53 protein-coding genes and 1 pseudogene (1 of these 54 running past the window's edge) are annotated in these 57,671 nt (G+C 33.7%); 40 read left to right on the top strand and 14 right to left on the bottom strand.

Going from position 1 to position 57,671, the window contains the following annotated elements; all coding sequences use genetic code 11:
- The 9 genes from ureA to HX049_RS12760 all read left to right on the top strand — a co-directional run.
- Positions 1 to 212, top strand: partial view of an urease subunit gamma gene (gene ureA / locus HX049_RS12800; RefSeq protein WP_006258220.1) — the 3' portion only. The gene continues 91 nt to the left of window position 1, outside the view; only the last 212 of its 303 coding nucleotides appear in the window; its start codon lies beyond the left edge, outside the window; its stop codon occupies positions 210 to 212.
- 16 nt (positions 213 to 228) lie between these two features.
- Positions 229 to 603, top strand: coding sequence for an urease subunit beta (gene ureB, locus HX049_RS12795; RefSeq protein ID WP_006258219.1), 375 nt, complete (start codon positions 229 to 231; stop codon positions 601 to 603).
- Positions 600 to 2,321: an urease subunit alpha gene (ureC, locus tag HX049_RS12790; protein WP_286416300.1), complete on the top strand. Its 1,722-nt coding sequence runs from the start codon at positions 600 to 602 to the stop codon at positions 2,319 to 2,321. The genes ureB and ureC overlap by 4 nt, the downstream gene beginning before the upstream one ends.
- An 88-nt stretch (positions 2,322 to 2,409) precedes the next feature.
- Positions 2,410 to 2,907, top strand: coding sequence for an urease accessory protein UreE (locus HX049_RS12785; protein WP_286416299.1), 498 nt, complete (start codon positions 2,410 to 2,412; stop codon positions 2,905 to 2,907).
- Between the two features lie 3 nt (positions 2,908 to 2,910).
- Entirely contained in the window at positions 2,911 to 3,603 is a 693-nt protein-coding gene (locus HX049_RS12780; RefSeq protein WP_286416297.1) for an urease accessory protein UreF, read from the top strand.
- A gap of 12 nt (positions 3,604 to 3,615) precedes the next feature.
- Entirely contained in the window at positions 3,616 to 4,254 is a 639-nt protein-coding gene (gene ureG, locus HX049_RS12775) for an urease accessory protein UreG (protein ID WP_025125064.1), read from the top strand.
- 1 nt (position 4,255) lies between these two features.
- Positions 4,256 to 5,044, top strand: coding sequence for an urease accessory protein UreD (locus HX049_RS12770; RefSeq protein WP_286416294.1), 789 nt, complete (start codon positions 4,256 to 4,258; stop codon positions 5,042 to 5,044).
- Positions 5,045 to 5,085: 41 nt separating this feature from the next.
- Positions 5,086 to 5,997, top strand: a complete 912-nt coding sequence (locus tag HX049_RS12765) for an urea transporter (protein ID WP_286416292.1) — start codon at positions 5,086 to 5,088, stop codon at positions 5,995 to 5,997.
- An 80-nt stretch (positions 5,998 to 6,077) separates the two neighbouring features.
- Positions 6,078 to 6,965 (top strand): helix-turn-helix domain-containing protein, encoded by an 888-nt coding sequence (locus HX049_RS12760; protein WP_286416290.1) that lies wholly within the window; start codon positions 6,078 to 6,080, stop codon positions 6,963 to 6,965.
- A gap of 76 nt (positions 6,966 to 7,041) precedes the next feature.
- On the opposite strand, the gene HX049_RS12755 is transcribed toward HX049_RS12760, so the two are convergent.
- Positions 7,042 to 7,671, bottom strand: coding sequence for a TetR/AcrR family transcriptional regulator (locus tag HX049_RS12755; RefSeq protein ID WP_286416289.1), 630 nt, complete (start codon positions 7,669 to 7,671; stop codon positions 7,042 to 7,044).
- A 1,120-nt stretch (positions 7,672 to 8,791) separates the two neighbouring features.
- Here HX049_RS12755 and HX049_RS12750 point away from each other — a divergent pair.
- The 8 genes from HX049_RS12750 (at position 8,792) to HX049_RS12715 (ending at position 16,646) form a co-directional block, all read left to right on the top strand.
- The gene (locus HX049_RS12750) at positions 8,792 to 10,072 is read left to right on the top strand and encodes a gliding motility-associated C-terminal domain-containing protein (protein ID WP_286416287.1); all 1,281 of its coding nucleotides are present in this window, start codon (positions 8,792 to 8,794) and stop codon (positions 10,070 to 10,072) included.
- Between the two features lie 188 nt (positions 10,073 to 10,260).
- A complete protein-coding gene (locus tag HX049_RS12745; protein ID WP_286416285.1) occupies positions 10,261 to 11,028 on the top strand; it encodes a sulfite exporter TauE/SafE family protein in 768 nt (255 codons plus the stop codon).
- A 6-nt stretch (positions 11,029 to 11,034) separates the two neighbouring features.
- Complete coding sequence (locus tag HX049_RS12740) at positions 11,035 to 12,174, top strand: hypothetical protein (RefSeq protein ID WP_286416283.1); 1,140 nt, start codon at positions 11,035 to 11,037, stop codon at positions 12,172 to 12,174.
- An 11-nt stretch (positions 12,175 to 12,185) separates the two neighbouring features.
- Entirely contained in the window at positions 12,186 to 12,875 is a 690-nt protein-coding gene (locus tag HX049_RS12735; RefSeq protein WP_286416282.1) for an SMI1/KNR4 family protein, read from the top strand.
- A 113-nt stretch (positions 12,876 to 12,988) separates the two neighbouring features.
- A complete protein-coding gene (locus tag HX049_RS12730; protein WP_286416280.1) occupies positions 12,989 to 13,585 on the top strand; it encodes a GrpB family protein in 597 nt (198 codons plus the stop codon).
- Between the two features lie 459 nt (positions 13,586 to 14,044).
- On the top strand, positions 14,045 to 14,761 hold the full coding sequence (locus tag HX049_RS12725; protein ID WP_286416278.1) for a hypothetical protein: 717 nt from the start codon (positions 14,045 to 14,047) through the stop codon (positions 14,759 to 14,761).
- A gap of 4 nt (positions 14,762 to 14,765) precedes the next feature.
- A complete protein-coding gene (locus HX049_RS12720) occupies positions 14,766 to 15,479 on the top strand; it encodes a DUF1963 domain-containing protein (RefSeq protein ID WP_286416277.1) in 714 nt (237 codons plus the stop codon).
- A gap of 138 nt (positions 15,480 to 15,617) precedes the next feature.
- A complete protein-coding gene (locus HX049_RS12715; RefSeq protein ID WP_286416276.1) occupies positions 15,618 to 16,646 on the top strand; it encodes an NAD(P)-dependent alcohol dehydrogenase in 1,029 nt (342 codons plus the stop codon).
- 50 nt (positions 16,647 to 16,696) lie between these two features.
- Here HX049_RS12715 and HX049_RS12710 read toward each other — a convergent pair whose 3' ends face one another.
- Complete coding sequence (locus HX049_RS12710) at positions 16,697 to 17,311, bottom strand: DUF3267 domain-containing protein (RefSeq protein ID WP_286416273.1); 615 nt, start codon at positions 17,309 to 17,311, stop codon at positions 16,697 to 16,699.
- Between the two features lie 147 nt (positions 17,312 to 17,458).
- Here HX049_RS12710 and HX049_RS12705 point away from each other — a divergent pair, with 147 nt between their 5' ends.
- Positions 17,459 to 17,752 carry a thioredoxin family protein gene (locus HX049_RS12705; RefSeq protein WP_286416271.1) on the top strand — a complete coding sequence of 98 codons (294 nt, stop codon included), beginning with the start codon at positions 17,459 to 17,461 and terminating at the stop codon, positions 17,750 to 17,752.
- A 173-nt stretch (positions 17,753 to 17,925) separates the two neighbouring features.
- Here HX049_RS12705 and HX049_RS12700 read toward each other — a convergent pair whose 3' ends face one another.
- The 4 genes from HX049_RS12700 to HX049_RS12685 form a co-directional block, all read right to left on the bottom strand.
- Entirely contained in the window at positions 17,926 to 18,765 is an 840-nt protein-coding gene (locus HX049_RS12700) for a hypothetical protein (RefSeq protein WP_286416269.1), read from the bottom strand.
- Between the two features lie 6 nt (positions 18,766 to 18,771).
- Entirely contained in the window at positions 18,772 to 19,374 is a 603-nt protein-coding gene (locus HX049_RS12695; RefSeq protein ID WP_286416268.1) for a hypothetical protein, read from the bottom strand.
- Between the two features lie 205 nt (positions 19,375 to 19,579).
- Positions 19,580 to 20,185, bottom strand: coding sequence for a hypothetical protein (locus tag HX049_RS12690; protein WP_286416266.1), 606 nt, complete (start codon positions 20,183 to 20,185; stop codon positions 19,580 to 19,582).
- 50 nt (positions 20,186 to 20,235) lie between these two features.
- The gene (locus tag HX049_RS12685; protein ID WP_286416265.1) at positions 20,236 to 20,862 is read right to left on the bottom strand and encodes a hypothetical protein; all 627 of its coding nucleotides are present in this window, start codon (positions 20,860 to 20,862) and stop codon (positions 20,236 to 20,238) included.
- A gap of 249 nt (positions 20,863 to 21,111) precedes the next feature.
- On the opposite strand from HX049_RS12685, the gene HX049_RS12680 reads away from it, so the two are divergent.
- Positions 21,112 to 21,675, top strand: a complete 564-nt coding sequence (locus HX049_RS12680) for a YqiA/YcfP family alpha/beta fold hydrolase (protein ID WP_286416264.1) — start codon at positions 21,112 to 21,114, stop codon at positions 21,673 to 21,675.
- A 474-nt stretch (positions 21,676 to 22,149) separates the two neighbouring features.
- Here the strand turns inward: HX049_RS12680 and HX049_RS12675 are convergent, their stop codons facing one another.
- From HX049_RS12675 to HX049_RS12655, 5 genes are all read right to left on the bottom strand, one after another.
- Complete coding sequence (locus HX049_RS12675; RefSeq protein ID WP_286416262.1) at positions 22,150 to 23,265, bottom strand: metallophosphoesterase; 1,116 nt, start codon at positions 23,263 to 23,265, stop codon at positions 22,150 to 22,152.
- A gap of 1 nt (position 23,266) precedes the next feature.
- Positions 23,267 to 24,952 (bottom strand): RagB/SusD family nutrient uptake outer membrane protein, encoded by a 1,686-nt coding sequence (locus HX049_RS12670; RefSeq protein ID WP_286416260.1) that lies wholly within the window; start codon positions 24,950 to 24,952, stop codon positions 23,267 to 23,269.
- 11 nt (positions 24,953 to 24,963) lie between these two features.
- Entirely contained in the window at positions 24,964 to 28,275 is a 3,312-nt protein-coding gene (locus HX049_RS12665) for a SusC/RagA family TonB-linked outer membrane protein (RefSeq protein WP_286416259.1), read from the bottom strand.
- Between the two features lie 34 nt (positions 28,276 to 28,309).
- Positions 28,310 to 29,200, bottom strand: a complete 891-nt coding sequence (locus HX049_RS12660) for a FecR family protein (protein WP_286416257.1) — start codon at positions 29,198 to 29,200, stop codon at positions 28,310 to 28,312.
- 89 nt (positions 29,201 to 29,289) lie between these two features.
- The gene (locus HX049_RS12655) at positions 29,290 to 29,835 is read right to left on the bottom strand and encodes an RNA polymerase sigma factor (protein WP_286416254.1); all 546 of its coding nucleotides are present in this window, start codon (positions 29,833 to 29,835) and stop codon (positions 29,290 to 29,292) included.
- 375 nt (positions 29,836 to 30,210) lie between these two features.
- On the opposite strand from HX049_RS12655, the pseudogene HX049_RS18505 reads away from it, so the two are divergent.
- The 12 genes and pseudogenes from HX049_RS18505 to HX049_RS12600 form a co-directional block, all read left to right on the top strand.
- Positions 30,211 to 30,351: pseudogene (locus HX049_RS18505) on the top strand (IS5/IS1182 family transposase); the annotation flags it as partial.
- A gap of 240 nt (positions 30,352 to 30,591) precedes the next feature.
- Complete coding sequence (locus HX049_RS12650) at positions 30,592 to 31,131, top strand: RNA polymerase sigma-70 factor (RefSeq protein ID WP_286416252.1); 540 nt, start codon at positions 30,592 to 30,594, stop codon at positions 31,129 to 31,131.
- A gap of 95 nt (positions 31,132 to 31,226) precedes the next feature.
- Positions 31,227 to 32,156: a FecR family protein gene (locus HX049_RS12645; protein WP_286416250.1), complete on the top strand. Its 930-nt coding sequence runs from the start codon at positions 31,227 to 31,229 to the stop codon at positions 32,154 to 32,156.
- Positions 32,157 to 32,308: 152 nt separating this feature from the next.
- The gene (locus HX049_RS12640; RefSeq protein ID WP_286416248.1) at positions 32,309 to 35,794 is read left to right on the top strand and encodes a TonB-dependent receptor; all 3,486 of its coding nucleotides are present in this window, start codon (positions 32,309 to 32,311) and stop codon (positions 35,792 to 35,794) included.
- Between the two features lie 12 nt (positions 35,795 to 35,806).
- Positions 35,807 to 37,543: a RagB/SusD family nutrient uptake outer membrane protein gene (locus HX049_RS12635; protein ID WP_286416246.1), complete on the top strand. Its 1,737-nt coding sequence runs from the start codon at positions 35,807 to 35,809 to the stop codon at positions 37,541 to 37,543.
- A 16-nt stretch (positions 37,544 to 37,559) separates the two neighbouring features.
- Entirely contained in the window at positions 37,560 to 39,545 is a 1,986-nt protein-coding gene (locus tag HX049_RS12630; RefSeq protein ID WP_286416244.1) for an endonuclease/exonuclease/phosphatase family protein, read from the top strand.
- A gap of 1 nt (position 39,546) precedes the next feature.
- The gene (locus tag HX049_RS12625) at positions 39,547 to 40,899 is read left to right on the top strand and encodes an alkaline phosphatase family protein (protein ID WP_286416243.1); all 1,353 of its coding nucleotides are present in this window, start codon (positions 39,547 to 39,549) and stop codon (positions 40,897 to 40,899) included.
- Between the two features lie 258 nt (positions 40,900 to 41,157).
- Positions 41,158 to 42,735, top strand: coding sequence for a calcineurin-like phosphoesterase family protein (locus HX049_RS12620; protein WP_286416242.1), 1,578 nt, complete (start codon positions 41,158 to 41,160; stop codon positions 42,733 to 42,735).
- A gap of 274 nt (positions 42,736 to 43,009) precedes the next feature.
- A complete protein-coding gene (locus HX049_RS12615) occupies positions 43,010 to 43,846 on the top strand; it encodes a helix-turn-helix domain-containing protein (RefSeq protein ID WP_286416240.1) in 837 nt (278 codons plus the stop codon).
- Between the two features lie 65 nt (positions 43,847 to 43,911).
- Entirely contained in the window at positions 43,912 to 44,514 is a 603-nt protein-coding gene (gene rclC, locus HX049_RS12610) for a reactive chlorine resistance membrane protein RclC (RefSeq protein WP_286416239.1), read from the top strand.
- Positions 44,515 to 44,838: 324 nt separating this feature from the next.
- Complete coding sequence (locus HX049_RS12605; protein WP_041895433.1) at positions 44,839 to 45,813, top strand: 3-oxoacyl-ACP synthase III family protein; 975 nt, start codon at positions 44,839 to 44,841, stop codon at positions 45,811 to 45,813.
- Positions 45,814 to 45,932: 119 nt separating this feature from the next.
- A complete protein-coding gene (locus HX049_RS12600) occupies positions 45,933 to 46,640 on the top strand; it encodes a prolyl oligopeptidase family serine peptidase (protein WP_286416234.1) in 708 nt (235 codons plus the stop codon).
- A 122-nt stretch (positions 46,641 to 46,762) separates the two neighbouring features.
- Here the strand turns inward: HX049_RS12600 and HX049_RS12595 are convergent, their stop codons facing one another.
- Entirely contained in the window at positions 46,763 to 46,831 is a 69-nt protein-coding gene (locus HX049_RS12595) for a hypothetical protein (RefSeq protein WP_375294369.1), read from the bottom strand.
- 12 nt (positions 46,832 to 46,843) lie between these two features.
- The gene (locus HX049_RS12590; protein WP_286416232.1) at positions 46,844 to 47,083 is read right to left on the bottom strand and encodes a death-on-curing protein; all 240 of its coding nucleotides are present in this window, start codon (positions 47,081 to 47,083) and stop codon (positions 46,844 to 46,846) included.
- Between the two features lie 279 nt (positions 47,084 to 47,362).
- On the opposite strand from HX049_RS12590, the gene HX049_RS12585 reads away from it, so the two are divergent.
- Positions 47,363 to 48,313: an RNase H family protein gene (locus HX049_RS12585; protein WP_286416231.1), complete on the top strand. Its 951-nt coding sequence runs from the start codon at positions 47,363 to 47,365 to the stop codon at positions 48,311 to 48,313.
- A gap of 634 nt (positions 48,314 to 48,947) precedes the next feature.
- Positions 48,948 to 49,091, top strand: coding sequence for a hypothetical protein (locus tag HX049_RS12580; RefSeq protein WP_286416230.1), 144 nt, complete (start codon positions 48,948 to 48,950; stop codon positions 49,089 to 49,091).
- Positions 49,092 to 49,140: 49 nt separating this feature from the next.
- Here HX049_RS12580 and HX049_RS12575 read toward each other — a convergent pair whose 3' ends face one another.
- Complete coding sequence (locus HX049_RS12575) at positions 49,141 to 50,598, bottom strand: hypothetical protein (RefSeq protein WP_286416229.1); 1,458 nt, start codon at positions 50,596 to 50,598, stop codon at positions 49,141 to 49,143.
- 223 nt (positions 50,599 to 50,821) lie between these two features.
- On the opposite strand from HX049_RS12575, the gene HX049_RS12570 reads away from it, so the two are divergent.
- From HX049_RS12570 to HX049_RS12540, 7 genes are all read left to right on the top strand, one after another.
- Positions 50,822 to 51,394 (top strand): Crp/Fnr family transcriptional regulator, encoded by a 573-nt coding sequence (locus HX049_RS12570; protein WP_071307551.1) that lies wholly within the window; start codon positions 50,822 to 50,824, stop codon positions 51,392 to 51,394.
- 69 nt (positions 51,395 to 51,463) lie between these two features.
- A complete protein-coding gene (locus HX049_RS12565) occupies positions 51,464 to 52,441 on the top strand; it encodes a quinone oxidoreductase family protein (protein WP_286416228.1) in 978 nt (325 codons plus the stop codon).
- 152 nt (positions 52,442 to 52,593) lie between these two features.
- Positions 52,594 to 52,968, top strand: a complete 375-nt coding sequence (rhuM, locus tag HX049_RS12560) for a RhuM family protein (RefSeq protein ID WP_286416226.1) — start codon at positions 52,594 to 52,596, stop codon at positions 52,966 to 52,968.
- Between the two features lie 89 nt (positions 52,969 to 53,057).
- Positions 53,058 to 53,753, top strand: coding sequence for an HAD family hydrolase (locus HX049_RS12555; protein WP_039329956.1), 696 nt, complete (start codon positions 53,058 to 53,060; stop codon positions 53,751 to 53,753).
- Between the two features lie 96 nt (positions 53,754 to 53,849).
- Positions 53,850 to 54,206, top strand: coding sequence for a four helix bundle protein (locus HX049_RS12550; RefSeq protein ID WP_286416224.1), 357 nt, complete (start codon positions 53,850 to 53,852; stop codon positions 54,204 to 54,206).
- A 161-nt stretch (positions 54,207 to 54,367) separates the two neighbouring features.
- A complete protein-coding gene (locus HX049_RS12545) occupies positions 54,368 to 55,081 on the top strand; it encodes a hypothetical protein (RefSeq protein WP_286416221.1) in 714 nt (237 codons plus the stop codon).
- Between the two features lie 236 nt (positions 55,082 to 55,317).
- The gene (locus HX049_RS12540; protein ID WP_286416220.1) at positions 55,318 to 57,255 is read left to right on the top strand and encodes a DUF262 domain-containing protein; all 1,938 of its coding nucleotides are present in this window, start codon (positions 55,318 to 55,320) and stop codon (positions 57,253 to 57,255) included.
- The last annotated feature ends 416 nt before the right edge of the window (positions 57,256 to 57,671 follow it).

Raw genomic sequence — 57,671 nt, 5'->3', positions numbered from 1 at the left:
ATTATCCAGAATCTATAGCCTATATCAGTAGTGAGCTTCTAGAAGCGGCACGAGATGGAAAAACAGTAGCAGAGTTAATGCAGTATGGAGCTACACTATTAACACGTGAAGATGTAATGGACGGAATTGCCGAGATGATTCACGATGTACAAATAGAGGCTACTTTTCCTGATGGAACAAAGCTAGTAACGGTACATAACCCTATTCGATAATTTAATACCAAAACAAATGGTTCCAGGAGAATATTTTATTAAAGAGGAAGATATCATCTGTAATGAAGGTAGAGAGATTACTACCATTACAGTGGTTAACAAAGGAGATAGACCTATCCAGGTAGGGTCTCACTATCATTTTTTTGAAGTTAATAAAATGATGGAGTTTGACCGTGCTGCGGCATTTGGTAAACGATTAAATATTATTGCTAGTACAGCTGTTCGTTTTGAACCAGGAGAAGAAAAAGAGGTAGACTTAGTACCTTATGCTGGTGAACGTAAGATATATGGACATAACGATTTAGCCAATGGAGAGACTATCTCTGAAGAAGCTAAAGCTATAGCGATGAAAAAAGTAGAGAAACAGTACTTTAAAAACAAATCATTATGAGTTTAAAAGTTGGTAGAGCAAACTACAGTGCAATCTTTGGTCCTACAGTAGGAGATAGAGTGCGTCTAGGAGATACAGAGATTATCATTGAGGTAGAGAAAGACTTTGCAAGTTATGGGGATGAGAGTAAGTTCGGTGGAGGAAAAACTGTACGTGATGGAATGATGCAATCTTCTAATCATCTTAGTCATGAAGGGGTGTTAGATATGGTAATTACAGGAGCTATTATCATTGATCACTGGGGTATCGTAAAAGGAGATATCGGTATTAAAGATGGTAAGATAGTAGGAGTAGGTAGAGCGGGTAACCCAGATACGATGGATGATGTGAGTCCTAATATGATTATCGGGGCTTCTACAGAAGTACATGGAGCAGCAGGGCATATCGTTACAGCAGGAGGGATAGATACTCATATTCACTATATCAGCCCTACACAGATAGAGACAGCCCTATACAGTGGAGTGACTACAATGATAGGAGGAGGTACAGGACCAGCAGATGGAACAAATGCAACAACTGTGACTCCTGGTAAATGGAGTATTAGACGTATGATGCAAGCTGTGGATCACTTACCTATGAACTTTGGTTTCTTCGGAAAGGGAAATGTAGGTACAGAACAGCCTATTATCGAACAGATTGAAGCAGGAGCTTTAGGAGTAAAGATACACGAGGATTGGGGAGCTACTCCAGCTACTATAGATAGAGCGTTATCTGTAGCAGATAAGTATGATGTGCAGGTAGCAATACACACAGATACGTTAAATGAAGGAGGATTCTTAGAAGACACAATGCAAGCGATTAATGGACGTGTAATCCATACATTCCACACAGAAGGAGCCGGAGGAGGACATGCACCTGATATTATAAAATCTGCAATGTACCCTAATGTATTACCTGCATCAACTAACCCGACAAGACCATTTACTAAAAATACAATCGATGAGCACTTAGATATGCTAATGGTATGTCACCACTTGAGTAAAGATATTCCGGAAGATGTAGCTTTTGCGGATTCGCGTATTCGCCCTGAGACTATTGCGGCTGAAGATATCCTGCAAGACCAAGGAGTATTTAGTATCATGAGTTCTGATTCTCAAGCAATGGGACGTGTAGGTGAGGTAATTACTAGAACATGGCAGACAGCTGATAAGATGAAGAAACAAATCGGTAGTCTAGCAGAGGATGAGGGAACAGGGAATGATAACTTCCGTGCAAAAAGATATGTAGCGAAGTATACAATCAACCCTGCTATTGCTCATGGGGTATCTAATTATATCGGGTCAATAGAACCAGGTAAGATAGCTGATTTAGTAATATGGAAACCAGCATTATTTGGGGCAAAACCAGAGATGATCTTAAAAGGAGGAATGATAGCGGCTTCTAAGATGGGAGATGCAAATGCGTCTATCCCTACACCACAACCTATTATCTTAAGAACGATGTATGGAGGATTAGGAAAAGCAGTAACTAATACTTGTTTTAATTTCGTCTCTAAGGTATCTCTAGAAAAAGGTATTCAAGAAGAATACGGGGTAGCTAGAACATTGCTTCCAGTGACTAACTGTCGTAATATCTCTAAAGCAGATATGATTCACAATCATGCTACACCAGAGATTGTTGTGAATCCAGAGAACTATGAGGTAAGTATAGATGGTAAGAAAATCACTTGCAAGCCAATAGATGAGGTAGCATTAGGACAGAGATATTTCTTGTTTTAAACTATAGAAACAACAAACAAATAAACCAACAACAAGAGAATACAAGGGCTTTTTAGCCCTGTATTCTCATTTTTAAGTAAACGTAAGAATGCTAGTAACTCAAGCGATAAGAAATTGTAAGTCAGAAGAGATAGAAAAGCATATCGATTATTTACACATCGAATGGTATCAAGTAGACAAGCGTATTCAGCGTCTAGTGACAGCTGATGGGGTATCTATTGCTATTCGTTTTTTAGGTAAAGGGCAGAGTTTAAAAGATGGAGATATCCTATATGAAGACCAGCAAAAAGTAATCATGATATCTATTTTGCCTTGTAAGGCTATTTGCTTTACAGCATCTGATATGATTACATTAGGTTTAGTGGCTTATGAAATAGGAAATAAACATATCCCACTCTTTGCTGAAGATAATAGTTTATACATGCCTTATGAGCGTTCTATGCAAGAGTGGTTTGATAAAAATGGATATACAACAGAAATTGTAGAAAAGAAATTGCGTTGTCCACTAAATGCAAATGTTGATTTTGAGCAACATAAGAAGTTTACGTTTACACTGCCTAAAGGTAGTTTATCATTAAAATTATAGAGTATGCAAGAGTCATTTTTAGGAAGGTTATTGCATTTAGCAGATCCAGCATTACCCATAGGGGGATATACGCATTCTAATGGGTTAGAAACCTATGTACAAAACGGGATGGTGTGTGATAAGATATCAGCAGATCAGTATATAAGACATAGTCTATGGTATAATATTAAGTACAATGATGCAGCACTAATGAAGCTGGCCTATGATGCTACTGTGTTAGGAGATATCAAAGAACTAATTGCATTGGATCAAGAGTGTAATGCGCTAAAAGGGCCAATGGAAATAAGACAAGGGAGTCAGAAGTTGGGATTGCGTCTATATAAGATATTTAGTAGATATAGTGGAGAACATGCTGTAGTACAACAATGGGAACAGTTGATTAAGGCAAAAGAGACTTATAATCACTATTGTATTGTCTATGGAGTCTTTGCAGCAGTAATGCAAATCCCTTTAGTAGAAGCTATGCATGCATATTACTACAATGCAGCTATAGGGATGGTTACCAATGCAGTAAAGCTAGTACCACTAGGACAACTAGATGGACAAGATATCCTGTATTACTTACACGATGATTTATTGAAACTAAGTGAAGAGTCATTGGTAATGGATAGAAACCTTATTGGTCTGTGTAATATTGGTTTTGACATCAGATCTATGCAACATGAACGCCTTTATTCAAGACTTTATTTATCATAAGCAAATAACAATATGGAAAATAGAAAATATATTAAAATAGGAGTGGGAGGACCTGTAGGATCAGGTAAAACAGCTCTATTAGAACGCTTGAGTCGTCGATTATTAAATGAATATGATTTAGCAGTGATTACAAATGACATTTATACTCGTGTAGATGCAGAGTTTATGGCTAAGAATAGTCTATTGCCAAAAGATAGAATCATCGGTGTAGAGACAGGAGGATGTCCTCATACTGCTATACGCGAAGATGCGAGTATGAATTTAGAAGCTGTAGATGAGTTAGCTAATCGTTTTCCTGATTTAGAGTTGATTTTTATCGAGAGTGGAGGAGATAACCTATCATCTACCTTTAGCCCTGACTTGGCAGATATTACCATTTTCGTATTAGATGTAGCAGAAGGGGAGAAAATGCCAAGTAAAGGAGGGCCAGCCATAACACGTTCTGACCTGTTGTTAATCAATAAGAAAGACTTAGCCCCTTATGTAGGTGCAGATCTAAATGTGATGGAGACAGATGCAAGACGAGTGAGAAAAGGAGCTCCATTTTTATTCTCTAATTTAAAAACAGGAGATGGACTAGAAGAAATAGTCGGTTGGATTAAAAAATATGCCTTGTTAGAGGATATTGAAGAACCAAATTTATTGAGATAATATGATTTCATCATTAGATATAAAAGTTGAGCAACGTGAGGGAGTTTCTTATTTAAAGGACGCTTACGTTACTCAACCTTTTCGAATTGTACCAGTTGGGCAATATAAGAGAGATAAGGCAGCTTATCTGATGATTATGAGTTCTTCTCCAGGACTGTTAGATAACGATGATCATCGCATCTCTATTCACCTTGCTAAGTACACTAAACTACAATTACAGACACAAGCGTATCAACGTCTTTTTCACATGAAGAATAAGTCGATGCAAACCACTGTAATAGATATGAAAAAGGGAAGCGCTTTTGCCTATGTCCCTCATCCGGTAGTACCTCAGAGTTCGTCTACTTTTATCAGTCGTAATAAGGTAGAAATGAAGGAAGATTGTCACTTTTTACTTTCTGATATTATTACTTGTGGAAGAAAGTTATCAGGAGAAGAGTTTGAGTACAATCACTTTCAGAATTTGACGGAGATCTATGTAGAGGGAAGGCTTACAGTAAAAGATAATGTACTGTTACAACCTGATTTACTGCCTATAAAAGGGATAGGTATTTTAGAGGGGTATACTCATCAAGGAACTCTGATTTATTATAATACGGCCAATGTATCTGTACTAGAATACATAGAGTACTTCTATCAGCAGTATGGACAGCTCGATCATATAGAGTTTGGTATTAGCTTATTAGAAGGAGATGGTTTTATGATTCGAGTTTTAGGACAAGGAGCAGAAAAGCTATTTACTATATTTCAAACAATTCAACAGAAGCTATGGGATGAGTTGTTTTTATAACAGCCTAAGTAGATTTTAATTAAAAACTCAAAAATAAAACCATGAAAGAACTTATAGTTCATTGTTTTAAGGCCTTTTTTAGAGGTTTTGGACAGATTATGTTACAAGCCAATGCAATAACAGGAATGCTTTTTTTAGCAGCGATATATTACGATTCTACTAATATGGCCTTAGCCGCATCTCTGAGTAATATTGTTGCAATAGTGACAGCTAAGTTATTGAGATTTGATAGGCAAGACATAGAAAATGGGATATACGGGTTTAATGCATGTCTGATAGGAGTAGCTTTAATATTTTATTTTGAACCTAGTATTTGGGTATATGGCATGATGATTATTTCATCAGTTTTATCAACCATTATAATGGGATGGGCAATAAAAAAGGAATTACCAGCTTATACATTTCCTTTTATTCTTTTTACTTGGATTTCACTGTTTATTCTAAGTATACCTGATTTAGCGATTCGTTCTGTACCTGAGCACTTTGTAGATATAGAAGAACTGGATGACTTTTTAATTCAAGGTCATGCTTTTGGGCAAGTATTATTTCAAGGAAGTTTTGTAGCAGGAGTTGTATTCTTTTTGGGAGTGTTTATCAGTCGACCTATACAGGCGTTATACGGTTTTGTAGCAGTGATAGTCAGTGTGTATATTTCTCATAGTAGTCATGCCTCTAATGCTCTAATTAGTGAAGGGATATTTAGTTTTAATGCTGTATTATGTGGTATTGCTATGGGAGAGGATAAAGTACGCGCAGGCATGTATGTGTTGATCAGTGTAATTATCTCTACTTATTTTGATATTTTTATGATTAAGTATGGATGGACTACCTTGACATTTCCCTTTGTATTTGCGATGTGGGTGATGTACCCTATCAAGCAGTTAGACAAATGGATAGTGAAGAAATTAGAAGAATTAGGAGTTACTAGTTTTATCGATAAAATATCTAAGTAATATTAGCAAAATATTAGCTATAGACTATTGATAATGATCTATTTATTTTATAAAATTTGCCTTAATTATTTGGTTGAAATATGTCGAAGCCGTCTATTGAAATATTGAACAACTATCAGTATAAGAAGTTGTTTTTGCCTCATCTAGATCACAGTTATTTAGAGAATGATAGCAAGATTCAAGTTTATCGTTTAGAAGACTATTTAAGAGGTATTTTAATGCCTGTTATCCCGTATCGTACTACATTTAATTTTATGATAATGTTGACTAAGGGAGAGATGACACAATATTTAGATAGTGGAGCTTATAGTTTATCTAAACATGAAATAATCAATGTAAAGAATGGAAATATAACCGCTACTCTTTCTATATCAGAGGATATCAGAGGGTATTTTGTAGTCTATGAGAATGATGTGATTACAGATATATCATTAGGGGCAACTGATTTGAAGTTTTTTGCCATGAATCCTCATGTAAAGCTTAATGAGATGAACGCGAGTTGGGTAAGTAGAACATTAGATTTACTAGAGGAAGAATCTTTAAGTGAGAATAGGGACGTGGAGATTTGTGTTACCTTGTTAGAGACTATATTAATGAAGGTAATTCGTGTAGATATGGAAAAGAAGACTCCAATGAGTAGACAATTAGATATTGCCTTTCGATTCAGGGAGTTAGTTCAGAAGTTTCATATTGATCATAAGAATGTACTGTTTTATGCTAATCTTCTTCATATTTCAGAGAATTATCTCAATAAATGTGTCAAGGAAGCTACTAATAAACCACCTAAACAGTGGATTAATGAAATCAGTATCTTGCATAGTCAAATACTCTTACAAGATAAAACACGAGATATCGCTGGTATCGCTTTTGAATTAAAATATAATTCACCTTCATATTTTACGAGGTTGTTTAAAAAGGTGACAGGGTATTCACCGAGTGATTATCGAAAACATAAGTTTATATTATAACTCGCCTTTTATTGACGATATTTATAGCAACAAAGAGAATAGATATAGGCTATAATACTATTCTCTTTGTTGTTTTTTACTTTTCATAGGCCTTATCTACAATAGAATTCATAGCCTCCTTTATCTTTTGTCTTCCTTTATCACTGTGGAGGTCTATACCACAGAAGTACCTTCCATTGTGTTCAGCGTATAAGTTGAGGTAATAAGCCCCAGATACAAGAATAGCCATTAAAGCGCGATAATTATCTGCTTTATCCCCGAAGTGATGATCGGATACATTCTTAAATAGCACTTCTCCTATATCTTCCTGCTTAGCTATAATTTTCTTTAAAGAATCTCTGTCTTCAGATAATTGCCAAAGCATTAGTTTTTGAAACTCCTTATTTTGTTGAACGAAGTCGTATTGTTCAGCTATTAATGCTTTACCCATCTCTTTTCCGCCATCTTTGGATGCCTTATCTAATAATAAATCAGGATCTATATTGTTCCAAAAATATTGGGAGTTGATATACTCATCAAGTAATTGATCTACACCTCCGAAGTAATTATAGATAAGTTTTTTGTCTAGTCCTGCTGTTGCAGCGATATTATTAACCTTAAGAGCAGAGTAACCTTTTTCTTTTAAGATTATTCCTACTGCTTGAAGTAATGTTTCTTTACTTTTTTCTTTATTTCTCTCTCTTGGTTTTTCCTTTTTCTCTGACATAATGAAGTAAAAAAAATATTTTATCAAAAGTACTAAATATTAAGTCACCATTAAGTGATTTGTTATATATTTGTCTTGTAAAAGAAGCTTAGTAAAAATTGAAACCTAAGTGTTAATGGAAGGAGAATTAGTGTTTTGTACTGATTATGTATTTTTTATGAAGAAAGATTAGTCTGATTTTTTTTTATATAAAAATAGTATTAGAGTTCATATTCTTTTTTATAGAATGTAAGAAAGCAATTAAAAAATTAGGTATAATGCTATAAATATAAGTATTATGATTAAATGGTTAATAAGTGCTGTTGTTGTAATTTATTCTCTTGTAATAGAGTTTGTTAAGCATCTGTTGTAATGCTGTTTTTATAGTTGTATAATAAAATATAGTTCTGGCCGAATTATAGATACGTTGTTTGTAGTAGGTTTCTAGTTAGTGTATTATCTAACTAGAACCTATGTTTTTTAATCAGTCATCTATTAAATTTTTTAGCATCCTGTATAATTGCTAGATAATGTATAATATTAATGAAAAAGGAAATTAGTGAAAAGAGTCAAATACCTTAAGGTATTTGACTCTTTTTTTTTAAATGATTGTAAAGATGGAGAAAGTAACTGAATAAATGATAAAAATAGTTTAAAAGAAAATATTCACCATCAGCGATTGTTTGTTGTGAAATAAGGCTGTAATTTAACGATTAATCACTAGAGGTATACATAAGGTGTTTATAGACTAGAGGGGAGTCACTTATGGTGAATATATAGTTTTTGTGAATTATTTTTTATAATTGTTATTTTTTTGAGTTTTAATAAAATTTTTGGGTGTTGTTTTTATTTATTGCGTATGATATTTTGTGTATTGTTAAATAAGTGTTATTTTTGTCTTGTGGAATAATTATGAAAAAAAAGAAATAGTATGTTAATTTCATGAGTGTTTAAGACTATTGAAGTTGATAAATAAAACTAGCAGAAGGATCGCTAAGTATAAAAAAGTATACAAAATAGATTAATTGGTGCGATTTTTGGTTTAATATAAAATAAAACCATAAGGATAAGTTTAAATACTAGAGATAAAAAGCTAATGACGCTTTTAAAGCTGGGAATAAAATGAATAAAAAGTGTAGTTATGAAAAAGAAGAATATCAGTTTAGTAATTCTTGGGCTAGTGCCATGTATTGCTTCAGCACAGACTGTAAATGAAGGAATAGTTTCTGTTATGCCAGGTACAGAGATGGGGACTGTGGCGGAGTTTATTAACGAAAAGAAAGGGGATTTTACTAATGATGGTACTGTTTATTTCTTTAATAATTTTACAAACGAAGGAATCTATAGTATTAGTAAAAATGCTAAAACAGGAAAAGTTGTGTTTAGTAGGCACGAGGATGAGACAGGAGTACAGATTATTTCGGGTAACTCATTTAGTGAGTTTTATGATGTAGTCTTAAATAATCCACAGACAGCAGGAGCTTTTGATCTAAAAACAAATATTGATATCTATGGAACAATGGATTTTCAAGACGGAATCGTAAAGATAGACTCGACTCTGAATACTAAAACAGGATTATCTAAAGGGATGATCAGTTTTCAAAAAGGAGCAAAAGCAATTAATGCAAGTAATAAGAGCTTTGCTGATGGTGAGATAGAGAAAATAGGAAATGATGAGTTTATGTTCCCTCAAGGAAATAAAGATAACTTTAGATATGCTAAGATCTCTGCTCCTAAGAGTGATAAATCTGTTTATGTTAGTAGATATGTTTATGATGATAAACAGTTTTTTGAATCTCATAGTAATAAATCGGGAGTGATTAATTTATTAAACACCAATGAGTTTTGGTTAGTTGATAAAGGGAACAATACAGAAGGGGATATCTTGTTAACCTTGAGTTGGAGTGAGAATACTACACCTAAAGAGATATTGGCAAATCCAGAAAAAGATTTACATGTTATTCGTTGGGATCCACATAACCTTATTTGGGTAGATGAAGGTGGAGTAGTTGATATTGCAAATAAAGAAGTAACTACAGCTACTGCTGTAAATGGGTATGGTTTCTTCACGCTAGGAACAGTAAATACTGATATTATATTAGATGGTGATGTGGTTATTTACAATTTGGTTTCTCCAAATGGAGATGGTAAGAACGATTATTTTATCATTGATAATATTACTCGTTATCCTAATAATAAAGTACAAATCTTCAACAGATGGGGAGCTAAAGTTTATGAAACAACCAATTATGATAGTAATGGTAATGTATTTAAAGGCTACTCAGAAGGGCGTGGAACTCTTAATAAAAATGCTAAATTACCAACAGGTACTTATTTCTATATTTTAACCTATGAATATTCTGATGCTAGAGGAGCTAGAATTATCAAAAAACAAGGTTATCTACATTTAGAGAATGAATAAAGTTAAAAGAAAATGATTAATATAGTTATTAAGGCATTGTTGAGATAGATGCTCTTAATATAAAATGAAAGAAAACCATTAGCTAATGTTAGTGGTTTTTTATTTATTAGAACTCATGCGATAAAAAAGGAAAATACACTTTAGAAGATAAAGTAATACTTTTACATTTGTGTACTTATAAAACACAAATGGAATTAGATATCTTATTGTATTTAGGAATAGTTGCTTTCTGTGCAGGGTTTATAGATGCCATTGCAGGAGGAGGGGGACTAATACAAACACCACTAGGCCTTGCCTTATTACCTCAAATACCCGTGTCAACAGTAATAGGTACTCTTAAGATTCCTGCTTTTTCGGGAACGGCTATAGCTGTTAGACAATATCTAAAGCAGACTAAGATAAATTGGATGTACTTTGGCCTATTGGCATTGATATCATTTGGGAGTGCTTTTGCAGGCTCTTATGTTTTGACGATAGTGAATAATGACTTTATGAAGCCTTTGTTATTTATCATCTTAATAGCCCTATGGATATTCACTTATATTAAAAAGGACTTCTCTAGAAAAGCGATTACTAATATCACAGATAGACAGAAGTACACCTGGGGAGTTATCATTTCGGTAGTAGTAGGTTTTTACGATGGTTTTATTGGGCCAGCTACAGGTACTTTCTTTATTATGGGCTTTGTCTTTTTAATAGGTTTTGACTTTTTTAAAGCATCTGCTTATGCAAAACTGATTAACTTAGTGACTAATTTTGGTAGTATCTGCTTATTTTTATTAAAAGGTGCTATTATATGGAAGGTTGCTATCCCCATGGCTGTTTGTAACGGTTTAGGAGGATATTTTGGAGCGAAGATGGCTATTTTAAAAGGACAAATATGGGTGAGATATATCTTCTTATTTATCATGTTTATCGCTATTTGTCGATTTGGATATGAAGTGTGGTTTAAATAAGAAAATATGGAAAGAGATAAACCATTTTACTTATCACTGACTAAAGAGAATAGTCACAAAGTAAAGATAACAGCAGGACAAGGTCGTTTTACAATAGGAACTAAGGGAATTACAAGGTCTAAATGTGATGCTTTAGTAGAGAGAGAAGATGTTATTAATTGGGACGTATTTAATGAGTTTCAAGTTCCTGCAGGGGGCAATTGGCCTCGTGTGATGGAGTACCACGGAGATGATACGTCATTTATCCAGTGGAGCGCTACTCGGGAGATGGAACAGCTAGATTGGGTACCACTAGATTGTACAGAGGCTGATTTTAGTCAGGCAGCTATTAGAAGATTAGTAGTGACTATTGATCATCCTATTCGCTTAATATTAGGCAAGGGAGTCAAAGACATCTCTATTAGAGCAAAGGTAAATAACCTAACCCTAGAGAACTATGAGCACTTAGAAGCTTTGTCTTTTTCGTTTGCTAATGATATTGTATCTCCCTTGAGATTACAAGTACTTAAAACGACAGCTCATATCAAGGAAATCAATATTCATACTAAAGTAAATGGGCAACCTTTTGATTGTAGTAGTTTATTACAGTTTTCGAATCTAACAGCAGTAGCGCTATCTGGGCACTTATGTAATCTAGATGTCTTAAGTCAATTGAAGGGATTAGAGAGACTAGAGTTGAGATACGCGCCTACCTTAGAAGGTATCCCAGCATTAAATAGTTGGGCTAATCTAGATTACTTTATTGGTTGGAATATAGAAGATAGAATAGGAAAACAACTCAAGAAACAATTAACTGAGCTAGAGAAGGAGAGAACCTTTAAGTACGCTTCTGTTTCTAATTTAAAGAAGCCCGAGTGGTTTGTTACAGAGTTTAGTATCCCATTTGGTTCTTGGGTAGGGAAGAACAATAAAGTGGCTGTAAAAGCGTATAAAGAGGTTCTAAAGGTAATTAAGAAAGCTAAAACGAAAGAGGAGGTCAAGGAATCAATCAGAGTTTTAGTAGAGATTGTAAATGATTTACCCAATATCGAGACTACAGAGAGAGAGGATACTTGGGAAGCAATCATGCAATTAGTTTCTTTTAGTATCTTAGTAATAGCGGAAGAAGAAGCTAATAAGTGGTTTGACCAATATAGAGACTTTTAAAAAGAATAGTTATGACTATAGCAGAATTAGAACATAAATATAATATCGTTTATCCTGAGCTTTATAAACAGTTAGAACAGGATAATATGTTAGAAGTAGGAGAGTACAGCCAGATGTGGTATGCTACGACATTTCCGAAGTTAAAAGATAATCCCCCCTTATTGTTATTTAGTGATGATTTTGAATTAACGCCTTTAAAGGATGTTGACAAAGATATAGCCTGGCTAAGAGATCCGGATAATTATATGGAGATTAAACAAGAGTACAATTTTGTTTCATTTGCTAAGAATGGAGCAGGGGATATGTATTGTTTTTTTATGAGTGAAGAGGTAGATGGTGATTATCCTATTGTGTACCTATGGCATGATGATATAGAAGCTACTTATGAAGCAAAGAATTTAAGAGACTTTATCTTTAAACGCATCGTGATGGATATGAGTCAGCTAGATACTTATAACAATCAGTCTGACGAAGAGTTTATAGAGAACCTTAGGGCTACTCTAAAGACACATCTACAGTATCTATCGGATGATAAAGTAGCTCTTTTACAGGAGTTAATAGAACGTCCTATCATCGATTATAGATTAGAAGATACCAATGATAAGTATAGAGGATTATTGACCTATACAGAGTATAAAGAGATACTCGCAAAGTACATTCCTTATGAGAAGATGAATGTCTCATTTCCATACTCCAAATAAGATAGTTGAAGCACCAATATTGTTTATTGGTGCTTTTTTTAGCTTTAGATTAAAGTGTCTTAAGGAGTGAAGAGTATCTTTGTATTGAATAGAACCCAATATGTCGTAGAACCATGAAAGTAGCTTTTGAGAAATACAATCCTCAGTGGAGAGAAAAGTTTGACCTGATAAAAAGAGAATTAACACCTGTGTTAAGTCATCTAGAGCTACAGATAGAGCATATCGGGAGTACTTCTGTAGAGGGGTTATCTGCTAAGCCTATTATCGATATTATGATAGGATTAAAATCAGAACAAGATCTAGATAAACTGCCAAGTCTTATGACGGCAAAAGGATATATCTATTATGAACTATACAATGAAGACATGCCTTACAGACGTTTTTTCGTTAAACTAGATCAAGAGCCTAGTGTATATGGATTTCCTACTGAGATAGGTATAGGAGAACAAGTGCCTGAAGGACTGCATAATCACGATATAAGAGTAGCGAATATACATGCTATTGCAGTGGATAATATGAATTGGACACGTCATATCGCTTTTAGAGATTACTTAAGAGCACATCCTGCTGTAAAACAGGTGTATCAAGAATTAAAAGAAAAACTAAGTACAAAGGAGTGGAGAGATGGTAATCATTATAATGAAGGAAAGGATAGTTTTATAAAAACAGAAGAAGCTAAAGCTATAAAATGGTTTTTAAATAAAAAGTAATAATAATGCATCTTTAAATGTTAAAAAATAAAAGAAAGTTTATTGTTAGTTCGCATAAAAGCCGTAGCCTTATTTTAAGACCACGGCTTTTACTTTATATATCATAGACTATCTACAAGCATTATAATCTTGTGATACTTGTATATAGTTGATCTTTTGTTTTGGATGAGCGTAAAGTAGTTGTAATATCATTTCGTAGTGAGTCCGTTTTTTTGTCTAAAATAACGGACTCATTACAGACTCATAACGGACTTATTCTATCTCGTCTTACTATAACTGTACAGTTTCTTTGATATCCACTAACTGTATTGTGTTTTTTTAAGAAGAAAGTACCTCCTTGAGAATTAGTTAGATTGGTGTACTACTGTGGTAGTACTTCTATAAAATAGCTGTTTTTATTAAGGTGAAAGCAGATTTAAAAATGTATTTTCGTGTTTTATTATAGAAAAAAGAAAGTCAATGGAAATCGTGTTATACCCTAAATTTGAAGAGGTTTTTATAGATGATACAGTAAGGGGAATCTTCTATCCGCTGTGTACAGTGGAACTAGCTTCTGGTAAGAATGTACACTTTGTCTCTCATAATGGTATCTGGACAAATGATGAAAGAAATTCTGATCAGAACTCATTTGATCATTTTTGTTTCTCACTAAGGGAAGGTAAATATGTATTTAGTGGAGATATCACCCTATATAAAGGACATAAAGTGGCTCAGGCGGTATCTTCTGTATTAGAAGAAGAGTTCTGGACAAATGCAGACTATTATTTTAAAGCAAAGATGTCTTTAGGAGACTATACTGAGAGGGTAATGCCTTTAGTGGCTGATTTAGCTGATGATGAGCTAGATCTAGATACCTATATAGAGTTCTTCTATGCCTATTCTTTAAACAAATTAGTTTTTCAGAAAACAGGACAATTTGCTAAATATAGACAATTAATAGATGGTTTTGGCAAGGCAGATCCTAGCCCTTATGTGTATAAAGTGGGAGACGAAGATTTTGATACTACCTTGCGCTATAACGAACTAAGTGAGATAGCTCCAGCTTCTTTAATATCAAAAAATTATCTCCCTATAGGGATGACAATAGGATGTGAGTTCTTTACAGATGGCAATGACTGTGTACTTTATTATAATGAAAAAGAGGAAACCGTCATTTGCCTTAATACTTATTCTTAAGATTATGAAAACAATAGAACAACTAAAACAAGAGATAGGACGCACTGTTACAGCCTTTGAAGTAGGAGGTTTTCGTCCGTTAAATACCATTGAAGAATCATGGATTGCTCGTGTTACGGCATATAAAGAAGAAGAGGGAATACCACTAGATGATCAAGGGAGAGAGATGATTCCTTTGCTACAATTGTATTTACCTACTCTGCCTTTTGTACCCAAGGCTTTAGAGGGGATTGTATTACTGACTGTATTTATGTCTTATGAATTTCCTGAACAATTAGAACCAATGGGAAATAAATGGGTGATCAGAACTTATGATTCCTTAGAAGGTGTTGTTCAGAAGGAATTGACTAATAAGGATTCTATTTTACATCCATTTCCTTTAAAACCTCGATTAGAACAGGTAGATTATCCTATCTGGGACGGAGGAGGATTAACCTTAGAACAAGAGAATCGAATCTGTGAGATGGAGGATGAAGGGGTTATGGAGAGCTACTACGACGTGTTTGACGCACATTGTTATGATACTAAGTTAGGAGGGTATCCTTCTTACTGTCAGTCGGGTATCGGAGTAGATCAGGGGTATGGAGAGGGATACGAATTTGTATTCCAAATCTCGACTAATGAAAAAGTGAATTTGAATGTAGTAGATAATGGAAGTTTTATGTTTGCTTATAATAAACAATCAAAGGGTTGGAGCATCTATTATGATTTCTATTAATGTATTGCGTATTGTGTAGTTGTGCTGTGAATTAATAAGCATATTGATAGATTACTTGTGTAATGTATAGAGAACGGATATAAACTGACTCTTTTAATCCATTTTTGTAATTTAGTGAGTATACTTAAAACCATAATTATGAAAATGAAAGCAGTACGTTTTTTAGGACTACACGATGTGAAAATCGTTGATGATATGCCTATTCCTGTACCTACAGGAGAGCAAGTATTAATTAAAGTAGCGGGGGCTGGAGTCTGTCATTCAGATTTGCATGTGATAGATGACGGTATCGTACCAGGACCTTTTACCTTAGGTCATGAGAATGCTGGTTATGTAGAGGCAATGGGTGAAAGTGTAAAAGGATTTAAAAAAGGAGATGCCGTAGTGGTCTATGGTCCTTGGGGATGTGGGCATTGTAAGCCATGCAAACAATCTTCTGAGAACTACTGTGATAACCATGCGAGTCAGGCTGCAGGAGGAGGATTAGGATTAGATGGAGGGATGGCAGAGTATATGCTAGTACCTTCTTCTCGTTTATTAGTTCCGATAGGGGACTTAGACCCTACTATAGCAGCGCCTATTACAGATGCTGCTTTAACGCCATATTCTGCGATTAAGCGATCGTTGCATAAACTGTCTCCAGACTCTTATGTAGTTGTTATCGGTATTGGAGGCTTAGGACATACTGCCTTACAGATATTAAAGGCCATTAGTAGCGCTACTATTATTGCATGTGATATTACTCAAGACAAATTAGATTTCGCTAAGAAAATGGGAGCTACCTATACTGTTAATTCAGCAGATAAGGATGCTGCAGAGCAAATCGTAAAGATAACAGGTGCGAAGAAAGCTATAGCTGTACTTGACTTTGTAGGAGCGACCTCTACTATCGAATTAGGAGCAAAAGTAGTGGGATTAAATGCAGACCTTACCATCATAGGACTGTCAGGAGGTAACTATCCTTTTGGCTTTGGAAGAGTTCCTTTTGGGGTGAATGTATCTATACCGTATTGGGGATCTGAGGTAGAACTAATGGAAGTTATAGAACTAGCTAGACAAGGGCATATCCATATCGAAGTAGAGAAGTTTCCTTTGGATCAGGCTCTAGAGGTATATGATAAAATGAGAAAAGGAGAGCTGAAAGGTAGAGCCGTATTAATACCTTAAAAGACAGATAGTATATAAAAAGACAGCTTATAGGCTGTCTTTTTGTTTAGTTATGGTTTTAGTAAGTAGTATGCCGCTTCTGAAGGGTGATCTTGTACCCATGTATGTTTGTCTTCTTTATGGATGAGGTAAATAATCATAAAGTCTCCCATAGCTGATACAGTAAAAAATATGCCGAATAATAGCACTTCTAAGCTACCTGTCCATATAGCGAGTATAGAAGGGATAAAACCGAGTATAATAGCTGGCATGATTGCGCCTATACTATAGGCTCTGACTTTAAGTGGTTCTTTACAATGACAGTAGGGAGTGAGATATTCTTTTAGAATACCAAACTTTATAGACTTAAACCCTTTCTTTGCATATATAGCCCATGTAGCTCCATGTATAAGCTCATGTACTACGATTCCGAGAGTCATAACGACTATGTATAAGAAGCAATAGCCCATGACTAGTAATGGATGTAGTCCTTTTAGATTATAAATATTAATTATTTCTCCCCAAACGAGATAGTATACAGCAAAATTAACTATTGCAATAGGGATAAAGCTCAGTAGTGCATACCCATTTGCTTTTCCTAGATCAATGGTCTTCTTCTCTATGGTATAGTCTTCGAATCCTTCAGGCTTAGGTAGCCAAATAGGAGTAGTGGTATTTTCTTCCAAGGTCTGTTAGTTAGGTTATTAGGTATGTAAATTAAGAAAAAAAACAATATAATGTGCTTTGTACTGTTTAACCTCCCATTCGTATCTGACTTTCTGATAGAATCATCTCTAATTTTACTTTAGTCAAATGAATTAAAAAAAGAAGAAATGAAGTTAAATGAGATTTTAAAAGAAACAGATAAACCAGTATTGTTACAGTTTTTTGCAGAATGGTGTGGACCTTGTAAGATGTTGACTAGGATAATAGATGAATCTGTAGGAGAGATTACAGAGCATGTCTATTTGCAACGTATAGATGTAGATCAGCATCAGGAGATATCTGCTCAGTTTCACATACGAGCGATTCCTACTATGCTACTTGTAAATCAAGCAGGAGAGATATTGTGGAAACACACTGGAGTGATGGAGGTAAGAGATATCGTAAAAGAGATAACAAAGTAATTGATTATAAAGAGTTAGCCTAGTGTATATACTTTGGTATATTAGAGTATATAAAGGTTATAATTGCATTTTATATTATATGAGCAAGTAGGCTGATGGTCTACTTGCTTTTTTGATGTTATAAATAAAGGAGCTCATGGAGCTCCTTTTCTGTTTTTATTTGAACATACGTATTACTTCATTAATTCGCTAGTAAATAGAGAATTGTCTTTTAAGTGTATTGCCTCGTATTTAATAGGATATATGTAGTCATCTTTAGTTAGAGGAGTTGTAAGAAACTCTAAATATGCTAATATTAGTTCTTCATTATTTAAATCAGAAGTGTCAATAGAATTTTTACCAAAGAAAAGAACATGTACAGATGCATCAGCTAATATTTCCTTAGCTTCATTATATCGGTTTGTATCTTTATCTTTATATATATTAAATGCTGTTCTTATATTGTTACCTTGTTGCGCTGACTCAATAAGTAAATCCGCTCTTCTTCCAAAATAAGTACTAGCAATTAAAATAGGAGATTGGTTTTTTATTTCATTATATTTTTCGTCGGTGATATAAGATCCTGGAATATCCATATCTAGGGAATAAGTTATTCTTTCTCCTATACTTCTGTAAATTTTTTTAGAGCTTTTCTCTATACCATAATAATGCTTAGCAGCATCATAAGTATTGTAATATTTATCTAAAACTTTTAGATCAACTTCTGATGGAGTGTTAAAACTAAAAGAGACGTTTTGTTGTTGTTGTGCTATAAGAGGATATAATTCTTCTAGTTTTTTTAGCCAACTTTCTTTTGAGGTATCTGTTATCTCAAAACTTTTGATAGCAACAGAAGGAACAATAACTAAAGCCTTATCAGTAATAGCTATTTTTTTTACTTCTGAACTTGTTAATGAATTTTCACTGAAGATGGCACCTTGATAGAACTCATCTGATTTTGTAATATAGTGGGACTGAGCGAAAGTTGCACTACTAAAAGCTAAGGCAACTAGAGTATAAAGTATTTTTTTCATGATGTCTTAGTTTTTTGATTTGTATTCGAAGGCAATTTCTAAATATTTACCACTAGTATTCTTTAAGTGATCATATCTCTTTTTGAATGTAGTGTAGTCTACTTCTCCGTATTCTTGAAGAGAAGCTACGTTGTTTACATTTAATGTTTTATGTGCTCCTTTAATACGGAAGAATGAAGAGTATATGGATAAACTCTTTTTGTCCTCTGATATTTTAGCGAAAGTATAAGATGGATAGTCTTTAGTCGCTTGAATCACGATATTGTTATTCTGTATCTTAACAGTATATTCTTTTATTTTACTTTCGTTATAAGTAACCACTAACTTTTCTTTATCTAAGGTTAGTTGGATAGGTTTTAAGTAGGCTAGAGTAGGTTTCCATTCTTTAGAGACAGTAGTTCCTAGATCTGTAGTCGCATTGTCTTTAAAAGATACTTGCTTAATAACATTCTGAGTACTAAAATCAAAAATAATTGCCGTGGCAGGCTCCGGTTTTTCTGGATCAACAATAGGTGGCTTTACTGGGCTGCTGTCATCACTACTACAAGAAGCAGTGATAACTCCTATGGCTAGACATAGGGTAAAAAGTTTTACAGTGGTACGTATCATATCAATTCGTGTTTGTTACAAGGTGTAAGATATGTTTTTTTGTTAAAATTAACAATGTTAAATATCCTCTATTATGTGATTTATACTGTAAAGTAGCTTATGTAGAAGGATGCATAATACTATTTAGTTGATGTTGATATAAGTACTGATAATTATGTCAAAACATGTCTTTTGAAAAATAGTAAAAAAGTAATAAAAAAGGAGCTCATGGAGCTCCTTGTACTATTTTATATTCAAGAGAAATGCGTAAATACTTTCCTTTAATATCTTTTAGATGATCGAATTGTTTGGTAAAGGACAATAAATCGATTGCTTGATAGTCGTGTATTTCTTCTTTTTGTGTCATTAATGAAACCTTGTCTAATCCATCTATTTGATAGAAAGAAGAATATAGTGTGATGCTTTTATTATCCTTTGCAAGCGTTGCAGCTGGTAGAAGAACGCCATCACCTCTGATAAAGTGAATAGTATGATCTATCAGTTTGATTACATAGTTTGTATCTTTTCCATTGTTTAGTATTACACGTAGGCGCTCTCCATCTAATGTCATGGATATAGGTCGGATAGCTTCTATTTCCTTTTCCCAATCTTGGTCTAAGGCTGTTGTCCCTTGATTGTTAATTGCTTTATCTATGAAGGTACTCTGTTGTTCTATAAATACAGAGCTAAAACTATAGGTATGAGGCTCTGTTAGATCAATAATTTCCTCTTCTACAGGTGGAGTGATTTTGATATAATCATCACTACTACAACTAATAGTAAGAAGGCCTAGTGATAATATAGAAATAAATAATCTACTGAATTTAATCATTTCTAAATAACATTAATCATAAAGTAAAGATAGACAATACCTAGAAATATTTATTCTTTTATTTCATTGTTAAGATGTGTATTTTGATCTGCAAATGATTTACCACAGTTATGGCAAAGGCCTTTGCTAGGATCTACATCTTCTTCTTGAGTTTCCCATATATAAGTAGTACCACATGAGCATTCTATAACATAGAAGGGCTCTTGATCAGGTGTTGTTATAAATTTATGGAATACCCCAAAGTCAAGGTTCAACTTACTTATCTTTTTGAGTTCTTTTTTCTTGATTACTCCTATATAATAAGCTTCATCTCCTCTCTCTAGATTGCAGACCGTATAATTCTTAGGAAGTTTTTTACGGATTTGATTAATCATATAAGCAAGAGCTTCCCCCTTGTCAATCTTTTCTTTTTTTACAGCTTTAGAGACTTTTTTGTCTAATTTCTTTTCATTGATTACGAAATCTTCACCTAGTGTATTCATTCTTTGGCTGATAAAAGAGATGGCATCACTATCTAGATGCGGAGCATTAGCATTGACTTTATATAAGATTTTGTTCTTAAGTAAGAAGTTAAATAAGGCATCTTCAGGAACGGTATCTTTTGTACTTTGTAGAATACGAGTGTACTCCTCAGGAGATAGTAATGCATTTAGCACTTGTTGATTCGCTTGTTTCATAACGGTTTTGTTTTTTTGGTTACATTATCGTTAGTTGAGTGGGTAAGAAATCTTCCTCCAAGATACAAATTAATTTAAGTAAGAAATGTTAATAATGCGAATAATATTTCTTTGTGCATTAAGTAAAATGTTGTTTATCGTGTGTTTTAAAATGTTTTTTATAAAAAAAGATTGTATATGTAATGGATTACTGTACATTTAGCCTGCGATAGTATAGATGATTATTATCGATTAATCAAATAATAAACAATGGACAACCTTTTTTTACTATACATCCATGGATATGGATCAAACAGAGAATCACGTAAATTTTATAATATAAAAGAGTCTTTGCCAGACTTTCCGGCTGCGGTTTTTGAATGGGATGAGAACACAGATTTTAAGTTGTTATTACAAACAGCTGTAAGACAGACTGCAGAGATTGAACAGATCATTTTAGTAGGAGACTCTACAGGAGCTAATCTAGCGTACCAAGTAAGAGAAGCTCGAAAAGCACTAGGGTTAAAGACAATATTAGTACTAACAAGTCCATTGCTAGACTATGATAAACGCCTTAATGCTGATCTACAGTTTACAGAGAATCTCCAAGAGAGTTTAATAAAAATAAACAATGTAGAGGATGCATTAGTGATTATGGCTAAAGAAGATGAGGTAATTGACTTTAGTAATTTTGATGTAAAGAGTAATGCTTCTAATAGTACTGTGATCTATGTAGAGGATAATCACAGGTTAGAAGGATTTATCAATTATGTTGGCTATATAATAGGTTATATTGTCAATAAGAGTGTTAGACCAGAAGTAGAAGTAAACTAAAATAGCAAAGCAACCTGAGGGTTGCTTTTTTTAGATATTTTGCACGCTTGTTGGATGTAATTAAAAGGTATGTGAGTTATGTGTATAGAAAAAGAATCAGAGGAATAAGTACTTGTTATATCAAGGTGCTATAATTTAAGATAATTGATTTATAACGAACTAATTAAATACAAATAATAAAAACCAATAATTACAAAGCAGTCAGTGTTTATGTAAATTATAAGTTCGCTTTTAACCATCGCAATTTTGAGGTTTTGTGAGGGTTTAAAAGAAGAGAGTTTTATGAGTGAAAGTATCTTTGGCTAGTATTCAGAATTTAATATTAGATAATCTGAACAGTATAGTATTGGGACTTGTAATACAGAAATGACAGGGAGTGCTTATGACTGGGTATTAAGAGGATGTTTTTAAGAAGATGAGGTATAAGTAAAAAATCACCAAGAATCGTCTTGGTGATTTTTGTTGTTATTTTGATTAATCTAAACGAATTAGGTATTGATTTCTTTCATCTCTTTTATGAGCTAAATGAGCTGTTTTTGGGGAGATACCAAATAAAGGAGAGAAGGTCTTAACCTTAATCGTTCTATTGTCGTCATAGAATTCTAATATTCTTATAAAGCCGTCTCCTCCGTTACCTTGATGACCACCACCTTCAGATTGCATATCAAAGAGCATCTGGTGTACTTCTTGTCCAAAGTTATTTTTATCTACTCTATATCCTTCTCCCGAAATATGTCCAGATAGGACTAATTGCATATTCTTTGTGTCTTTTACTATTTTATTCCAAATCTGTTGTCCATTATTAGATTCAGGGAGTAATATTCTGTCTGATTTTCTTTCTTTTTTATCCTTAAAGTAAGGTTCAAAGATTATCCATTTGTTATCTCCTTCTAATCTTGTATCATCGCGATTGAGATAGGCGTGTGTTAACAAGACGATTTGATGATTTTCATATTGTTTAAATTTTAAAACTTCATTTGCCCAGTTTAAAGTTGTGTTTCGTGGAGCGTATTCTAAGTTGACAATCAGGTAATCTTTATTGTTAATTCCTTTAAACTCATACATGGTATTCGTTAGAGTAGGTAAGTTATGCTCATTAAGTCCATGTTGTACAAGATGTTTTTGATTTAAGTAATTCTTAGTTATAGGGAAGTACTTGTCATATTGGGTAGTTCTCGTTCCTTTAGAGTCTATGGTGTAATCGTGATTTCCTGTTGCTAGAATATAAGGAATCTTATGATCTAAGATAGTAAAGGATTTATCTATAAACTCCCATTGTTGCTTAGAAGAAAGATTTCCATTTAATCCAGGAAGAATTATATCATCTTGTTCTACTAAGTCACCAGTGCACAGTACCATTTTAATATTTAATTGATCTATATTAGCCTCTATCCATCTATTAATTAGGTCTAGTATAGGTTGATTTTGGCTATACTTAGAATAGTTTTGAATATCAGGAATTAAAATCATAGACCAAGAGTTTGGCTCGTCTAATTCTACTTTTGTCGCGTATTTTTGAGCAAGAGAAATAGGGGATGCTAATAAAAAAAGCACCCCTATTTGGAAATATAAACTATACAAACACTTCATTTTAATAACCAGGGTTTTGGGTAAGGTTAGAATTGATAATAATTTCTTTTGACGGAATAGGCCATAAGTATTGCTTATTCTTATCAAAAGCCCTGATAGCTAATACTTTTATTTTTCCTTTACTAAGTAAACGGTCAAATACAGGTAATCCATTTTCATCTATGGTTGGTGTTTCTGACCAGAACCATAGTCCTTTATCAACTACTTCTTTTTTTAGTTTGTCAGGGTCTAACATGCCATAATTTGGTCTAGTTAGGGCGATTTCGGCATGTTTCCAACGTATAATATCTTCAATTCTTCTATTTTCCCAAGCAAACTCTACTCTTCTTTCTATTCTAAGGTATTTTCTCATTTCAGTTTGTGATGAGATAGTTAGTAATGGAGCAGTAATACCTGAGTCATTATAAGCGCGTGCTCTTACTTGGTTAAACGCTTTAAGCATTTCGCTATCTAATTGGTTTAGTTCTATTTTTGCCTCTGTATAAATTAGTAGTACATCAGCATATCTCATAATAACAATGTCAGCATCTGAATAAGAATCATCAGACCAGTCTGTATCAACTCCTTTTTTTAGTGTTAATCCATTATAAGAAGCATAGGTATCTACAGATCTTGTGTCTTTATTTTTTACTTGCTTACCTGTTGTAGTGTTAAGAACATTAGTCGAGTAAGGGTTAGGATCATAAATATATCCAAGGTGATCAGTACCAAATTCTACTATAGTTTCTTTTAATCTAGGATCTCTGTTTTTAAATGGGTTTCGAGGATTAAAAAGAGGGGATTGATCTATTGTTTTTCCATCAGTGCATAGATAAGTAGCAAATAATTCCCAAGAAGGTTGTGCTACAGAGCTTCCACCAGCATTTCTAGTATAGAAATTTTTAACTGAGAATATAGAATTATGTTGAGCAGAACGTGGAATAGCAAAAACAGTTTCAGAAGAATTCTTAGTTTTAGAAAGGAAATATTCACCATAATTACTGTGTAGCTTATAATTATTTAGTTTTATACACTCTTCAGCAGCCTTACGTGCTATTTCATAATCGTGAAGATTTAATGCTGTTTTAGCCTTAAAGGCTAATGTAGCGCCTTTTGTTAATCTTGAATTCTGTGTTCCATTGTACTTAATAGGTAGGTTATTGATTGCAAAGTTAAAATCATTGTATACTTCTTGTAAAATAATTCTTTTATCAGTTCTTCCCATTTTGAAGGCTTCCTCTATCGTAAGAGTTTGAGTATAAAAAGGAACATCACCAAAGAAGAATAGTAATCTACCGTAGAATATAGCTCTAAAGGCACGTGCTTCAGCTTCAAACTGTTTTCTATCTACTTCTGATAGATTACCTCTATTTTGCGCTAAGTTTTCTAATATAGTATTTGCTCTAGCAATTCCCTTATAAGTATTCTTCCACAATGCAGCACTTGTACCCCATTCACTATTAATCGTACCAGCAGCATATTCATTCATTACTTGTCTTTGAGACCAGTTATCTGTTAATCGTTCACCAGCCCAACCTGTCTCAAGATTCCATAAGTACTCTCTATAAAAATCATTAATAGAAAGTTCGTATTCATTTTTATCAGAATACCAATTCTCTGAAGAAGCACTAGAAGGAGGGTTTAAATCTAAATCAGCACAACTGCATGTAAAGATAAGTAAGCTAAGTATATAAAGTGTTTTTTTCATTTTAGATAATATTAGAAGTTAACAGATACCCCGAAGTTGAATGATTTAGCGATGTATGCATTATATGCTGATTCTGGATCATATCCCTTTGGAAAATTACTGAATGTAAAATAGTCGTTTAGAGAAATAAATACTTTAAGCTTGTCTAAATGCATTGAGTTTACTAAATCTTTAGGGAAATTATAAGCTAAAGTGATATTCTTAATACGGAAATAAGCTCCATTAATTAACCAGAAATCAGACATTTTATAGTTGTTGTTTTCTGCGCTTATATGCGATAATCTAGGATATTTAGCATTTAGATTTTGTTCCACAGTATTGTATGGGCTCCAATATTGACCATCTATTTCTTGCATTGGACTTGTCCATGAAGATTGGAAAGGTCTGATTTGGTTTTCTGTCAATAGACTTTTTTGTTTTCCAACTCCTTGGAAAGCTATTCCTAATTCCACTCCTTTGTAATCAAGGTTAATATGCCCACCAAATATGTAACGAGGTAGTGATGAACCTAAAGGCACACGATCGTAATCTGGTGATATGATTCCATCAGGAATACCATTAGGTCCACTTATATCTAGATATTTAATATCTCCTGGTTTTACAGCATTAGATAGTTTAGGGCTATTATCTATTTGTTCTTTATTTTGAAATATACCATCAGAAATATATCCGTACCATTCGTTAAATGAAGTTCCTTGTCTTATGATTTTTCCATTAGACATAACGATACGTCCTCCCAAGTCCCCCATAGTGGTTCTAGAGTCTGATAGATTAGCTCCTATAGAGTATTTTAGGTCACCAATCTGATCTCGCCAATTAATATCTAAGTCCCAACCTTCAGTGTGCATATTACCAGCGTTCTGTTGAGGGTTTTCAAATCCCATAAAAGCAGGAATCTCTAACTCTAACAGCATATCTCGTGTCTTCTTTTTATAATAATCAGCTGTGATACTAAGGCGATTTCTTAAGAAATTAATATCTAAACCAAAATCAATTGATTCTGTTGTTTCCCAAGTAATGTTCTGGATAGCGTATTGCGTTTGAGCAGCAGTTAGAGCAGAGATAATCTGGTTGTCTTTATAGAATAATGTATTAGAAAAATTGATTGAAGATTGATATGGATAGTTTCCGATTCGTTCATTTCCTAGAGTACCCCAAGAACCTCTAAGTTTTAAGTAGCTTATTACATTTTGGTTTTTCATGAAGTTTTCTTCTGATACTGTCCACCCTGCAGAAAAAGAAGGAAATATCCCCCATCTGTGATCTTTGTGAAAGCGCGAAGAACCATCTCTACGAATATTAGCTTGCAAATGATATTTGTTGTCAAATGAATAGATTAATCTAGAGAAAAGAGATTGATAAGCTGTCTCTGTTTTATCGCCAGAGTTAGTCATAAATTCTACAGGAGCAAGGTCTAAATATGGAAAATTAGGCAATTCCATATTCATCGCTTTAGCGCCTAAATTATCTATAGAAGAATAATTATCTTCATACCCTAATAATAGATTAATACTATGTTTTTTTAGATCTTTAGTGTAAGTAGCAAGTACTTGTTTTGTCAGTATTTTGCTTTCGTTTCTATTCTCTATTAGAGTATTGTTTGTATGACCATTTATATAGCCTGAGAAGCGCTCAGGGTTCTCAGCATCATAATATTCTATTTTTTTTGTAAAGTTCTTTCTTCTATCAAAAGCTAGTTGTGGGGCTAAAACTAATGAAACTTTTAAATCTTGAATTGGCGTAAAGTTCAAGGCTACTCTTCCGTATATTTTATCAGAGTGATGTCTTTTAGTTCCGCCATGATACAAACTAGCATAGGCATTAGAACCTGATTTTCCCTCAGCTATTCTTCCATCTTGCCAAGTAGCAGCATATACAGGAGCATAACGCATAGCTTCCCATACAGGGTCATTAACAGGGGAGGTCTGTTGGATTGTATTATATGATAAATCAATATCTCCAGAGATAAAATCATTAACCTTGATATTGTTATTTACACGAGTCATAATCCTCTTGTAATTCTCAACATCATAAATTGCTTTGATATTCTCATAATCCACACTTGCACGCGTCTTAATTCGCTCACCACCACCAGAAAGAGAGAAGGAGTGTCTTTCTTTTGCAGAAGAATCTTTTAGTAAGAGATCTTGCCAGTCTGTAATAGGGTATTTATTAGGGGTCTCTAAGTTATTCTGATGCCAATTGTCTATGTCTTGTTTGCTATAGATACCATATTCTCCTCCAGGAGCTGTACCTGCATCATTCCAAGACATTTCATTGATCATCTCCATGTAGCGTTTATAACCAACAGACTTAGGCATCATCGTAGGTTTTTCAAAGGCGTAATCAGATTTATAAGAGAAGTGAAATTCGTTATCTTTAGCGCGTTTAGTTGTAATTAAAATAACTCCTGCAGCTGCTCTAGCTCCATAAATAGAAGCCGCTGCTGCATCTTTTAAGACAGATATTTCTTCGATATCATTAGCGTTTACTTGATCCATATCATCTTGTGCCACTCCATCTACAATAATTAATGGATCTGTATTACCTATAGTAGTCACACCACGAACTTTGATATTAGCTTTAGCACCAGTTTTACTTGAGTTACGTGTTACCATTACTCCTGATAGTTGTCCTTGAAGAGCCTGCGAAAGCTGTGTTGTATTTCGCTGTTCTATTGCATCTCCACTAACCTGTCCTACTGAACCTGTAATATCTTTCTTCTTAGCTGTTCCATAACCAATTACTACAATCTCATCTAGATTAGACGCTTCTTCTCTCATTTTGATATTCATTATAGAAGAAGCCTTTACCATTTGATCTTGAAAACCAATAAAAGAGACTTTTATTAAGTCATTTGGATTTGCTTTGATATCAAAATTTCCATCTAAGTCAGTAATGGTAGACTGTGTATTACTTAAGTTTTCTATGGTTGCTCCAGGTAATGTAAGTCCATTGTTGTCCAATACTCTTCCTTTAAGCATACTTAAAGCGATAGAAGAGTTTCCTTTTTTGATAGAAAGTAGATTGTCCTCTAATTTATAAGATAGATTAACTTTGGCTTGTAATGAACTTAATATTTGTTGAAGAGTAAGCGTTTTACTACTAAAGTTTACCTTAATACTCTGAGGTAATTCATCAGTATAGTAAATCTTAATAGAAGTTTGTTTCTCTATTGTTTTTATTAATTCATTGATTGTTAATTCATTTTTAGGGAGTGCTAAATTAATTTGAGAAGGTGATTGTCCTAGAGTAATATTTGACCATATCAGACAAGCTAGCGCTATTACAGGGAGCTTAATTTTTTTGTAGTTTTTTTTCATGGTTTAAGTGCATAATAGATTTTTAAATGTTTAGTTATTTTTTAAAAATTGAGATCTCTTTATCTTGTTTTTTATAGGAAAGGTCTTCTAAGAAGCAGATACTTCTCAGAATAGCAAACAACTCATGTTTTGGATATTGTCCATGTAAGATGGTTTGGGTACTTACACGATGATCAACGTGGATATGGATACGGTAGTATTCTTCCAACTGCTTGATAGCTTTATCTAAAGAGATATTATTAAAGTCAAAGTATGAAGTCTGAGCGAGTAAAGTATTATGAGCAAGTCTATTATTATGCCATACCAAACTATCATTAGCATGTAATATTCTTAACGAAGAATCTTTAGGGTTTTCTACTGATACTATTCCTTCTATCACGCGAACTTTATGGCTATTAGAAGCCTTATCACTTACTGTAAATGTTGTTCCTAGAACTGTAGTGTTAAGGTGATCAGACTTGACTAAGAAAGGAAGATCTCTGTTTTTGGCTACTTTAAATAACGCAGTACCTTTTAGTTTTACTGAACGATTAGAGGTATTGTATTGATCGTTAATTTCTAATGTAGTACCAGGTTCTAGAATAATAATAGTGTTGTCATCTAAAGTGATACTTGTAGTCTTTTCTGCATAATATACATTAGTAGAAGAATTATATTGATTCCATAAAAAAACACCACTTAACAAAGGTATTGTAAGGCAAGCAGCCCAGGTAGCAGTGCGTCTAAAGCGCATGCGTCGAGTATGTACTTTCTGACTAACTACTATTTTATTATGTAATCTGTTTTCAACAGTTTCTTTGTCTGCGATGGTAGATGTACCTGTTTGTTGTAATCTTTCTAACCAAGAAGTTAAAAATTGATTTTCTTGATCAGATGAATTTTTCTTTAAATATTGATCTATAATATTTCTAATCTTGTTTTCCATGAATAGTGCTTATATCTATAAAGTGTGCTATTCTATAAATGGTACTATGCGAAAAACTGGATTTAATGATTACTTAGTATAGGTAATAATTACTTAACGAATAAAAGAAAGAAGAAAAAGGCTTCTACAGAATAAGAAAGATTAGCTCTTAATAAGGATAATGCCTTGTTTAATTGGTTTTTAACTGTGTTTTCTGACAAGTTTAGGAGTTGAGCAATTTCAGAATAAGACTTCTGACTGTAATATCTCAACTGAAAAATTTCTAAACATTTTTCTGGTAATATTTCTGTAGCTTTTGATTTGACTTGTTTTAGTAGGTAAAGTTTAAATTGTTCTTGTTCCTCTACAGTAAGTAATTCAAATTCTGATAATGCCTCATAAGCAGTCTCTAGTTCTACAGAAGTAAATTTTCTATTGCGCAAATATTCTAGACATTTATATTTAACAGCTGTATAAAGATAGGCTTTAAAATTCTCAATATGTAAGGTATCAAATCTCTTCCAAAGATCAATAAATACTTCTTGAATGATATCTTCTGTCTGTGCAGTATTTTGAGTTAGGTTATTAGCATAAATATACAGAGACTCCCAATAAGACGTATACAAGTTGTTTACGAATCTATCTTTATTAGTCATTATTATATTATTTTGAGACCAAAATTATCTTATAATAATAGTAATGTTCTTTCTCTAACTTTACTAAAGCATTAAGCTTTTTTATGTAATAAGTACATTATTTCTAAAAAGTAGTGTTTTTATAAGGATATATTGTGTGTGTTTTACAAGGTATAGTATTGATATACTGATAAAAGAGAGAGAGTTTAAGTGAGAATAGATGTTAGTGTATGATTAAGGAAGTGTAAAGAAATAACTATAAGGTAGGAGTTTTTATGTTTTATGCGACGTCTTCTTATAGAGATTATTATATGTTGATCTACTAGGAAATTGCTTGCTGTATTCTTGTACATTTCTTCCTAAGATGGGCATTTTGGGCAATAAAAGTGCTAGAATTCCTTTGAAAGAACGAATTATTGGTTATATAGCCTTCGTTCTTTATTCAATAGGTTCGACACCACACTTTCTAGTTGGATGGCGTGGAACTTCATTGCTTTAGGACTGAAAAAGTTTTATAAAACTAAAAAGTCAAGATGACTCCATTTCAAGAAAGTAAGAGCCTGGATAAATAATTAAAAATTAATTAAAAAATATTAATAAGTAAATGTGATAATTATGTTATAATAATAAGAAATAGGAATTGTTTGTTAATTAAACTTAGCGAGTAAAAATGAAATAAATAGTAGGTGGTAATCTTAACGATTTAATAAAATTGAAGACAGGCTATAATATTACATTTGATCCTATATGAAAACCTACTAAAAGTAACAACATATAATGATAAGTAAAGAGAAAGTGTTTGATGCTTTATATGAAAAGCATTGGTCTGAGCTATATGCTTTTGCTCTTAACGTAACAAGGGATAAAGTGATAGCAGAAGATATTGTACAAGAGGTTTTTATTGATTATTGGAGCCGCATGAATACCATTAATGTAGAGCTACCAAGGGCTTATTTTTTTCAAGCTGTTCGAAATCAATGTGCAAAAGTATTGAGTAATAGAAACTTCAATCAAGTACAAATAGAGAATATAGCTTCTTTAGTTCCAGATCTTGACGAGATACAGTTTGAAGAAGTAAAACAACAATTATTGAACGAGATTAATCAAACAGCAATTTCACTTCTACCAGATAAATGCTTAACTATTTTTAAAATGCGTTTTTACGAGCAGTTGTCTTATAAAGAGATTGCTTCTCGTCTAAATATTTCTGAAAGTACAGTAGAGAATCAAGTGAACAAGGCTTTAAAACTGTTGCGAGGAAAGACAAGATATATTACAGATATGCATTTTTCTGTATTGTTAAGTATTATGTGTTAAGTAAAGTTTAGCTGTATTATCTAATCGTTAAGTATGATTTGATACATAGGTGTTTTTTAAAATGGAAGAACATCATAGTATAAAGCATACTAAGAATGATAAAACAGTTTAAAAAAATATTGTCAAAATACGCAGAAGGAAATAGTAATAAAGAAGAAGAATCTTTAGTTAATCAGTATTTTGATCGCATGCAAATGGAAGGTGTGCTTCCAAAAGATGTAAGTACAGCTGTTGGTGAAAGGATGAAAAGAAGAATAAACCTTCGCATTAAACCAGTCCAAAAAACGCCTTTTGCAATGTACTATAAGATAGCAGCAGCAGTAACAATTGTTTTATCATTATCTTATTATTTTCTTTTCCCTTCAACAAAAGAAATAGAATATGTGGAGCAATTTGCAGTTAAAGGACAACAGCTTCAGTTTTATTTAAGTGACTCTACCTATGTACACTTAAATTCAAATAGTAAATTAATCTACCCTAAAACATTTAACGGAAATTCTCGTGAAGTACAATTATTAGGAGAAGCTTTTTTTGAAGTAAAACACACTTCAAGAGATACTCCGTTTTTGGTTGTTAGCCCTAAATTAAGAACACAAGTATTAGGAACAAAGTTTAATGTAAACGATAGTCCTAACGAAACAGTACAAGTAAGTGTTTATGAAGGAAAAGTAAAAGTAGAAGACAAACAAACTAAGCAACAGGTTATTTTGGCAAAAGATGAACAAGTGACTTGGACAGATGCAGTAAGTTCATTACAGAAAGCGACTATACAAGAGCGTCAGTTTAATCAATGGTATAAAGGAGAAGTCAAATTTAATCAAATGGGAATCCAAGAAGTAATTACAGTATTGAATAGGCGTTTCAATACGCATTTGCAGTTAGCATCAAGTAATTTACCAACTTCAACAATTAGTGGTGATTTTACAAGCGATAAAATTGAAGATATCCTTCAAAGTTTGCAATTTATATACGGTCTTCAATATAAGAAGCAAAGTGATGGGAAGATTATAGTACACCTCAAATAGTTTATGTCTAACCACAATATTATGAAATGAAATAACACAACTACAATTAACTACAAAGAAAAAACCTGTACAAAGTGGCAGCGATGAACAGGTTTAGAAGTGATAATTAATTATCCAGCAGAACAATTAACTAAAAAACAAAGATAACAATTATGTATCTCAAATTATTCAAAGGAGGTAAGAAATTATATACTCCATTAGCTACTGCTTTGCTTTTTTTACACTTATTAAGTGCAGAAAACACTTATGCACAAGAAAAAGCAGCGACACCGATTTCAATTCAGTTGAATCAAGCTTCTATTACAGATGTTTTTAACGCCATTAAAAAACAATCAAATTACACTTTAATTTATAGTGATAAAGTAACCGCTTTGACCAAAAAAGTGGATATGCATATTGACGCTAAAGACATAAAAGGTGTTTTAGATTATATGTCTAAACAATATGGAATTACTTATCAAATTACAGGTTCAACTATCTCTGTGAAATTAGGAGAAGTAAAAACACAAAAGATAAAAGGAATTGTAATGGACGAACAAGGATTGGGGGTCCCAGGAGCTACAGTTATATTAAAGGGAACGGACAAAGGTGTGAGTACAGATTTGGACGGAAATTTTGCTTTGGATGCTGTAGAGGGAAAAGACAGAGTACAAATTTCTTTTATTGGATATAAAACAGTTGAAGTAATAGCAGCTGCTAATTTAAAAGTAGCTTTAGTAGAAGACCAAACTAATTTAGATGAAGTAGTAGTGGTAGGATATGGAAAGCAAAAACGAGTAAATGTTACAGGAGCTGTAGATCAAGTAGGAGCAGAGGTGTTTAAAGATCGCCCTGTTTCTAACGTAGCTAAAGCATTACAAGGAGAAATAGGAAACCTAAACCTTATCATTGGAGATGGAAAACCTACCAGAAGTGCAACATTTAATGTGCGTGGTACAACTTCAATTGGAGGAGGAGGGAATGCTTTGGTATTAATAGATGGAGTACCTGGTGATCCTTCTTTATTAAATCCCAATGATATAGAAAGTGTATCTGTTCTTAAAGATGCTGCTTCTGCAGCTATTTATGGAGCAAGAGGAAGTTTTGGAGTAGTTCTAATTACCACTAAAGCATCTAAAAATGAAAAGTCAAAGATTAACTTTTCTACCTCTTTTTCAGTTTTAGATCATACAGTCAAACCTGATTTAGTGACTAATGGATACCAATGGGCGAAACAATTTGACGACGCTTATTATTCTTGGAATGATTACAAAATGCATCCGTCTAAAGCAAATAGCGTATTTCCTTTTTCTATGGAATATTTGCAACAACTAAAGGAACGCGACGAAAACCCAAGTTTGAGTAAAGTAGATATTGATCCTGTAACGGGAAAATATGTGTACTATGGAAATACAGACTGGATGAAAGAGTTGTATGCAGATATGATTACAGCACAAGAGTATAATTTAAGTGCCAGTGGAGGAGGAGAAAAAGCAAGCTATTATTTATCAGGTAGAATAAATTCTCAAGACGGTATTTTTAGATATAACCCCGATAAATTTAATATGTATAATTTAAGAGGGAAAGGGTCTTTACAAGCAACAAGTTGGTTGAAGTTAGAAAATAACTTTGAATATGCTGAAATGGATTATTTTTTTCCAATCTTAAATCACCCTTCAGATACACCAGTTTGGCGTAGAATATCAGACGAGGCCTTCCCTGTAGCGATGATGTTTAATCCTGATGGAACCTTAACACACAATGCGGCAATTGTATTTGGTAGTTTTGTTTCAGGAGGAAATTATTCAGATACAAACAGACAACAATTGAGAAATACAACAAGTTTTGTTGCTGACGTAATTAAAGATGATTTGAAGCTATATGGAGATTTTACTTTTAGGAATTTAAATGAAGTAGAAACGAAACAATATACTCCAGTGCCATATAGTACCAAACCAGGAGAGTTGCTTGAAAGAGGAGAGAATAAGTTAGAAGAGTTGCAAGAGAAAACGACTTATAAAGGGATGAATCTTTATGCAGAATATAAAAAGCAATTCGGTAGTCACTATTTGAAAGGATTAGTAGGATATAATTACGAAAAATTGCGTTTAGACAAGCGCACTTTAGAACGTAATGAGTTAACGAATTCTTTATTACCTGATTTTGGCTTAGCAACTGGAGAGAATATTGTTTTAAAAGGAGGAGGATATCAATGGGCGACTTTAGGGGCTTTCTTTCGATTGAATTATAATTTCAGAGAAAAGTATTTTATAGAAGTAAATGGGAGATATGATGGTTCTTCAAAATTCCCACAGAATCAACAGTGGGGGTTCTTTCCATCAACTTCTGTAGGGTATCGTTTATCACAAGAGAACTTTTGGCAAAACAGCCGTTTAGCAGATATTTTATCTGAGTTGAAATTTAGAGCTTCTTATGGTTCATTAGGAAATGGAAATATCTCTCCTTATCAGTATTTAGAAACGATGTCTGTTAATCAATTAAATGTTTTATTAAACGGAAAAAATCCATTGTATACAAATAAGCCAAATGTAATTCCTAATGGATTAACATGGGAGAAGGCTACTACATTCAATATTGGTTTTGATACAGAATGGTTTAACCGACGATTAACAACTTCTTTTGATTGGTATAAACGTGTTACAACAGATATGTATACACAAGGTACTCCTCTGCCACAAGTATTTGGAGCAACAGAACCTAAAGGAAACTATGCCGATTTAGAAACAAAAGGATGGGAGTTGTCGATTGCTTGGAGAGATAAAATCAACTTTAAAAAACCTTTGACTTATAAGTTCCGATTTATTCTTTCAGACAATCAGTCTAAGATTACAAAATTTAATAATCCAACAAATTCATTAGACACATATTACAACGGAATGAAGATAGGAGAAATATGGGGATTTGAAAATGCGGGTTATTTTAGTGATCAGAATGATATTAATAATCATGCAGATCAAAGCTATATCCGTGTTTCTGCAGCAAATATATTAATGCCTGGAGATATCAAATTTACTGATTTAAATGGAGATGGAGTAATTAATATAGGCGATAATACACTAGATAACCCTGGAGATAGAAAAATTATTGGAAATTCAGCACCTCGTTTTAATTTCGGTTTCAATACTGATTTGGAGTGGAATGATTTCTTTGTATCTGCCTTTTTTCAAGGGGTAGGTAAACGCGATTTTTGGCCTGGAGCAGACAACTCTTTATTTTGGGGTGCATACAATAGACCATATAGTTGGCATCCAACAAAAATGAATGATATGATGTGGTCTGAAGAGAATCCAGATGCTTATTTTCCAAGGATGAGAGGGTATGTTGCACTTAATAATAGAGGTGAGCTACAAGTACAACAAAGCAAGTATATCCAAAATGCAGCTTATATCCGCTTAAAGAACTTAACAATAGGATATAACTTTCCCAAACAGATGTTAGAAAAGAATAAAATAGAGAGTTTAAGAATTTTCTTTTCAGGACAAAACTTATGGACCTATTCACCCATGTTTAGAGTCTTAAAAACAATGGATCCTGAAGTAATTGATGGAGCAGATCCAGAATTGTCACCAAACGCTGGTAATGGAATGCGTTATCCGATGTTAAAAACATTCTCTTTAGGAATCGATATTACTTTTTAAAACAAGCAAACAATGAAAAAAATAATATTAATAGCTGCTTTAGCAGGTTTGTTTATCACAACTTCTTGTTCAAACGACTTGGATCAATTACCCTTTGATAAACTTTCACCAGATGTAGCTTTTACAACAGAAAAAGATTTAGAATTATATAGCAATTCTTTTTATAAAATATTACCTAACGGAAATGATGTCGTTCGTGGAGATAATATGTCTGATTATGTTATTGGTCGAACAATCAATAACTATTTAACAGGTACTTATACAGCTTATGATAGTGGGGGTTGGAGTTGGAGTGATTTGAGAAATATCAATTATTTTTTAGAAAAATCAAAAGGAGCTAAGATCATAGATAAACGGAAAGCACATTACGAAGGATTGGCTCGCTTTTTCAGAGCGTGGTTTTACTTTGATAAAGTAAAGCGTTTTGGCGATGTGCCTTGGTATGACAAAACACTAACAGTAGATGATCCCGATTTGTATAAACCAAGAGATACAAGAGAATTGGTGATGCAAAAGGTTTTAGAAGATTTAGATTTTGCAATTAGTGCTATTGAAGGAGGAAAAGATAATAGTGCTTCACGAATTACCAAACAAGTTGCATTAGCTTTTAAATCTCGAGTATGTCTTTTTGAAGGAACGTATCGAAAATATCATACAGATTTAGGGTTGGTTGGTAGTTCATCAGAGTGGTTAAAACAAGCTGCTAATGCCGCAGATGAATTAATGAAAACATCTTCTTATCGCTTAAATACAGCGCAAGGGAATCAAAGCTATCGAAACTTGTTTAATAAAGAAGCTGTAGAAGCTTCAGAAGTGATATTAGCGGCTAATGCAAGTGCAGCTTATAGAATCTTTAATGATGCAAATTGGTATTATACCAGTGCAACGTATGGGAATCGCTCTAATTTGACTAAATCGTTTATCAATACCTATTTAAATATAGATGGCACTCGCTTTACAGATAAAGCTGGGCATGCAACTATACCTTTTTGGGAAGAAGTAAAAGGCAGAGATCAACGTTTAGAACAAACCATTCGAATGGGAGATTACAAAAGAGATGGACAAGCTGCTGCTCCTGATTTCACCTATACTTATACAGGTTATCAACCCAAAAAATTAACCTTAGATTCTTCTGCTACAGATGGAGTAGCAGAAAATAATAATACACTGCCTTTAATTAGGTATGCTGAGGTTTTGTTGAATTATGCTGAAGCAAAAGCCGAATTAGAAGAATTTACAGGTGCTGATTGGGACAAAACAATCAAACTGCTAAGAGAAAGAGCAGGTATTACCAATAGTAGTATACCAACAGTCGCAGATGCTTATTTAAAACAAGAGTTTTTTCCAAACATATCAGATGCGAATTTATTAGAAATTCGAAGAGAAAGAGGAATAGAGCTGGTGTTAGAAGGCTTTAGGTATGATGATTTAAGACGTTGGAAGTTGGGAGGGCTTTTAACCAAAAGTTATGAGGGTATGTATGTACCAGCCATGAATACACCATTAGATATGAATGGGGATGGTAAGTCAGATGTTTCTTTTGTAACAAAAGTACCTGCAAATCCACAAAAAGGAGTGTACTACTATATTATTGATAACAATCAGTATAAGTTGTCTAATGGTGATTCTGGGACACTTATAATCATGGACAATCTAAAACGTACCTATGAAAACCATCAGTATGTATACCCAATTCCATATAGTGCAATTGTATTAAATAGTAAATTAAATCAGAATCAAGGTTGGTAATTTAATTGTAATAGAAATGAAAAGTCAAATAATAAGAATAATTCAAGTAGTGGTTTTATTACTTTGTTGTATCTCTTGTAATTATGAAGATGATTATACAAATAAAAACCCAAAGGAGGATCCTACAAATTTGTTTACTCTAACAGCCTTGGTGGTAAATAAGATAGAGTCTCCTTTAGCTAAGGCAGAAGTAACTTTATATGATGAAAAGCAGAAAGAGATAAAGAAACTGGAATCTTCAACAACAGGAGCAGCTGTGTTTAGCGATTTGGTTACTGGAAGCTATAAGTTAAAGAGTAGTTACGAAAATCAAGTCAATGAAGTAGTGGTAGAAATAAAGAATGAAGACAAAGAAGTCAAGATCAAATTAGATATTGCTCCAAAGGATGTTGTTCTTCAAAATTCTCCTATTGTAATTACTGGAATACAAGCCGATCCACGAGGGACAGATGCAGCTGCTAATGGCACATCTTCTACTTATGATGGAGGCAAAGTAGTTGTAAATCATATTGGAGGGTATGAGTATGTACAGTTAATGGCTTTAGAGGATATTGATTTTGAGCATACACCTTATAGTGTAGTTATGGCAAACAATGGTATTGTTGGAGATAGAGGATGGGCACAAGGAGGAAATGTAACCTATAAGTTTGATTTAGTATCAGGAAAGGCAAAAAAGGGAACCTTCTTTTATGTAGGAGGAAAGTCAAAGGTACTTTCAGGTTATGGCAGTTGTGGAAAAAGTACAGATATCAGTACGTCTAATTGGATTGCTACAAAAGATTATAAATTAGAAGCAGGAGACGGTTTTGGAGACCCTAATGGAGGAATCTTAGGAAATTTAGGAAAAGATGGTCAGAATGTAGCAGATGGTGTTGCAGTGTTCAAAGGAACAACAGTTACAGGAGAATCAATTCCTTTAGACGCTGTTTTTTATGGTACATCATTAGAAGGAATATATGATTCTGTTAACAATTGGGGATATCGTGTGCCAGAACAAAATGACCGTTATGCAACAAAAGATAAAGAAGGTAAAGCACAACCGTTTTTTGGACAAGGTTCCAATATACATTTGTTTAGTCAACCAGGTTCGGATGTAGGAGATTTTATCAAGTTAGGTGGCTCTACAGATAGAAAGGAATGGAAGGTACTGAGAAATTCTACTATTGTACAGTTAAGTTATTGTGCAGGAGAATCTTCTTTAACAGACATCGAGAGAGCTAATGGAGTAACAGTATTTGCAGAAGGAAATACAACACCAGAAGTAACCCAGCCTTCAAAAGGAAATGTAAGTGTCATGTCTTTTAATATTCGTCATCACGATGCTAAAGATCCTTATTCATTAGAGAGTAGAAAGGAGTATATCTTACAAGTGATTATAGACGAAATGCCAGACATTGTTGGGTTGCAAGAGTTTTCTGATAATTGGTTTGAAATGTGGATGCAACAACAGATGGCAGCCAAAGGTTATGGGTATTATATGGATGAAGCTAATTCATACGGATCACCTAAAGTGATCTTCTATAAAAAAGATCGTTTTGATTTGAGAGGGAGTGCTACTTATCAAATGAAATATACCGAGAATAGGAGTGGGGCATGGGTGGTGTTATTTGACAAGCAAAAGCAAAAAGAATATTTTGTAACGAATAGTCATTGGACAACTGTTTCTTCAGAAGATAGAACAAAAATGGCTAAAGATGTCGTTAATATTATCGAACAAAATTACCAGAATCGCCCTGTAATTTGTATAGGAGATTTTAATGGACAACCTCATACTACAGAAATTAATGTTTTAAAAACAACAATGCAACCAAAATTGTTGAATGCTGTAGACGAATCATTAAAAACATTTCACAAATGGGGGCCAACAGGGTCAACTACTTTAGATTATATCTTTTATTCTTCTCCTTTCAAATTAATAGAAGGAAAAGTAATACGAACAAGTTTTGGCGCAATATGGCCTTCAGATCATTGGCCTGTTATGGCAACTTTTACGATAGATTAATATGAAAAAAATACTAATTGCGATAGGGCTTTTTTGCGGTTTAAGTACAACTGTTATAGCTCAAGAAAAAACACCTCATATTGTATTAATTACAATCGATGGTTTTAGGCCAGATTTCTATTTAGAAGAGCAATGGGGAATGCATACAGTACGTGAGTTAATGAAAAATGGAGTGGCTGATAAGGCAGTTACTCCTATCTTCCCCTCTGTTACTTATCCGGATCACACTACCATTATTACAGGCGAACTTCCTGCTCAACATGGAATAGTATATAACAATATTTTTGACCCTGCTACAGGTTCTCAAAAGTGGTATTGGGATTATAGTGCAATTAAGATACCAACGTTATATGATGTGGTGAAGCAAAAAAAACTGACTTCTGCTAATGTAATTTGGCCTGTAACAGTCAATGCCCCTATAGATTATAATGTTCCTGATATATGGGATCTTAATAACGGATATGATAGAAGAAGTATTACAGCTTTATATACTACACCTTATAGTTTGTGGCGCGAGATACAAAATGAAGCAACAGGAACATTAAGAGCTAAAGATTGGACAATGACAGAAGAAGAGCTGATTATGGATGAGAATATTGCACGTATGGGAAGTTATATGATTCAGCAGTATCAACCGAATCTATTAACCCTTCACTTTCCATGTACAGATCACTATGAGCACCAAGATGGTTTGGATAGTCCTTTGGTACGTGCTAGTGTTGCTGGAGCTGATCGTGCAATCAAAACAATTATTGAGGCATTAGATCGTTCAAAACTGAAAGATAACTATGTAATAATTATTACAGGAGATCATGGGTTTGAGAAAATCACACACCATTTACAACCTAATATTTGGTTAAAGGATGCAGGACTGTTAGACGACGCAAAAACAATGGACTGGAAAGCAATGTTTCATACCCAAGGAGGTTCAGCTTTTTTGAGAGTGCAAGGAAAGGATAAAGTAAAAACAATCGAAAAGGTTAAAGCTTTATTAGAAAAACAACCACAAGAAATTAGAAACCGCTATCGCATGATATCAAAAGAAGAGCTGCAAAAGCTTGGTGCAGATCCAGAGGCAGAGTTAGCCTTAACAGGTTTAGATCACACAACATTTGGTGGAGGCCTTAAAGGAAAAGTATTGAGTAAGTTAAATAAAGAAGGTGGAGCACACGGATTTTTGAATAGCGATAAAAGTATGCAAACTGGATTTGTTGCTTTTGGAAAAGGAATAAAACAAGGAGTGGTGATCGAACAAATGACTTTGATAGATATTTGCCCTTTTATTAGTGAATTATTGGAATTGGATTTTAAATTTCTTTCAAAAGAGTTAAAACAACAACTACTAAGTATCTAAAGATAGAATTAATATTATAAAGAAGGCTACTCTTTAAAATAATAGTAGTCAAATTCGGAAGATTGTAATTTTTAAATTAATTAAGTTACGTAAGCTTAACAATAGCATAAGATTAGTGTAGGAAGACATCGCTAATTTTGGGCATTGAAAAAAAGTGACATTCTGAACAGTAAGGGGATATTATCAAATCATTAAATATTCTTTTTCGTAACGAAATACTTTAATACGCTCTATTTGTAACAACATAAACCATATATAATGAAAAAAAGATTATTTACTGTTGCCTTCTTATTTACGGCAGCATTAGCCATCGGGCAGACTAGTGTGCGTGGCTATGTATTCGAGGATGCTAATAAGAACGGAAAAAAAGATAGAAGTGAAAAGGTATTAGCAGGGGTAGCGGTATCTAACGGAGTGGAGGTCGTACAGACTGATGATAAAGGACAGTATGAACTGCCTTTAACAGGGGACAATCAAATCTTTGTGATTAAACCAAGTCAATACGCTACTGTATTAGATCAATATAATCTACCTGCTTCTTATGTAACGCATAAACCTAAAGGATCACCAACAGGAACTAAGTATGAAGGAGTAGCTCCTACAGGAAAATTGCCAAAAGAAGTAAATTTTGGATTGATTGCACAAGAGGAGTCAGCGGACTTTAAGGCTTTTATCTTTGGAGACCCTCAGCCATATAGTCTAGAGGAGTTAGATTACTTTAAAAAAGCAGTAGTAGATGAGGTAAAGAATAAGACAGAAGGAATCTCTTTTGGTATTAGTCTAGGTGATCTAGTAGGAGATAAATTAGACTTGCATACGCCTTATAAAGAAGTGATGAAAGAAGTAGGGCTACCATGGTATAATGTGATGGGAAATCACGATATGAACTATGAGGCAACTGAGGATATCTACTCTGATGAGACCTTTGAGAAGAACTTTGGACCAGCTAATTATGCTTTTAATTATGGTGATGCTCACTTTATCGTATTAGATGATATTCTATATCCTCATCCAATTAAAAAGAAAGGGTATCTAGGTGGTTTTAGACAAGATCAATTAGATTTTGTGAAGAACAATCTGAAGTTCGTTCCTAAAGATAAGTTAGTGGTAATCTCTTTTCATATTCCATTATTTGTAGGAAACGAAAAACATTTCGATCAAGAGTCTAGACAACAGTTGTTAGATATTTTAAAAGAGCATGAGAATATCTTACTATTATCTGCACATACTCACTATCAGATGCATCAGTTCTATACGAAAGAACAGGGGTGGTCAGGAGTAAAACCACTACATGAATATAATGTTGGGACAACGTCAGGTGACTGGTACTCAGGAGAGTTTAACGAGTTAGGTGTGCCTGCTTCTACTATGAGAGATGGGACTCCAAGAGGGTATGCTACTTTAATAGTTAAGGGGAATCAGTATGAGTTAGACTATAAAGTGTCTGGGGAATCAGATGATTATAAAATGGAACTGTTTATGCCTAAGGTTATCGCGGATAAGAAATCGAATAACTATCAGGTATATACAAATGTCTTTATGGGAACAGAGAAAGACTTAGTACAGTATAGAATAGATGGAGGAGAGTGGAAAGAGATGAAGAAAGAAGAGAGTTTTGACCCAAGCTTCTATGCGGCAGTTCAAAAATATGATTTGACAGAAAAACTATTAACTGGAAAGAAACCATCTCACCCGATTAAGTCATCTCATTTATGGAGTGCTAAGCTACCTTTTAATATTGGGTTAGGAGAACATAAGGTAGAGGTGAAGGTGACAGATATGTTTGGTAGAGAGCATATAGAACACAAAACCTATAGAATAGAGAAAAGTAAATAGTATAGTTTTTTATAAGGTTTAGATTCTTTATCATTATAGCGAGCTCGCTTATAATCGAATCAGGATTTAAATTAAGTGTGTTGAAAGGGCTCAGTATCGTTAGATACTGGGCTTTTTCTGTTTGTGTAGGGGAGTTATAAGAAGGTCTTCTGCTATATCTATTTTTAGAAGAATCATAAAATGTTTTCAGAGTGTTTTCTTCCTATTATCTTTACTAGACATATAAAATGAAAAATGAATATGACTAATTTAGAATTAACGAAAGCTTAGTATTATGCATTATCCTATAAAAGTAAGTACACAGCAGTTAAAGGGAGCGTTATCTCCTATAAATAAGCCTTATTATTTTGCTATTCTTATAGATGGTGAAGCTACTTTTTCTTTAGATTTTAATAGATATTCTTGCTCTGGACAGTATATCTTATTTTTATCTCCTTATCAGTTGTTGACATGGGAAAAAGTAGATATTAAGTCAATGAAGACTATACAGTTTCATGGAGACTTTTATTGTATAGAATATCACAAAGAGGAGGTAGCATGTAATGGAGTCTTGTTTAATGCATTATTTGAGGTTCCTTATGTTCCTATTCAGCCATCTTTATTTCTAGAATTGACTCAACTTTTTGATAAAATAGAGCAGTTAGAACACCATCAGTCTGCTTATGATATTCCGATTCTCAAGACGTATTTACAATTGGTATTAGCACTGAGTAGTAAGGAAAAACAGTTGATTAATAAGAAACAAAAGACTTCAGGGCTGTCTTTAGAAGATATAGCTAGATTTCAAGAGATGCTAGAAGAGCATTTTATGGAGTCTAGAGCGGTAGCATTTTATGCAGAGCAGTATCATTTATCTGTTGATGTGTTTAGTAAAAAGGTTAGAAAGTATTATGGAAAAACACCTTCTAAATTAATCCAAGAACGCCTTATTTTGGAAGCAAAAAAACAACTTCATTTAACTCATAAGAGTGTAAAAGAGATAGCTAAGTTATTAGGATTTGAGGATGAGTTTTATTTTAGTCGTTATTTTAAGAAAGAAGTAGGTGTATCTCCTAAGATATTCAGAGAACAAGTAGGAATATCAGTAGTGGCAAAAAAGTCTATGAAATAGAAGGAATAGTCCATGTTATCCTTCTGCTGAACTATCTAGTTTTGTTGAAAAATAAAATAAAACCAATGAAACAAATTTTAGTATTATTTAGCAGTTTACAAGAGAAATCGATTCATTTTCTTCGTTTATCTATCTGTATTGTCATGGTTTGGATAGGAGGGCTAAAAGCTTTTCAATATGAAGCGGATGGTATCGTCCCTTTTGTAACGAATAGCCCTTTTATGAGCTTTTTTTATCAGAATTCAACAAAAAAAGTATTAGATGAATCTGGCAAAGAAGTATATGAATATACTCAACACAAAAATCTCGAGGGCAAAGTAGTGCAGAAGAACATTGATTGGCATAAACAGAATGGTACTTATGTGTTTTCGTATGTTTTAGGTACAGTGATTGTAAGTATAGGGATACTTGTATTATTAGGGATATGGTATCCTAGACTTGGTTTTTTAGGAGGGGTATTAACATTAGGCATGTCTTTGGTCACACTATCATTTCTAATCACTACCCCAGAAGTATATGTGCCTAATTTAGGAGGTGATTTTCCTACACCTAACTATGGATTCCCTTATTTATCAGGTGCTGGACGACTAGTCTTAAAGGATATTATCATGATGGCAGGAGGATTAGTGATCGCTGGTGATTCAGCACGTAATTTGCTTTATAAGTGATTAATAGGTTTAGAATATAAAATAAAGTAAAAATAAAAGCTTAGTAATTATCTAATACTAAGCTTTTATTTTTAGAGGAGATAATAATCTTTGAAAGTGTACTATTATTTTTAATAAACGAAATGTGTGTACTAGTTAAAAAGAATTAATTAATATGAGTTAAAATATTTTATATTATTACTGTTTCATGTTTTTATTATTTATAATTATTACAATTCAAATATGTTTTTTGGATGTTGTTTTAAATATATATTGTTTTTGGTTTATAAAAAGTAATGCTTTTATAAGTGGTTAAAAAAAGTAATAATCAAAAAACAGTTTAATATGAAATTGAAACACACGTATTTTTATCATCCCTCTAATGTCGAATGCAATGAGGGAGTAATTAAGCAATTCGAAAGCCAAGGTGTCTCTATGAAAAAGATACAAGAAGCACTTGGTAGGCATAATCGATTTGTAGTAGCTAAAGATTCAAAGGAAACTACGGTTTCTATGGGAATTGAGGCAGCAAAAGGAGTATTAAAGCAAAGTGGTATTTCAATAGAAGAAATAGATATTATTGTCTTTGTGACTTGTACTCCAGAACATCAGATTCCTTGTGATTCTATCTTTATACACCAAGCTTTGCAAGGAAAGAATAATACAATGTGTTATGATATTAACGCCAATTGTATTGGGGCATTTGTAGCATTAGATCAAGTGGCGCATTATCTCAATAGCAGTAGTAGAGCTAAAAATGCTCTAGTAGTGTGTTCTGATCAGTTATCTCGTATTCTAGATAGTCAAAATCCTGTAACAGCTTTTTGTTTTTCAGATTCTGCTTTTGCATTTATAGTAGAGAAAGAGACTACTACATCTGGATTAGTAGACGTCATGTATCATACAGATAGTAGTTTTTGTGATACTGTTCTGTATCCTCCTCAAGGGCACTCTTGTTCTTTATCTGATGAATTAACAATGTGGGATACATCATTTGATGGAAGTGGAAGTGTAGAGTTTGCTTTAGATAAAATAGAAGTTTTCTTAGCAAAGAACAATCTGAAAATAGAAGATATCAGTTTATTCTTATTCTCTCAGTTATCACTGAAAAACATTAAGATTATTAAATCACATTATCACTTACCAGAAGAAAAAGTACCTTTTTATTCAAAAGAGTTTGGTTATTCAGGAGCTTCTAGTCCTTTTTTAGCTTTACATCAATACCAGAAAGAAGGAACACCTCTAAAAGAAGGCGATTATTTTTTAATGTGGACATTAGGGGCAGGGTATCAGGCTGGTTTAATGTTGTGGAAATACTAAGTGTTTAGATGTTAGTTATCTAACTTTACATAAGGTGAAACTCAGTAAATTCAATGCTTACAGTGATTTTTTTGTTTTGAATTTAACAGATTAAAAGTATATTTACTTTCAAAAAAACCATGAAATTTCTTACGGTATTAATCTGTCTGGTCTCATTGACGACCTTTGCTCAACCCAAAGCTATTTTGGATAAAACGACTTATCAATTTTGGTTAAATGAACCTAAAGTCGTAGAAGAAAAGAATCCTCTTATTATCTTTTTACATGGGAGAAGTCTTTCGGGAACTAATATAGATAGGGTAAAGAGATATGGCGCGCTAAAAGGAATAGAGAAGGGATTAGATATCCCCGCTTATTTAGTAGCTCCTCAATTGCCTTCTGGGCCATGGAATGCGGATAAGGTTGACGAAATCGTAAGTTATATGATTGCAAATTACAATATCGATGAGAGTCGCATTTATGTAACTGGAATGAGTTTAGGAGGATATGGTACGATGAAATATGCTGGTAAATATCCTAACCGTATAGCTGCTGCTATTGCTATCTGCGGAGGAGGAGAAGAAAGAGATGCTTGTGCTGTGACTAATATCCCTATTAAGCTTATTCATGGTGATAAAGACTTTATCGTACCACTAAAAGAGTCTAAGAAGATCATGACTGCCATTCAAAAATGTGATAAAAAAGCGCCTGTAGAACTACAAGTAGTCAAAGGAGGTACGCATGGTAGTGTAGAGGATTTATATAGACACATGGAGGTATATAACTGGTTATTACAACATGTGAAGAGTGATGCCTTAGTAAGTTCAGAAAACAAAGAAGAAATCTAAGTATAACATAAACAAAACCCCCAAAGCCTTTTGACTTTTGGGGTTTTGTCTATATAGTATTGGCTAATGTCTTCGTTATTTTTAAGAGATATTCTATAAAACCTTCTTCTACTCTTAAGATGTCATCTAGTTGCCCATTGTCTAAACTTAGTTTCTTGAATGCTTTTTACCCTATAACCTACAGGTATGATTAAATCTAGATTTTAAAACTTGACAGGTTTGTCTGAATTTGCAATGTACAAATTTTGCACATTGGTTTGTTCTACTAGTTTATCTTCTTCAAATACATTCTTTATGTGTTTGGTAATGACAGTTCTGTCTTTTTGAAATAATTCCGCCATTTGTTCAATAGATAACCATACTGTTTCGTTCTCTAAACGGGTCTCTATCTTAGTGAGGCTATCTTCTGTCTGATAAAGAAGAATACTTCCATGCTCTGCCATAACATTTTTTTAAGTACTTTATATACTACAAAAACTATACTGTCAATTAACAACTTTATATTTATTTAGAGGGCAGTTTTATGTTTTATCCTTATTGCTAAAGTCTAGTGTATTGTGTTTTGAAAATGAGAGTTTTGTTTTGTCATTTTGAGATATTGATATAAAAACACTTTTTAAATTAGAAATATGTAAGGAGAATATTCTTTATTGCTATGAGATTTTCTATTGTGTTTTACTCAGAAGTCATTATCTTTAAGTACTCAAATCTCCTTAATAGATATGAAATACCAAATAGACCTGTATACTCGTGTAAAGATAGATACCTCTAGTGATGCTAAGGCGTATGCTAATATGCTGTGTATAGGTGATCAATGCAAAACATTTGCAGAAGGGTTTATAGAAAACTCTCAATCTCGTATTTCGCTTATGGCTATTGTCAAGGGATTAGAGCAAATTAAAGAAGGGGCAGAAGTAACAATCTATGTGACTTCTAAGTATGTGATGAATACCTTTGAGAAAGGGTGGATATTAAATTGGAAATACAATGATTGGTTAAAAACCGATGGAGAGCCTCCGTTGAATGTTGATCTATGGATGCGTTTTGCAGTTCAGATGGAAAGACATAAATTAACCTTTAACTATGTGTCTAATTATAAAAAGTATCCTCAACTAGTAGAGTGTAGAGATGTAGGCGCTGCCATGCTATTGCAACCTAATTTACTAATAGATGAGGTGTATAGAGCTTATCTAGAGGAGTTACAGTATAAGTTGCACGATCTGATAAATGAACACCGCGTAGCAGAGATAGAGGTAGTATTAGATACGATAGAAGAGCCTGAAGAAGTGATCGTTTATGAGCCTGTATACGAGGTTCTAGATGAGATAGAGGATGAGCATGAAGAAGAGGAAGAAGAAACAGAAGAGAGTCAAAGCCATACTCGTCCAACAGTATTTACTAGAATGCCAAGTGATATTAAACTACTAGTGACTATTCGAGATCAATTGAATCAATACTTTGCAGATCAACCGACTAAAGTAGAGTTGCGTTCTACGGATTTATACGATGAAATACGTAAAAATAAGACTTTAAAAGAACGTTTTCCTCATCCAGTACTCTTTAACCGCTTCTTGCGTAAGCAACATCAAGAAGGGGTGCTAAAACAGATTATTCCTAACTGTAAGATTGATACTTTTAATACTGATTTCTATCAGTGGTATTTTCATAGATAATTTGGGATGATTTTGTCTTGTGAAAACTTGTTTTAAATGTTTTTAGATTGCTCATGGCTTAGTCTTGTTTCCGAAATGCTTTCAAGACCTCTTTAAAACCGTACTTTTTGGGAACAACTCGGAAAGAAAAGAGCAAATTTATAAGACAAAAACCTTTTGAGTAATTATACCCACTGCGTTTAGATATAAATATCGAACTCCGTTTTATTTCTATTTACTCAGTTTTACTCCCTTTTTTGACTTCGTGATTAATCGGATTATTGTTGTTAATTATTAAGCGCTTAGTAATTAATCATAATATTCTCCTAACGATTTGTTCATCTTGAATATCTTTAGTTGGTATTGTTTTAGATCTATAATTACTTTTCGTTTGTATGTCTATCTCTAATCCGGGTTAAAAAAGAAACCAGAAAAGGCCTAAGAGGCTTGGGAGAAGGCAATGGCCTTAGTTTCTTACCTGTATAAGGAGTCTGTAGTAGATCAGAGTTCTAATCATGCAGATTTAATTGCTTATATTCGAGAGCGGGTGTTAAAGATTCCATTGAGTATAGAATTATCCACCTTTGAAAACTGTATACTAAGTGATCAGCTTAAGAGCACAAGATGAGAATGTGCTCTATTGCATACCTGTTTAATGTTGACTAAGGACCTAGGTGTATTAGAAGCAGAGGTTATAGACACATTAATTGAAAGAATCGAGACTGTCAACGAGCTTGTTAGTAGTCTTATCGAAGAGGAAGAAAATGAGTGGGATAAATTGTTTTTAAGAATATTATAAATAAATAAGCCCATCGTATGATGGGCTTGATTTTATAATTTAGATTAGACTAGTTACAAGACTGTACATAGTCATCTACTAATTTTTTAAGACCTTCGAATGTATTGGTATCATAGTTAGAGAACTGAAGAGCACTACAGTTTACATATTTATCAAATAATTTTTTAGTAGTATCCTCTTTTCTAGTTCCGAAAGTAGATTTGTTTCCTAAATAGATCGCTTTTTTCTGTCCTTTTAATAGAAGGTAGAAGCCATCAGGTGTTTTTAGGTGGTGTAGCACCATATTTCCACCATTGTCATAATCGACTATTAAGAATTTACTAGAACCTCCAAATACATCCAGTTCTCCATTAGAGTTACCTAGTCCTCCATCATCAGAGGTAGGAGTACCGATATAACGCTCATTACCTACACCAAACTCTACACCCTCTTTTGCTTTAAAGTTTAATCTTTTTTTGTCAGTTTTAATAGCAACTGAGTTACCATAGCTACTAACATCAGCTATCCCAACGCTACCACTTATTCTATAGTCTCCATCGCGAGGTACAGATTCAAATTCAATAGTTACTAATCCAGTGTGTTTAGTTCCTTTTTTATCGATTACATACCCCTCTTGATCATAGATATTACGTGATTTTCCTCTAGCTTCTACTACATGCTTATTATATTCTTCTTGTTTTTCAGTAGTCTTAGCATCGCGATAATCTTTTATTTGTTGAGTCATATCACCAAATTTATAGCCGTTAGCATATAATTTAGCAATAAACACAGGATTCGCTTTAATAGGGTCTGTAGCATCCATAAAGTAGTTAAGGTCTGTTAGATCAAACTGTTTGTCATCATACGTAGTTAGTGTAACTCCTCTTTTTGCGTTCATTGTTTTTGTTTCGTCATAACTCACCTTAGCGATAACATTTCCTTTGATATCAGCTATTGTAGCTTCATGTGAAGAGTACGCTTGTTTAGTTGTTTTAGTATTGATAAAACCTATTTTGTCAGCTCCTTGCATGATGCTTGCATCATCTGTTACATTGATATTCGCTTTCTTTAAAAGAGCGGTTTCTTCTGCTTTTTCTACTTTTCTATCACCATCTATTTTATTCCATTTGTCAGAAAGTTCTTTATTAGAAGATTGAAACAATTCGGTTGCTCTTTCAGAGTTAATACCTTCTTCTGTGATTAGGCCATCTGCAGAAAAGTATACTGCCATAATAGCTTGTTTCTCCTTACTTAATGTGAATGGAACATTTTTCATTTCCATATCCTGTACGTTTCCATTTTCTCCTTTAAGTTGTAACCAGAAGTTGTTATTAGCACTGCTTTTCACTTCTGCCCAAAAGGTAGTCTTGTCATCTAGACTAGTGAATTTATAAACAACTCCTTTTCGATCAATCTTAGCGATTTCTTTTTTATTAATTGTTATAATTCCTTTTTTGACATTGAAGTCTTGTGCTTGTGCTCCTATAACTGCCATAATGGCTAAGGATGCAGTAATGTAATTTCTCATAGTGTAATATGTTTTGGTAAATTTAGGTTATTTTTATGATTATAAGGTTGTTAAATGTCTTTATGATTATATTTTTTATGTAAAAATGATAAATGATTAGCTTTGTTTGTAGAGAATTATGTAATAAAGTAATGCTGGTGCTAGTTGTTACTATAAGTGATAAATTAGCTTTTCTGATATCCTAAATAAGTTTTAATTTTAAACAGTAGAATTATCAATAGTCATGTTCGAAAAAGTAGATAAAGATTCTTTACTTAGTCAAGAGTTTATCAATAAGTATAAACCTTATTTTAGAGAGGAAGTGTATCCTGCTAAAACAGTATTGTTAGAAGAGGGAACAATAGCAAATAAAGTATTTTGGGTCAGTAAGGGGTGCTTGCGCGTGTGGATTAATAAAGATGGGCATGAGGTGACTTTTCAATTCTTTTTAGAAAATAGTATGGTCTCATCTATTGAGAGTTTTTGGAGAGGGATGCCTAGTAAGTTTACCCTTGAGACGATAGAACCTACAGTGGTATGGGTGGCTGATAAAGAAGATATAAGACCTCTGTTAGAAGACTCTTTAGCTACGCCAGAGTATAGGGATCTATTTATAGATGTGATTTTTCAGCGAACATTCGATTATGTGAATCACAGCTTATCTTTTGTACAGTCAACCCCAGAGGAGCGTTATCTCAAGCTTTATGAGAGTAGACCAGAGCTTATACAACGTATTCCACAGCATTATATCGCTTCTTATATAGGAATATCTAAGGTTCACTTAAGCCGTATTAAAAGCAAGCTATTAAAGTCCTAATTTGATAACATTTGTTATCGATATACACGGTTGCTATCCAATACTTTTGTCTTTATAAAATAAAGAGATATGAAAGCAGTTATTGTAAAAGAAAAAGGACAGAATCCTGTATATACTACCAACTTTAAGCCTGTTGAAGTAAGTTCTTCAGAAGAAGTGTTGATGAAGATTAAGGCAGTTTCGATTAAGAATCTCGATAGAGCTATCGCCAGTGGCAAGCATTATTCAGTAAGTACTAAACCTTTTGCTCCTTTTGTTATCGGAACAGATGGAGTAGGTGAGCTCCCAGATGGAACAATGGCTTATGGATTTGGACTACAAGGGATGTTAAGTGAGTATGCCATCGTAGATAAGAATCAATTAGTACCCTTACCTAAAGGAATAGATTTAGCAATGGCATCTGCTATGCCTAATGCCCTTATGGGTTCTGTTATCGCTATGGTAGTCAGAGCAAGGTTACAAAAGGGAGAAGTAGTGCTAATCAATGGAGCTACAGGTGTCACAGGGCAAGTAGCTATACAAATGGCTAAACATTATGGAGCGAGTAAAGTAATTGTGACAGGGCGCAATGAAGAAGCCTTATCCTCATTAAAGAAACTAGGAGCAGATAAGGTGATTAGTCTGCATCAGAATAAAGAAACTCTAGTAACAGCATTTAGTCAAGTACATCAAGAAACGCCTATCGATGTGGTGATAGATTACTTATGGGGAGATAGCGCTTCGGCTATATTGACAGCTTTAAAAGGTAAAGGCAAGTATCAGCATAGAACTCGTTTTGTCAATGTAGGAGCGATGTCTGGTGATATGATGGAGTTGTCTTCTTCTATACTAAGGGGAACGGACATTATGTTATTAGGATCAGGAATAGGCAGTTGGACAGATGAAGAGATGGTTCGTTTCTTTAAAGTTTTGTTACCAGAAGCTTTTGACCTTGCAGTAACAGGGAAGTTACGCATTGATACCGTGAGTTATCCGTGGCAAGAGATAAGTGAGGTATGGGATATGCCTCTTAGCAGTGGAAAAAGATTGGTGATGATGACGGAGTAATTTTTTAGTAGAATATAAAGATACGCAAATATAGAAAAGCCCATCACATGATGGGCTTTTGCTATTATTTAGAGCAATGTATTTAAAGAGTAAATGTATAAAATAGAGTAGATTGCAAAGTGTTGATTAAGTACTACTTACAAATATATACTATGAAAGAAGAGAGCAACGTTTCGAATTTTCTGTTTTATCAGAATAAAGAAGGTAAAACAAGTGTTCAAGTTATAGTTGATAGTAATCGAGAGACTATTTGGGCGTCACAAAAAACAATGAGTGAGATATTCGGTGTAGATAGAAGTGTTATCACAAAGCATATTGCTAATGTATTAAAAGACGGTGAATTAAAGGAGGATTCAGTATGTGCAAATTTTGCACATACTGTCTCTGATGGTAAAAATTATAAAACAAACTTTTCTAATTTAGACATGATACTATCTGTGGTGTATAGGGTTAACTCTGTACAAGCGACGCAGTTTAGAAAGTGGGCGAATGGAGTGTTTTATAAGGGGATTTGTATTAGAGGATGAACATCAGTAGAATAAATAAAGAAAGACAAAAGTCTTTTTTAGATCATTAGCTAACCTCTATATTTGGCATATTATAAAGAAAATAGACTATGAGTAAAGATATACAGATTATAGCATTTGATGCAGATGATACACTTTGGAATAATGAAATATACTACCAAGAGACAGAACATGCTTTTTGTGAGCTTCTAAAAGATTATTTACCAGCAGAAGAAGTATCTAAAGTCCTTTTTGAGACAGAGATGCGAAATCTAGATCGATATGGCTTTGGAGCGAAGAGTTTTTTATTGAGTTTATTAGAAACGGGAGCTCAGATTACAGGAGCTCAAATGACAGATGTATTAATGCACCGCATCTTGGGGTTAGGTCATGAACTGATAGATAAACCGATCACTCTTTTAGATGGAGTAGAGGAAACACTAGATCAACTAAATGGTAACTATAAGTTAGTCTTAGCGACTAAAGGTGACTTATTAGATCAAGAGCGAAAACTAAAGAATTCTTCCCTATCTAAGTATTTTGACCATGTAGAGGTGATGAGTGATAAGCAGATACTAGATTATGGAAATTTAGTAAGTAAGTTATCTTGCCAACCTCAAGAGTTTATGATGGTAGGAAATTCAGTTAAGTCTGATATTATCCCAGTTTTAGAACTTGGAGGGTCGGCACTACACGTTCCTTTTCATGTGACCTGGGCACACGAAGTCGTAGAGGAAGAGCTAGTTTATGAAAACTATAGACAGTTAAAGAACATCAGAGAAGTAGTAGACTACTTGAAATCATAGCCTATATTAATTCGAAACATAATAATTTGTTCACATAGAAGTGCTTTCTTTGGTATTGTAATGGTGGGAGTATAGTTAATCTATAAACTATTTGTTATGAGCTTTGTGAGTATATATCAGCGAGATGCGATGTTGATTAAATCATTAGAACTAAAGTTAACAATCTATAAACTAACCTTAGAGAACTTTAAAGAGGATCATCTAGGAGCGATCGCTAAGATGAGAGAGAGTAGTGGGATGATTTCTTTGTATATTGGTTTGGGGTTAAAGAGTCAGATACAAGAAGATTTTGTTTGTTACTTAGACGATATCTCTCACTGCTGTATGACTTTAGAAAAACAGATTTTGCTCTGTGGGCAGTTAGGATTTTTAATCAATGAAGACATCGTATCCTTGTTAGATTTAAAGAATATCATTTTCGATTTTGTAGGAAAAACAGTTGTTCGAAAGTAGAAAAGCGAACTACTATAGGCTGTTACACTATCGATTTACCTAAAAATAGAGCCCGTGATAAACATAGAATTTCACCTCTGTTTTTAAAAGAAAAAGCTTGTATTACTACTCTAGATATTTGTAGCTTTGGCCGTATCAATATTTTGTTAAGCAGCATATACATGAGTACAATTACATTTATCGACAGTGCCTATCCTAAACCCCATCTGTTAGAAGAGTTTGTTTGGGCAGGTCGTTTAGACGAATCAGGCAAACTATGGTTTGACCTACACCTAAAGTCAAAATACTACTATCTAAGCGAAGGAGAAGAGTATATAGAAGATGAGGAAGAGGACTTCGACGATGATGCAGAATATACCAGTATGAGCGAGTGGCAATCTAGAATCGTGTGGGATAACTATCACCAGTGTACTTTGTCTTCTACCTATTGGTCAGATGAAGGGGGACTTCTTCTTTCTGATGGGACCACTCCTTTTAGTTTTGATTTATTAGATAATAGAGAGTTTGTACTTAATCCGCTTCCTCTACCAGATGATATGTTAGAGTCTGAATTGGCTTTTGGTATTTATCTATTAGGCCATGACCTTTCGGCTAATCATACCATTAGCTTTACACCATTGGCGAATAAGCATTATGCTATACAGTGGTCAGGGGTGATAGCCCTAGCCTATGGTGGTTTTTATGATTATATCCACGAGTTTAAAGCAGATATTACAGAGAGCAAGTTTGACGGTTTTTATTTTCCTACCACTTGGACTTTAGAAGAAGCAAAAAAGCGATTTGAACAAGTATTGAGTAATATTGATCAGTATGAGTTTATAGATATTAACCCTAAGAGTAATAAACGAGAATATAAGCTAATGCTTAAAGAGTAAATGAGAAGAGCTACTGATTATGAGGTAGCTTTTTTTGTTTAAATGCGAATGAGTCCGTAGTGAGACAGTATGGATTTATCATACGTCTTATCCTTATTCATTCCTTAGAAGGTATAAAAGAGTTACTTCTTTGTTGTTACTTTTGTTAAACCACTATCCTTAATTATAATTCATTAGCCCATCTATGTGATATTGTCTACTTTTGCAACCCTTAAAAATAGGTAAGCACGTATAGCATGAACATTATCACTTTCGAAGAAGTATTTAGAGGTAAAGTCTTTCGTATTCCTGATTATCAGCGAGGTTACTCGTGGACGAAGAAGGAGTTAGAAGAGTTGTGGGGCGATTTGAATAATACCCATCACAACCGAAATGCTTTTCACTTTACGGGTATTCTTACTGTGACTGACTTTAGTAAGTTTGATATAGAATGTATCAGACGAGAAGGGTTTGTGGTAAGAGCAGGAAAGTTAGTGATAGAAGGAAGTGACTATGAGGGGTATAATATTGTAGATGGGCAGCAACGTCTGACTACGGTATTAATATTGTTATCAGAATTGGTGATGAAACTAGAGGATAGCCCACTTAAACAACGACTTACAGAACATTACTTTAAAGTTAAAGAGACAGGTGGTTATCGCTATATTTTTGGGTACCACGTAGATGTGCCTTCTCATAATTATTTAATCAGAGAGATATTTAATGATACTGGTTATGAGGCAGAAGAGACAGAAACTTTATACACGCATAATTTATCTTTCGCAAAAGCATTCTTTAGTGAGCGAATTAAAGATTTTACACAAGTTGAATTAGTCTTTTGGATAGAGAAGCTCACTAAGCACCTATTGTTTTCTATATTAAACTTAAATGAGTCAAAGGAGCGCCCATTAGATGTGTCCATGGTATTTGAGACGCTAAACTTTAGAGGGAAACAATTATCAAGTCTAGAGCGACTGAAAAATAGAGTGCTTTATATCGTCTCTAAGCAATTGACAGTAGCTAGTACGATAGATCGCAGTCGTAAGAAAGTTAATCAGAGTTGGTTAGAAGTGTATAAATGGCTGGGGCGAAACCCTACACAAGCTATGGATGACGATGCTTTTTTGAAAGCGTTTTGGTTGTTGTACTTCTCTCATTCTAAGATGGTATCTACAGATTTTAAGTCTTATCAGAAGCATTTGTTTACCATCGACTTTCAGCTAGATCAACAAGAGATGGGAAGTATAAATTACGCTGATTATAGTGAACTTACCCAATGGCTAGAAAGTATGCGCAAGGCAGTAGCGCTGTGGTATTTTATTAATAATCCTTATGCTGTAGATACAGATGAAGACTTTGTGTATATGACTACTTCTGCGATACAGAAGTCATTACTAAGACTGTCTAATTTCCCTAGAGGATACGGTAAGTATATGCTTAACCTTGTATTGGCTGTATTGATGAGAGATTTGCCTGTGAAGGAAGATCATGGACTATCAGACTTTGAACTACAAGAACGCTTGGCTAGTATAGAGCGTTTGTTCTTTGCGATGGAACGCCATAATATCATGTGCTTCTTGCTCCAAGGAAACAACTCTACGCTAAATGTAGAGGATACTTTCAGGGATATTAATTTTTACTATCTACGTGGACGTGCCCATAATAATGAGTACTTATTCAATGTGTTGATGGAGAGTAGAGTAGAGCACTTCCGATGGAAAGAGGTGATTCGTCATATTCATAAGGGAGGACGATTTAAGACTTGGGTAGGATTAGACTATTTCTTAAAAGGAATAGAGGAGAGTATGGGAGGTTTATTAGAACACACCGAGCCTAAAGTGTACTTAGTCTATCCAGAAGAAGATGATTATGAGGTAAGAAGTACGTATAAGGATATTAATACTATGCAAAAGGTCAATCGTGACCGTTATAGCCATTCGATAGGTAATATGTTTTTAGCATATAACCGCTATGAAGCGAACCCTTTTGACAAGATACAACACAAGGTACAGAATGCTGTAAAGCATGAGTATCGAGTAAGTAAGTTAGAGTTAGACCTTTTAGAATCCCCTACATGGACTAAGGAAAATATTGAAGCTAGAGGACGTAAGATGATGAAGGCTTTCATTGAACATTGGGAATTACCAATGATTCAAGAGACAGAGATGAAGAGATTGTTGTTAGATGAAGTGTGATTTTAATTAGGAATGTTTGGCTTTGCCATGATGTACTTGTATAGCTTGATATACTATACATTGATGTGATAGTATAAACAACATCACAATCATTAAAGGAGTGGCTCAAAGTCGGGAGAGTTTGCGCAGCAAGGTATTTTAATTAAGAATTAAAAATTATGAATTAAGAATGTTTGACTTCGTTATAATGTATTTAGATGATGAGATATACTTATGTTAATGCAATAGTCTAAACAATATCACGTTCCATATAACAAAAACCTAAGTACACGACAAAAACTAAAGCAATTGATATTTAAAGGATTATGCTTATTTTTAGACAGTAATAATCTTGATAAGTAGTCAAGTCCAAGTTTAAATACACTAATAAGCCTATTGCCATGGTTCTTGATTGTGATAGGCTTAATAGTATCAAT

It is taken from the genome of Myroides odoratimimus (genome assembly GCF_030326305.1).
In the GTDB taxonomy this organism is placed as follows: domain Bacteria; phylum Bacteroidota; class Bacteroidia; order Flavobacteriales; family Flavobacteriaceae; genus Flavobacterium; species Flavobacterium odoratimimum_A.
This window is presented reverse-complemented; position numbering and strand designations above follow the sequence as displayed.

Bases quoted from the DNA above. Each gene is read 5' to 3' on its own strand.
- ureB (WP_006258219.1), top strand. From the start codon at position 229: ATGGTTCCAGGAGAATATTTTATTAAAGAGGAAGATATCATCTGTAAT.
- ureC (WP_286416300.1), top strand. From the start codon at position 600: ATGAGTTTAAAAGTTGGTAGAGCAAACTACAGTGCAATCTTTGGTCCT.
- HX049_RS12785 (WP_286416299.1), top strand. From the start codon at position 2,410: ATGCTAGTAACTCAAGCGATAAGAAATTGTAAGTCAGAAGAGATAGAA.
- HX049_RS12780 (WP_286416297.1), top strand. From the start codon at position 2,911: ATGCAAGAGTCATTTTTAGGAAGGTTATTGCATTTAGCAGATCCAGCA.
- ureG (WP_025125064.1), top strand. From the start codon at position 3,616: ATGGAAAATAGAAAATATATTAAAATAGGAGTGGGAGGACCTGTAGGA.
- HX049_RS12770 (WP_286416294.1), top strand. From the start codon at position 4,256: ATGATTTCATCATTAGATATAAAAGTTGAGCAACGTGAGGGAGTTTCT.
- HX049_RS12765 (WP_286416292.1), top strand. From the start codon at position 5,086: ATGAAAGAACTTATAGTTCATTGTTTTAAGGCCTTTTTTAGAGGTTTT.
- HX049_RS12760 (WP_286416290.1), top strand. From the start codon at position 6,078: ATGTCGAAGCCGTCTATTGAAATATTGAACAACTATCAGTATAAGAAG.
- HX049_RS12755 (WP_286416289.1), bottom strand. From the start codon at position 7,671: ATGTCAGAGAAAAAGGAAAAACCAAGAGAGAGAAATAAAGAAAAAAGT.
- HX049_RS12750 (WP_286416287.1), top strand. From the start codon at position 8,792: ATGAAAAAGAAGAATATCAGTTTAGTAATTCTTGGGCTAGTGCCATGT.
- HX049_RS12745 (WP_286416285.1), top strand. From the start codon at position 10,261: ATGGAATTAGATATCTTATTGTATTTAGGAATAGTTGCTTTCTGTGCA.
- HX049_RS12740 (WP_286416283.1), top strand. From the start codon at position 11,035: ATGGAAAGAGATAAACCATTTTACTTATCACTGACTAAAGAGAATAGT.
- HX049_RS12735 (WP_286416282.1), top strand. From the start codon at position 12,186: ATGACTATAGCAGAATTAGAACATAAATATAATATCGTTTATCCTGAG.
- HX049_RS12730 (WP_286416280.1), top strand. From the start codon at position 12,989: ATGAAAGTAGCTTTTGAGAAATACAATCCTCAGTGGAGAGAAAAGTTT.
- HX049_RS12725 (WP_286416278.1), top strand. From the start codon at position 14,045: ATGGAAATCGTGTTATACCCTAAATTTGAAGAGGTTTTTATAGATGAT.
- HX049_RS12720 (WP_286416277.1), top strand. From the start codon at position 14,766: ATGAAAACAATAGAACAACTAAAACAAGAGATAGGACGCACTGTTACA.
- HX049_RS12715 (WP_286416276.1), top strand. From the start codon at position 15,618: ATGAAAATGAAAGCAGTACGTTTTTTAGGACTACACGATGTGAAAATC.
- HX049_RS12705 (WP_286416271.1), top strand. From the start codon at position 17,459: ATGAAGTTAAATGAGATTTTAAAAGAAACAGATAAACCAGTATTGTTA.
- HX049_RS12700 (WP_286416269.1), bottom strand. From the start codon at position 18,765: ATGAAAAAAATACTTTATACTCTAGTTGCCTTAGCTTTTAGTAGTGCA.
- HX049_RS12695 (WP_286416268.1), bottom strand. From the start codon at position 19,374: ATGATACGTACCACTGTAAAACTTTTTACCCTATGTCTAGCCATAGGA.
- HX049_RS12690 (WP_286416266.1), bottom strand. From the start codon at position 20,185: ATGATTAAATTCAGTAGATTATTTATTTCTATATTATCACTAGGCCTT.
- HX049_RS12685 (WP_286416265.1), bottom strand. From the start codon at position 20,862: ATGAAACAAGCGAATCAACAAGTGCTAAATGCATTACTATCTCCTGAG.
- HX049_RS12680 (WP_286416264.1), top strand. From the start codon at position 21,112: ATGGACAACCTTTTTTTACTATACATCCATGGATATGGATCAAACAGA.
- HX049_RS12675 (WP_286416262.1), bottom strand. From the start codon at position 23,265: ATGAAGTGTTTGTATAGTTTATATTTCCAAATAGGGGTGCTTTTTTTA.
- HX049_RS12670 (WP_286416260.1), bottom strand. From the start codon at position 24,952: ATGAAAAAAACACTTTATATACTTAGCTTACTTATCTTTACATGCAGT.
- HX049_RS12665 (WP_286416259.1), bottom strand. From the start codon at position 28,275: ATGAAAAAAAACTACAAAAAAATTAAGCTCCCTGTAATAGCGCTAGCT.
- HX049_RS12660 (WP_286416257.1), bottom strand. From the start codon at position 29,200: ATGGAAAACAAGATTAGAAATATTATAGATCAATATTTAAAGAAAAAT.
- HX049_RS12655 (WP_286416254.1), bottom strand. From the start codon at position 29,835: ATGACTAATAAAGATAGATTCGTAAACAACTTGTATACGTCTTATTGG.
- HX049_RS12650 (WP_286416252.1), top strand. From the start codon at position 30,592: ATGATAAGTAAAGAGAAAGTGTTTGATGCTTTATATGAAAAGCATTGG.
- HX049_RS12645 (WP_286416250.1), top strand. From the start codon at position 31,227: ATGATAAAACAGTTTAAAAAAATATTGTCAAAATACGCAGAAGGAAAT.
- HX049_RS12640 (WP_286416248.1), top strand. From the start codon at position 32,309: ATGTATCTCAAATTATTCAAAGGAGGTAAGAAATTATATACTCCATTA.
- HX049_RS12635 (WP_286416246.1), top strand. From the start codon at position 35,807: ATGAAAAAAATAATATTAATAGCTGCTTTAGCAGGTTTGTTTATCACA.
- HX049_RS12630 (WP_286416244.1), top strand. From the start codon at position 37,560: ATGAAAAGTCAAATAATAAGAATAATTCAAGTAGTGGTTTTATTACTT.
- HX049_RS12625 (WP_286416243.1), top strand. From the start codon at position 39,547: ATGAAAAAAATACTAATTGCGATAGGGCTTTTTTGCGGTTTAAGTACA.
- HX049_RS12620 (WP_286416242.1), top strand. From the start codon at position 41,158: ATGAAAAAAAGATTATTTACTGTTGCCTTCTTATTTACGGCAGCATTA.
- HX049_RS12615 (WP_286416240.1), top strand. From the start codon at position 43,010: ATGCATTATCCTATAAAAGTAAGTACACAGCAGTTAAAGGGAGCGTTA.
- rclC (WP_286416239.1), top strand. From the start codon at position 43,912: ATGAAACAAATTTTAGTATTATTTAGCAGTTTACAAGAGAAATCGATT.
- HX049_RS12605 (WP_041895433.1), top strand. From the start codon at position 44,839: ATGAAATTGAAACACACGTATTTTTATCATCCCTCTAATGTCGAATGC.
- HX049_RS12600 (WP_286416234.1), top strand. From the start codon at position 45,933: ATGAAATTTCTTACGGTATTAATCTGTCTGGTCTCATTGACGACCTTT.
- HX049_RS12590 (WP_286416232.1), bottom strand. From the start codon at position 47,083: ATGGCAGAGCATGGAAGTATTCTTCTTTATCAGACAGAAGATAGCCTC.
- HX049_RS12585 (WP_286416231.1), top strand. From the start codon at position 47,363: ATGAAATACCAAATAGACCTGTATACTCGTGTAAAGATAGATACCTCT.
- HX049_RS12580 (WP_286416230.1), top strand. From the start codon at position 48,948: ATGTTGACTAAGGACCTAGGTGTATTAGAAGCAGAGGTTATAGACACA.
- HX049_RS12575 (WP_286416229.1), bottom strand. From the start codon at position 50,598: ATGAGAAATTACATTACTGCATCCTTAGCCATTATGGCAGTTATAGGA.
- HX049_RS12570 (WP_071307551.1), top strand. From the start codon at position 50,822: ATGTTCGAAAAAGTAGATAAAGATTCTTTACTTAGTCAAGAGTTTATC.
- HX049_RS12565 (WP_286416228.1), top strand. From the start codon at position 51,464: ATGAAAGCAGTTATTGTAAAAGAAAAAGGACAGAATCCTGTATATACT.
- rhuM (WP_286416226.1), top strand. From the start codon at position 52,594: ATGAAAGAAGAGAGCAACGTTTCGAATTTTCTGTTTTATCAGAATAAA.
- HX049_RS12555 (WP_039329956.1), top strand. From the start codon at position 53,058: ATGAGTAAAGATATACAGATTATAGCATTTGATGCAGATGATACACTT.
- HX049_RS12550 (WP_286416224.1), top strand. From the start codon at position 53,850: ATGAGCTTTGTGAGTATATATCAGCGAGATGCGATGTTGATTAAATCA.
- HX049_RS12545 (WP_286416221.1), top strand. From the start codon at position 54,368: ATGAGTACAATTACATTTATCGACAGTGCCTATCCTAAACCCCATCTG.
- HX049_RS12540 (WP_286416220.1), top strand. From the start codon at position 55,318: ATGAACATTATCACTTTCGAAGAAGTATTTAGAGGTAAAGTCTTTCGT.